Origin of the sequence: Blautia sp. AM29-29, assembly GCF_003480555.1 — a bacterium.
Lineage (GTDB): Bacteria > Bacillota > Clostridia > Lachnospirales > Lachnospiraceae > Fusicatenibacter > Fusicatenibacter saccharivorans.
In genome coordinates, this window is sequence record NZ_QUJD01000022.1 from 1 (window position 1) to 54,104 (window position 54,104).

Sequence of the window (54,104 nt, forward strand, 5' to 3'; positions counted from 1 at the left end):
ATCTAATCCATTTCGGAATAAATATCTTCTGCTTTTAAGTTAATGACATTGTGATTTATAAGGCTTTGCAAGCCCCAAACCGGGGCAGGTGGTATAAAGTATCGCCCGCCCCGGAAAACGGGCTTCTAACCGTCCACAAAACACGATATGACACACGATTTACATTCACCAGCCGGAACAGGTGTTCAGCTTCACCCGGCTCCCGAATTTCCTCTTTGAAGCCCCTACCTTCAAGCCCCTGTCCAACGAGGCAAAGGTTCTGTACGCCTTTATCCTGCGCCGGACAGAGTTATCCCGCAAAAATGGGTGGGCGGATGACTGCGGACGGATTTTCCTGTATTACCCTATCTGTGAAGTGGTTGACCTGCTTCACTGTGGGCGGCAGAAAGCGGTGAACACCCTGCGGGAACTGCAATACGCCGGGCTGGTGGAGATCCAGAAGCAGGGCTGTGGAAAACCCAACCGCATTTTCCCAAAATCCCATGAAGCGGTTCCAAACACCGACTTCAAGAAATCCGGTTCTGGTACGCCGGAGGACTGAAAACCGTACCCATGAAGTACGGAAACCGCCCTCTTGAAGTACGAAAACCGAACGGTATATAGAAATACAAAGATTAAAATGATTGATTTATATTCTATCCATTCCAATCCTATCCGAGCTATTTTCTGTGGGATTTTCCCTGTGGAAAACCCCGGATAGGAAAGGAATGGGGAAAGGAGTAGAATGGCGCAACACGCAATCTTGCGGTTTGAGAAGCACAAGGGCAACCCGGCAAGGCCGCTGGAAGCCCATCACGAACGGCAGAAAGAACAATACGCCAGCAACCCCGACATTGACACCAGCCGGAGCAAGTACAACTTCCATATCGTCAAGCCGGAGGGACGCTATTACCGCTTCATTCAGAGCCGGATTGAACAGGCCGGGTGCCGAACCCGCAAGGACAGCACCCGGTTTGTCGATACGCTGATAACCGCCAGCCCGGAGTTTTTCAAGGGGAAATCCACAAAGGAGATACAGGCGTTCTTCCAAAGGGCGGCGGCTTTCCTCATTGGCCGGGTAGGACGGGAAAATATCGTGTCGGCGATGGTACACATGGACGAGAAAACGCCCCACCTGCATTTGACCTTTGTTCCGCTGACAAAGGACAATCGCCTGTGCGCTAAGGAGATTATCGGCAACCGGGCAAACCTGACGAAGTGGCAGGACGATTTTCACGCCTATATGGTGGAGAAATATCCCGACTTGGAGCGTGGGGAGAGCGCCAGCAAGACAGGCCGGAAGCATATCCCCACCCGGCTTTTCAAACAGGCGGTTTCCCTCTCCCGGCAGGCCAGAGCCATTGAAGCCACCCTTGACGGCATCAACCCGCTGAACGCCGGGAAGAAAAAAGAGGAAGCCCTTTCCATGCTGAAAAAGTGGTTCCCGCAGATGGAGAATTTCTCCGGGCAACTGAAAAAGTACAAGGTCACAATCAATGACCTGTTGGCGGAAAATGAGAAGCTGGAAGCAAGGGCGAAGGCCAGTGAAAAAGGCAAGATAAAAGATACGATGGAACGGGCAAAGCTGAAAAGCGAATTGGACGATTTACAGCGGCTGGTTGACCGTATTCCGCCGGATATACTGGCGGAACTGAAACGGCAGCAGCGAACAAGAGAGAGGTAAACGCTATGAACAGAAATTCAAGCTGCATGATGAAAAATAATCATACGGAGGACACTGGATGGTAAAAAGCGAAAGCGACATTATTGATACAATACACACCGGGCAGGTCATTACTGACGAGAACGGCACACAGTATTTTGTATGTGGGAAAAACCGTATCAAAATCTCCGAACATTTCGCCGCTGGCGGTCGTCCGATTGGAGATCTGATCGTTGATGTAGTCCGGCACACGGCGGCAAAGGCCGCTTCTTCGTGACCCATCGTTGATACACGCCCACGCTTATGATATAATTGCCATAGAGCAAAAGTATTGTAAGCGTGGGTTGTTTCTTTAGAAGGAGGATTTTTACGGTGAAACAACCTTACAATACTACCATTCACAACACGGCTCTTTATATGCGGTTGAGCCGTGACGATGAAAGCTATGGCGACAGCGTAAGCATTGAAACGCAGCGGACAATCCTGCAACAGTACGCAAGGGAGCAGGGGCTTCATGTGGTCGGGGAATATGTGGACGATGGATGGAGTGGGACAAACTTCGAGCGTCCGAGTTTCCAGCGCATGATGGATGATGTGGAAGCCGGAAAAGTAAACTGCATTGTCACCAAAGACCTGTCCCGTTTCGGGCGGGAGCATGTGATGATGGACTACTATCTGGAATTTCTGTTCCCGGAAAAACGGGTGCGGTACATCGCCGTTGCGGAGAACGAGGACACAGAAAAGGGACTGTCCGATTTTGTGCCATTCAAAAACCTGTTCAACGAATGGTTCGCAAAGGACACCAGCCGTAAGGTAAAGACTGCTTTCAAGGCAAAGTTTGCCGCCGGACAGCGTATCAGCGCCTATGCTCCCCTCGGGTACAAGAAGCACCCGGAAATCAAGAACAAGCTGATAATCGACGAGGAAACCCGCTGGATCGTGGAGAAGATTTTTGACCTTGCTATTCACGGCAAAGGGGCGGCCAGCATTACAAGGATATTGATTGCGGAAAAAGTACCGACGCCGGGATTTATCAATTTCCAGCGTGACGGGACTTTCGCCAATATCTACGCTGGCGCACCAGAGGAAAAAGGCTACGCATGGACGATAGCGCAGGTCAAAAGCATTCTGAAAGATGAAACCTACATCGGCCATACCATCCACTACCGGGAGACCAATATTTCCTTTAAGAACAAGCGGAGGATACGCAAGCCCCAAAGTGAATGGGTGCGGGTGGAGAACACGCAGGAGCCGATTATCAGCGAACAGGTTTTCCGGCAGGTACAGGAACAGATTGCAAGCCGCCGGAGGGAGCGCAAGAATGGCACGACACAGATTTTTGCGGGACTGATAAAGTGTGCGGACTGCGGCTGGTCGCTGGCCTACGGGGAGAACAGGCAGAACAGCAAGCCCTATGGCTACTACCATTGCAGCAAGAACGGGCAAGGCACACGCCAATGCTCCATGCACTACATCCGCTATGATGTGCTTTACGCCTATGTTCTCTCCCGTCTGCAATACTGGTCGGGGCTGGTACAGCACGATGAAGAACAGCTTTTGAAGCGGCTGCTGAACGCCAATGACAAAGGACAGGCCGCCGCAAGGAAGAAGCAGGCCGCTGAACTGAAAAAAGCGGAGAAGCGGAAAGCCGAGGTCGATACCCTGTTTGCCCGGATGTATGAGGACTGGGCGGCGGGGCGTATCACGGAATACAACTTCAATATGCTGTCCGGGAAGTACCAAAGCGAACAGGCGGAACTGGAAGAAAAGATTGAACAGCTTCAATCCGCTATTGCCGCTGAAAGCCAGAGCACCGCAGACGCAGAAAAATGGATTGCCTTGATGAAAGAGTGCGTCAATCCCACGGAACTCACCGCCGAACTCTTGAACACGCTGATTGAGAAAATCCTTGTCCATGAAGCGGTCAAGAACGAGGACGGAAGCCGGGAACAGGAGGTAGAAATCTTCTACCGCTTTATCGGCAAAATTGATTGAATGACACCAATATCTTTAACTATGTGATACCGGTGTCACGCAGTTCATGACCGGGATACGAATGCAGGCATCAATATTTTGAAAAAAGCACTGCAGATGCAGTCTGCATAAAGATGAAAAGCTGTACCGCAGGGCATACGGGAACAGGATAAACATAGCTTGTGGACACTGTGTAAGACATTGCAGTACCGTAAGGTATTCGTCAATGCAGTAGTGGAAGAAACAAGAATCCCCCTGCTTTAGCTGTGGGGAGTGTCAAGAAGAATGGATGAAAAGCAATTATAACAAACCTCTTAAATAATGCAGTCCCTTTACAAATGAAGCTAGAAAACTGGTATTGGAGGCCTGGGATAAAACTCATAATGCCAGGGAAATTGCAAAATATTTTTCAGTAAATGAAAGCACCGTATACCGCCTTATAGAAGAGCGTGCACGCACTGGCAGTTATGAGACCAGAACGCAGCTGAGAGGCCGGAAAACAATTCTTACAGAAAAACAGCACCACGATATTCTGGAACTTGTACAAGAACAACCAGATATCACAATGAAGGAATTTGCGAGAAACATCAAAATGGAAGCAGAGTTTCCGAACTCGCAGAGGAATATGCTTTATCGGAAAAGAGCATTCAGCGGATCCTGCGCTGCACAGCAGCAGACGGAAAAAATACGGACTAAATACAAAAACGGAAAGACAGCCATGGAAGAACCCCCGGGCTGTCTTTTGTATTTCTGTTGCTTTTTTTCCGTTTTTCCTTGCATTTCAGAAAGATGCTGTTATAATAAGAGAAAGTGAATAAATATACATCACATGAGGAGAGAAGGAGATTATTATGAAAATGAATTTTGCAAAAAAAGCAACAGCACTTGCAATGTCCGTTTTGTTTGCTGTTTCGATGGCAGGATGCGGAAGTTCTGCATCTACCGCAAAGAAAGTAGAAGTAACATCCGTAGAGGATCTGGCAGATCTGAAGATTGGTGTACAGACCGGAACAACAGGTGATTCTCAGGCGAGCGATGCCGTTAATGCAGATTCCCAGATGCAGCGTTACAACAAAGGCGCCGATGCTATTCAGGCACTGAAAAACGGAAAGATTGACTGTGTTGTCATCGATTCCCTGCCGGCAGAAAAATTCGTTGCAGCAAACGATGATCTGAAAATTGTAGAAGGCATTTTTGATACCGAAGAGTACGCGATGTGCTTCAAAAAAGGAAATGAGTTAAGAGACGAGTTCAACACTGCATTGGCAGAGCTGAAAGAGGACGGAACTCTTGATGAGATCATGAGCAACTACATTGGTGATGAAGTCGGACAGCATCCGTATGAATCCCCGGCAGACGCAGACCACTCCAAGGGAACGCTTACCATGGCAACCAACGCAGAGTTCGAGCCGTGGGAGTACAAAGAGGGAAATGATATCGTTGGTATCGATGCCGACATTTCCAAAGCAATCTGCGACAAGCTTGGTTATGAGCTGAAAATCGAGGATATGTCATTTGAAACCATCCTTGCATCTGTCAACAGTGGAAAAGCAGATTTCGGCGCAGCCGGAATGACCGTTACTCCGGAGCGTGAGGAGAGTGTTGATTTCACCGATACTTACGCAAATGCAACGCAGGTTGTTATTGTAAGAAAGTAATCTAATAAGAGGAAAAAGAGCGGCTGTCCGCCAGGCAAAATGGTGCAGCCGCTCTTTTTGCAGGAAATGAAACCACAAAGGAGAGATGTATTCTATGGAAAATTTACAGCATCAGTTTAACCGCTACTTTGTAGACAACGGTGCTACAGAGTGGTGGCTGACCGGTCTGAAGACGACGCTGCTTGTCACGGTAATTGCACTGTGCATCGGTGTTGTGCTCGGACTTCTCATCGCGCTGATCCGTTCGACACACGAGCAGACCGGTAAATTAAAACTTCTGAACATTGTGGCACGCGTCTATCTGACGATTATCCGCGGAACGCCGTCCATGATTCAGATTCTGTTTTTCTATTCCGTTATTTTTGCAACCGTAAACCTGAACAATATCGTGATCGGCGGAATTGCATTCGGTATTAACTCCGGTGCGTACGTTGCCGAGATCTTCCGTTCCGGAATCATGTCTGTGGATAAAGGACAGACTGAAGCGGGACGAAGCCTTGGTTTAAATTCGGCACAGACCATGCGTCTGATTATCATTCCGCAGGCGTTTAAAAATGTTCTTCCGGCGCTGATCAACGAGATGATCGTGCTGTTGAAAGAGACCGCCATCATCGGCTATATTGGAACCATCGATATTACAAAAGCAGCAACCCTGGTACAGAGCCGTACGTACGATGCGCTGGTTCCGCTTCTCTCCGCAGCGATCTTTTATCTGATTCTTGTTATGATTCTGACCTATTTCATGGGCAAACTGGAAAGGAGACTGCGTAAGAGTGACCACTAACGAAAAAGTATTAATTAAAGTTGAAAATCTGCAGAAGAGCTTCGAGGATAATAAAGTTTTAGACGGAATCAGCACAGAGATCCGTCAGGGAGAAGTTGTCGCCGTTATCGGTCCTTCCGGTTCCGGAAAATCGACGTTTCTGCGCTCCTTAAATCGTCTGGAAATTCCAACCGGCGGAAAAATTTACTTCGAGGGCGTTGACATCACGGCGCCGGAAACTGACATTGACCATGTGCGTCAGAAGATCGGAATGGTATTCCAGCAGTTCAATCTGTTTCCGCACAAAACCGTTAAGGAAAATATCTTGCTCGCTCCGGTGACATTAAAACTAATGACATCGGAAGAAGCAGAGAAAAAAGCGATGGAGCTTCTGACCCGTGTCGGACTGCCGGACAAAGCAGATGCCTATCCGGGAAGCCTTTCCGGCGGACAGAAACAGCGAATTGCCATTGCACGCGCCCTTGCGATGAACCCGGATGTCATGCTGTTTGACGAGCCGACCTCCGCACTCGACCCGGAAATGGTAGGGGAGGTTCTTGAAATTATGAAGGAACTTGCTGAATCAGGCATGACGATGGTTGTCGTAACGCATGAAATGGGTTTTGCAAGAGAAGTGGCAACCCGCGTGGTCTTTATCAACGAGGGAAATATTCAGGAGGAGAATACGCCGCAGGAGTTCTTCGCAAATCCGCAGCATCCCCGGCTCAAAGAATTTTTATCGAAAGTATTATAATAAAAAACGCTGTTCTGTATCATCAAAACACAGAACAGCGTTTTTGCATCTTATTTGGAAATCGGGCGGGTGGCTTCTTTCAGCCACTCTTTTTCGTCTCCTTCCAGATAAGGAGAAATCTTTTCATATACTTCTTTGTGGTAGTTGTTCAGCAGTTCCACATCTTTTTCGGTCATATACTGTGTGTCAATACCGTCAAGATCGATCGGAACCATGGTAACGAACTCAAAGCACATGAACTGGCCGTACATGTTCTTTTCTGCTTTGCGGCAGAGCATCAGGTTCTCAGTACGGATGCCGTGGCTTCCTTCGATATAGATACCCGGTTCATCGGAAGTAAGCATGCCCTCCTCAAGAACGGCGTTTTCCATCCGCTCCGGAACCATTTTCCAGCGGAAACCGTTTGGACGCTCATGTACATTTAAGAGATAACCGACACCGTGGCCGGTTCCGTGATTGAAGTCAAGACCTCTCTCCCAGAATGCCTGTCTTGCAAGGTAATCAAGGTTGATACCGATGCAGCCGTGGAGGAATTTTGCATTTCCAAGACGAAGGGTTCCCATCGCAGTGATGGTGAAATGTTCTTTTTCTTCCTCGGTCAGCGGTCCAACTACGATTGTTCTGGTAATATCGGTCGTTCCCTCATAATACTGTCCGCCGGAATCCACGAGGTACATGCCTTTTGGCTGTAGAACGGAGAAATCTTCTTTCGTTGCCTGATAATGGCACATAGCGGCATTCGGGCCGTAAGCGGAGATGGTTCCGAAACTCGGCTCAATGTAGCCTTCCTGCTCTTTTCGGAAGGATTCCAGTTTCTCTGCAACGGAAACTTCGTCCATCGGGATTTTGCCGATGTTTTTCTTTAACCAGTAAACGAAACGGGTTACAGCAACGCCGTCTTTGACGTGGGCTTTGCGGATATTTTCCATCTCAACTGGTGTTTTCAATGCCTTTAAGGAGGAAGCCGGGTTCATCACATTGACAATCGTGTTTTCGCCCATGACGCTCTGGCAGATTGTGTAGTTGACTTTGGCTTTCTCCAGAAGAATCGTTTTTCCTGTGATGCCTACAGCGAAATCATAGACAGCATCGTATGGATGAATCGAAATACCAAGACCGGCAAGATACTGTTTTACTTCATCATTTAAAGTTGCTTCCTGAATAAACAGATGGCCTTCGGTTTCGGTCAGAATGAGGTAGGAGAGGACAACCGGATTGCACGGAATATCGTTTCCGCGGATGTTCAGCATCCAGGCAATATCGTCGAGTGCGGTCAGGATATGTACCTCGGCACCGTTCTCTTTCATCTTTTCGCGGACTTTTGCAAGACGGTCAGCAGCGGACTCGCCGGTATATTTGGAATCAAGAATCCATACCGGTTCTGCAGAAAGTGCTGGGCGGTCGGACCAGATTTCACCGATCAGGTCACTTCGATAGGAGAGAAAACGCTCCGGAAGTGTCTTTTCCAGTGTCTCACCGAGCATCTCATTGACAACGCGGCCGTCGAAGCCGATGGTCATGCCTTCTTTTGTATTTGCCTGCAGGTATTCCTCTACGGTCGGAACACCTTCCTGGCCCATTTTCATTAAAGTAACGCCGGTTCCGGCAAGCTCTTTGGCTGCCTGTACGAAGTAGCGGCCGTCGGTCCAGAGGCACGCTTCATCCTGCGTAATCACAGCAGTTCCGGCAGAACCGGTAAAACCGGTAATATACGTTCTTGCTTTAAAGTAAGTTCCTACATATTCGGATTCATGATAATCGGCGGTCGGAACCAGATAAGCGTCCACGCCGTATGCTCTCATTTTTTCGCGGAGAGCAGCTAATCTTTCTGGTATCATAGTTTTTTCCTCATCTTTCTTTTCGAAAAATAATGTCGGCATTTTTAAATGGGATGCCAACATTTTTATTCTATCACATTTTCCAAATCTGTCAAAGTGATGATTGAGAATTTGTCTCACTGTTTTCCTGTTTTTGCGAAAATTTTTGTGCATTTGGAGATTTTTCCTATTTTTCAAGAGCTTTTTTGTACCATTTTCTGCACAAAAGAAGTAAGATAGGAAGAAAGAAAAAGCGTGGTGAAACTACGCGAAGAAGCAGAAACTATGTAAGAAAGGGGGACATACTGTAATGCATACAATATGTCTGAAAGACAACTGGACCTTAACGGTCCTTGGAAAAAATGTTTACGATATTCCGGAGACTCCAATTGAGACAAAGGTTCCGTCTACCGTTTACGGCACACTTCTGGAAAAAGGTCTGATCCCGGATCCGTTTTATCGTGACAATGAACTCGATGCACTGAAACTGATGGAGAACGATTTCGCATACGAGACAGAAATCGTGATCGGAGAGGAAGACAGAAAAGCGGATCGCCTGTTTTTACATTTCGACGGAATTGATACGATCGCGGATGTTTATCTGAACGGAGAGAAAATCGGCTCCGCAGACAACATGAACCGTGTCTGGGAGTACGATATTACCGATCTTGTTGCAGGTGATGCAGCCGATACCGTATATCAGGTAAAAGTGATTCTGCATTCTCCGACCAAATTCATTGCGGAAGAAGATACAAAATGCCCGGTTGGCGGATCCTCCGATGCAATGCCGGGATTCCCGCATATCCGTAAAGCAGCGTGCATGTACGGCTGGGACTGGGGCCCGCGTCTTCCAGATGCAGGACTGTTCCGTGAAGCTTCCGTTCTCGCAGTAAAAACAGCCCGTCTGGCGCAGGTATTTGTAGGCCAGGAGCATCACGTAACCGGAAAAACGGTTCACGGAAACGTTGTTGATTCTGTTCGCCTGACGGCAGATGCTGAGATCGAGTGGATGCCGGGAGTTACCAACGGAAATGTAAAAATTGTCATGACGGTTACTTCTCCGGATGGAAAAACCGTTCTGACAGCAGAAAGCGGCAGCATCGATCCGCTGACCCATTCAGCACCATCAAAAAATCTGACCGGTCTTACATGTGAGCTTCGCAGCAACCGTGTACAGGCTTCTCTTACCGTAGAAAATCCGGAGCTGTGGTGGCCGAACGGTTACGGCGCACAGGCACTGTATCAGGTAAAGGTAGCGCTTGTTGCAGAGGATACCCTGGATACCTGGGAGAAGAAAATGGGTCTTCGCACCATCACGGTCAATACCGATCCGATGGAAGATGAAGTTTATGATGAACACATGACCGGACAGGCACCAGATTACGACGACGGCGACAACATGGTTATGACAAACGGTGAGAAGAAAGTAATTATCACCGATAAAGCAGCAAAGACGGTAAAAGGCCGCAACTTTGCATATGAAATCAACGGACTGCAGATTTTCGCGATGGGCGCGGATTACATTCCGGAGGATAATATTTTAACCCGCCAGACGAGAGAACGTACCGATCTGCTGTTAAAATCTGCACAGGAAGCAAACTTCAATTCCCTGCGTATATGGGGCGGCGGATACTTCCTCGATGACTTCTTCTATGATGTCTGCGATGAGAGAGGACTTCTGATCTGGCATGACTTCATGTTTGCCTGCGCTTCCTATGAGCTGTCAGATCATTTTGAGGAGAATATCTCCACAGAAATCCGTCAGAATGTACGCAGACTTCGTTCTCATGCAAGCATTGCTCTGTGGTGCGGAAACAATGAGATGGAGACACAGTATGAAATGCTGGCATGGCCGAAATCCAAGAAACAGTATTACGATTATATCCATCTGTATGAGTACATCATTCCGAAAATCGTCAAAGAAGAGGATCCGGAGAAATTCTACTGGCCATCCTCCCCGTCTTCAGGTGGAAATTACGAAAACAGCAATGCGGAAAATGTCGGCGATACCCATTACTGGGGCGTATGGCACGGAAGCGAGCCGTTTACCGCTTATCGTTCCCACCATTACCGTTTCCTGTCCGAGTTCGGATTCCAGTCCTTCCCGTCCCTGCAGACTGTAAAACGGTTTACGGAAGACGGCGACCGCAACATCTTCTCACGCGTCATGGAAATGCACCAGAGAAATACGGCTGCCAACGGAAAGATCCTGAACTATATCTCACAGACCTATCTGTATCCGAAGAATTTCGATGAGCTTCTTTACTGCTCACAGCTTCTTCAGGCAGATGCCATCCGTTACGGCGTAGAGCATTTCCGCCGCTTCCGTGGTACCTGCATGGGTGCTGTTGTATGGCAGCTGAACGATATCTGGCCGGTAGCATCCTGGGCAAGCGTCGATTACTACGGAAACTGGAAAGCCCTGCAGTACGCAGAGAAGAAGATGTTCGCACCGGTTCTGCTTTCCTGTGAGGAGCATGGAGAGATCGATCAGAAACCGTTTGTCAACACCCTGCCGCATCCAATCGATGTCAGTGCAGACCTTCACGTTGCGAATGAGACGGGTGAGCCGATTGTTGGAACCGTAAAATGGTCTCTGCGCCGTCCGGATTCTTCCGTAGTCAAAGAGGGAACCTTCGAGGTCAACGCACCGGCCTACGGCGGACAGTGGATGCCGCATCTTGATTTCAACGGTCAGGATCCGCTGGAAGTTCATCTGACGTATGAGCTGGTTGTCGATGGAAACGTCGTATCTTCCGGATCGACGCTGTTCTGTGCACCGAAGCATTACCATTTCGCAGATCCGAAACTTTCTGTATCGGTAGACGGCGATACCGTAACTGTAACGGCAGAGAACTTCGCAAAATCTGTCAGCGTAGAGACCGAAAACGGTGTGCTTCGCCTGGACGATAACTTCGTTGATATGGAAGCAGGAACAAAGACCTTCCGTATTCTGCCGACCGCAGACTTTACCGCCAAGGGAACCGGCGTATCGGGCGCATACCGCGTACGAAGCGTATACGAGACAGCAGAACGATAAGGCATGGAAAAAGGGCACGCAAAATGAATGCGTGCCCTTTTCTGCAAAATAACGTTATTTATTTTTTTCTGCCTGGATTTTTCTGGCCTGTTTCGGTGTGATTCCTTTTATTTTTTTATAACACCGGATGAAATAGCTGCAGTCCGGATAGCCGACTTCTCTGGCAATAAAAGAAACATCGTGACTGGAAAAAAGCAGCATGTTTTCTGCCGCATTGATTCTGGTTGCCGTAATATATTCTTTGCAGGTCATATTGTAGCGGCGGTAAAAATTCATGGAAAATGTGGAGTGCGACATGTTGCACATGGCGGCAAGTTTCTCTACGGTCAGTTCTTCAAAATAATGGGAATCAATGTATTCGGAAATCAGGTCAAAACTGATTTCGTAGGAAGGATGCACGCCGGGAGACGGAAAAGAAGTCCCGCTTTTTTGCCAGTTCCGTACAAAACGGCTGATGATTTTCCGAAGATCCGCTGTAAGAATCATGGAATAGCCAAGCTCTTTATCCCGGTATTCCTTAAGAATATCCGAAAAAAGAGGAAAAAGGTCCATTTTCCGTACCTGCTCCGGAGAAAAAATACAGGGGCAGCGGAACGTGTGGAGGCCGTGCAGAATCGAACGCAGATCCAGCTCATCCGTCTTGCAGGTGGGCAGAAGATTGGGGTCAAATTTAATCACATCATACTGCACCGGAACAGACCCTTTTGCAAGCGCGATGGAATGAACGCATTTGGGCGGAAAAAGGATCACGGATCCTTCTGTTCCGATGGATGTCACATTATCAAGGGAAACCTCAATTTCTCCTTTCAGAACGTAGAGAAGTTCTACATAATAGTGCCAGTGAGCAGGAATCGGAAGGGAGTCCCGCGTGCTGTCAAAAAGAAAAGCCTCATAAGGAGAGGCGATGGGGTCGATATATTCATATAAGTTATTCATAGATGTCTCACTTTTCGTTCGTAGTGGATGTTCCATACTGACTGTGGATGGAAACAAACTTCTTTTAGTATATAGTGATTTTATATGATTTGCAAGAAGGAATGAAGAAAGGAAAGGTTACAAGATTATCATCATGCAAAAAACAACAAATGATATGACGCAGGGCAACAGCATGAAGCTGATTTTTCAGTTTTTCCTGCCGATTCTGATCGGAAATCTTTTTCAGCAGCTTTACAGCTTTGTGGATTCCATGGTCGTTGGAAAGGGGATCGGAGATGTGGCTCTGGCAGCGGTTGGAAATACCAGTTCGGTACATTTTTTGATTCTCGGCTTTGCCATGGGGCTTACCGGAGGACTTGGGATCTGTATTTCCCACTCCTTTGGAGCGAATGATATCGAAAAACTGCGGAAAGAAATTGCGATGTCGGTTTATATCTGCCTTGCCATTGGAATTGTAATTACGGTGGGCAGTCTGTTTTGGATGCGCCGTCTGTTTGTCTTTCTCCAGACACCGGAGGATATGATGACAGACACTCTGGTTTATTTTGGAACCATTCTGGCGGGCAGTACCGTTACCATTTTTAATAACTTTGCCATGACGCTGCTCCGGTCCGTCGGAAACAGTAAAGTGCCGCTGGCTTCTATGATCGTTTCGTCGGTGGTCAATATTGTGCTGGATCTTCTATTTGTATTTCCGTTTGGCATGGGCGTGTTTGGAGCGGCGCTTGCAACGGTTCTGGCGCAGGTGGTTTCTGCCCTTTACTGTCTGGTATATATCCGGCGCGCCGCAGAACTGCTTCCGCGGAAAACAGACTGGAGGGCAGATGGTGTACTTCTTGGCGCACTCGTTGGAAAAGGCCTGCCGGTAGCTGTGATGAATTCTGTAACTGCGGTGGGCGGTATGGTCCTTCAGGTTTTTGTCAATCAGATGGGAACGGCTTATGTCGCGGCTTATGCTGCATGTATGAAGGTGTGCGGTCTGTTCGAGCAGCCGGGTATAACACTTGGACTTGCACTTCTGACTTTTACAGGACAAAATTATGGAGCCGGAAAATACGACCGGATCAAACAGGGAGTCAGGGCAGGTGTCGTGCTTTCTGTCCTTGTCAATCTTCCTTTTGCAGCACTGGAAATTTTCTGCCCGAAGCTTCTGGCATCCCTGATGCTGAATGATGCGACAGTCATTTCCTATACCTGTATCTTTCTGCCGGTTACCGGAGTTGCCCTGTTCGCCCTTGGCTGGCTGTTTGTCTTCCGAAACGCCTGCCAGGGAATGGGAAAAACAGTTCTGCCGATGGTGTCCGGGATTGTGGAGGTTGCCATGCGCGTCATGGTTGTGCTGCTTTTAGCACCGCGCCTTGCGTTCCGCGGAGTGGCATTCGCAGAAATTTCCGCATGGGTCGGAGCTGGAGTTATGCTTATGATTACCTACTTCTTTTATCAGAGGCGGCTCTCCGGGAAAACTCCAGATGTGAGAGGATAAAAGGAGAAGTTATATATAAAAACCCTGCCTGCACAGCTTTGTAACATAGTCTTTTCAAAGACTGAAAAACTGTGCGGGCAGGGTCTTTTGGTTAAACAAGCGTTCCCATATAGTAGAAGCCGCGGCATTCGTCCAGGGAAACGTTCTGCAGCGTTCCGATCATCGAAGCATCTCCCGGGAAATGAACCAGCGTATTGTTGCTCATACGGCCGGTGACAAGAGAAGCGTCCTGCTCATTGATACTTTCCACCAGAACTTCCTGTACGGTATGAAGATGTCTTGCGGTTACCTCGCGGGAAATTTCCTGAACCTCGGCAAGAAGACGGTCAAAACGGTCTTTTACAACATCCGCCGGGATCTGGTCTTCCATGGCAGCTGCCGGTGTTCCGGTTCTTCTGGAATACTGGAAGGTAAACGCGCTGTCGTAACGAACGCGGCGGACCACATCCAGTGTTTCCAGAAAATCTTCTTCGGTCTCACCAGGGAAACCAACGATAATATCTGTTGTCAGAGAAATATCCGGCACTTTTGCGCGGATTCGGTCTACCAGGTCGAGATACTGCTCTTTGGTATAACGGCGGTTCATCAGTTTTAAGATACGGCTGCTTCCGGACTGGAGCGGAAGATGAAGATGGAGGCAGACCTTCTCGCAGTCGCGCATTGCATCGATCAGTTCTTCCGAGAGATCCTTTGGATGTGAGGTCATGAAACGGATGCGTTTCAGCCCTTCAATCTGATTTGCCTTGCGCAGAAGCTGTGCAAACGTCATCGGCTCCTCGAGATTCTTTCCGTAGGAATTGACATTCTGACCAAGCAGCATGATTTCAACAACGCCGTCTGCAACGAGGCGTTTGATCTCTGCGATGATTTCCTCCGGCTTCCGGCTGCGTTCGCGGCCGCGCACATACGGTACGATACAGTAGCTGCAGAAGTTATTGCAGCCGAACATAATATTAACACCCGACTTGAACGGATATTTGCGGTCAACCGGGAGATTTTCCACGATTTTGTCGGTATCTTTCCAGATATCAATCACCATGCGGTCCTCTGTCATGCACCGGACAAGATACTCGGCAAAGCGGTAGATATTATGCGTTCCAAAAATCAGGTTGACGAAATGGTAGCTTTTTTTGAGTTTTTCGACAACAAGCGGCTCCTGCATCATGCATCCGCAGAGGGAAATAATCATGCCCGGATTTTTCTTTTTGTACTTGCCAAGCTGTCCAAGACGACCGTAGACACGCAGATTTGCGTTTTCACGGACGGTACAGGTGTTGTAAACAACAAAATCGGCATCTTCGGTCTCCACAATGTGGTAGCCGACGGTTTCCAGAATTCCCTCCAGTTTTTCGGAATCGCGGGCGTTCATCTGGCAGCCGAAGGTTGTGATGCAGGCAGTCAGATACTCTTTTCCGTTTTGTTTTGCACGCTCCGGTACGAGCTGCTGTTTTAAAAGTGCCATAAAGTAATACTGACGCTGCGGTTCTGTCTCCGGCGCCGGAACAGTAATGTCAACATTTGCAAGATCAATACCGGAAACCTCGGCATCCGGAACGTTTCTGAGATCTATCTTCATAAATGAAACCCTTTCTTTTTCAATATAAAATGCTAAGTACAGTAATAATGAGACGGTATAAAATGCCGTGAAAAAAGACCCGTACAGCCGGATCTTCTTTTTATTTTAGCGTATCTGATACAAAATAGCAAGAAAAACAAGATTGAAAACAGTAAAAATCAGGATATATTTTTTGCGGCAGGAAGCGTCTGCGGCCGTAATCTGGCGATAGGAGATCAGGCTTGCCATAGATGCAATTAAAGTCCCGAGGCCGCCGAGGTTGGTTCCTACAATCAGTTCCGGGATTTCTTTTGTATATCCGGAAAGCAGCATGGCGGCAGGAACATTGCTGATGATCTGGCTTGTGAGGACGGAAAGAAGCCGTTCGTGTCCGGTAATCATCTGTTCCAGATAAATACGAAGCGCTGCCATTTGTTTCATGTTTCCAATAAAAAGAAAGAAAAACACAAAAGTGAACAAAAGAGAGTAGTCTGCTCTGCGGTAAAGGCTGCGGTTCACCAGGCAGATCCCGGCAATCGTGATCAGAAGCAGAATACTATGCGGGAGAAGTTTGGCAACCGTAAGAATACAGCAGAAAAAAAGAGCTGCAAAAACTGCGATTTGCCGCGGATGAGTAATCGCTTTTTTCCCCAGGGAAACGGAAATTTTTTTTCCGGAGAAAAACAGAAAAATGCAGATCAGAAAAAGAACTGCAGCACCCAGAGTATAAGGCAGCATCATAAGCAGAAACTGCAAAAGGGAAAGTCCGGAAAGCGAATACAGATAAAGATTCTGCGGATTGCCGATAGGAGTAAACATACTGCCAAGGTTTGCAGCCATGGTCATAAAGGTGACAAGAAGTATTTTTTTCTGCTCCATATGGCACATTCGCAGAAGCAGAATGCCAAACGGAACAAAGGTAATCAGAGCGACATCATTGGTAATCAGCATGCTGCAGAAAAAGCACAGGGAAATCAGAAGCAGAGCAACCATCCGTTCTGAGTTTACATGCCGGAGAAGACTGGTGCCAAGCCAGTCAAATACGCCACATTCCCGCAGGCCCGCGACAATCAGCATCAGACAGAACAGCAGGATCAGAGTATGAAAATCCAGATAGCCAAGATACTGTGGACCGGGAGGACAGAAAAAGCAGGAAAGCACTGCAAGAAAAAAAGAGACGGTAAGCACTGCATCTTTTTGAAAAAAGGAAATCAGTTTTTTTATCATAAAAATCATCCTTTCATGAATAAGCAGGACTGATGTTGGAAGATCGAGATGAAAAATCAGGCTGCATATTTCGGATACCGCAGATTATTATATAAAAGATATGGAAAAGATGCAAGAAAAAGGTCCAAAACCGAAAAAAATGCGGTTTTTCAAAAAATCGACAAATTTTTCCAGCCAATTCTTGACAATCAACAAAAATCGCGTTAAAATTGCTTCTGTCGTGTAAAAGCAAATTCTGAGAAAAGAAAAAGTAAATGCAGACAAATCGTTTTCAGAGAGCTGCCGGAAAGGTGCGAGACAGCAACGAATCTGGATTGAAAATCATCTTGGAGAAGGAAAGCCCAACGAATCGGCCGTGTATCGTACTATGTGCCGGAATTCCAGTAGGTTTTCACGGGAGTTTCCCGTTACAGAAACCGCGTATGCTTGTGCGTTGTATTCGTGCTTGTTTCAAAGAAGAGACAAGGGTGGTTGCGGGAAAAGAACAGTTCCGTCCCTCGTTGAGGGGCGGATTTTTTTGTTTGTCAGCTGCAAATTCACCCCGGTAATACAGCCTGGCAAAGAATAGATCCTGCTGGAACATTGTATCCGACAGCGGGAAAAGGGAGGAAACATATGAAAGTGTACAAAAAAATCATGAATGGACTGGCATTTGTTGAGAAACTGGTTCTCGTGCTGTCCACGATCCTGATTGTTGTGCTTACGGTGGGAAACGTTCTTTCCCGTAAGGTACTGCATCAGTCCTGGTCATTTACCGAGGAACTCGTTGTTGCGGTATTTGTCCTGATTACACTTCTCGCTGCAGCGCTCGCTGCCCGTGACGGAGAGCTGGTCAATCTTTCTTTACTGCCGGACCGTCTTTCTGCGAAGGCGAGAAGAATCCTGCTGGTTGTCAACACAGCATTTAGTGTTGCCTTTACCGTAGTTCTGTTTAAATACGGCATGGACAAGGTACTGACCCAGCTTGCCAACGGAAAGAGAACGTTCGTTTTAAACTGGCCGGAATGGATTTTCTGGTCTTTCGTACCGATCGGCGCAGCCTGCATGACGCTGCACATGATCGAATATCTGATTGATACATTCGTAAAAGCAAAAGAGGAGGGACAGAAAAAATGATCAGTGCAATTCTTTTTCTTTCATTCTTTGTTTTTCTGATCCTTGGTATCCCGATTGGCATCTGCCTTGGTCTGTCTTCGATCTGCGCGATCCTGTACTCCGGTACATCCCTGACCATCGTAGCAACCAATATGTATTCCGGTATCAGTAAATTTTTGCTCCTTGCCATTCCGTTCTTTGTATTGTCCGGAAACATTATGGCAAAAGCGGGCATTTCCAAACGACTGATTCGTTTCGTCGACACCTGCGTCGGCCATAAAAAAGGCGGTATCGCCATCGTATGCGTTATCGTAGCCTGCTTCTTTGGTGCGATTTCCGGTTCCGGTCCGGCAACCGTAGCAGCACTTGGTATGGTTCTGATCCCTGCCATGATTGAGCGAGGCGGATTTTCTGCTCCGTTTTCCACGGCCCTGATGGCGACGTCAAGTTCGATTGCGATCGTCATACCGCCGAGTATTGCATTCGTTGTTTATGCATCCATCACAGGCGTATCCATCGCCGATATGTTCACAGCAGGTATCGTTCCTGGTATTCTGATGGGTGTGGCCCTTGTCATCGTTGTTCTTCTGGAGGCAAAGAAACACAACATTCAGCCGACCCAGAAAAAAGCAACAGCCAAAGAAAGATGGGATGCTTTTAAAGATGCTTTCTGGGGATTCTTAATGCCGGTCATCATCCTTGGCGGTATCTATGGAAGTATTTTCACCCCGACCGAGGCAGCTGCCGTTTCCGTTGTATACGGTCTGTTTGTCGGAATCTTTATTTATAAAGAGATCAAACTGAAAGACCTGTGGGATCTGATGGTAGATTCTGCCAAAACAACTGGTGGAATTATGCTGATCGTCGCAAGTGCTTCTCTGTTCTCCTTTGTCTGCACAAAGTTTGGTATTGCGCAGGCAGCGTCGGATCTTCTTGGAAGCGTTGCTCATAACCAGTTTGTATTCCTTCTGATTGTCAATATCATTTTCCTGATTGCAGGATGCTTTATCGATGCAAACTCTGCCATGTATATTTTCATCCCGATTATGCTTCCGGTCTGTAAAGCCCTTGGCTATGACCTGATAGCATTCGGTATCGTGGCAACGGTCAACCTGGCCATCGGACAGGTAACTCCGCCGGTCGGTGTCAACCTGTTTGTCGCCATTTCCGTAAAACTGAAAAAAGGAATGGAAGTTACCATTCAGCAGATTTCCAAAGCCGTTATGCCAATGATCGCAGCATCGGTAGCAGTTCTGCTTCTGATTACGTATGTTCCGCAGATTTCCACGTTCCTTCCAAAAGCACTGGCAAAAGACGGAGCTTATACCGGAACCGTAGCTGCAGCAACGAATTCCGATACTTCCGGCAGCGATGGTGCGGATAGCAGTACAAATGGAACTTCCTCCGGCAATGAGGATTACAATGATATCGCTGATTACAGTGACCTTGGATGGGAAGAGCAGACCTGGAACTTTACCTGCTCCACCACAGAGACCAGTACCTGGGCAGAAGGCGGACGCAAGTTCGGCGAGCTCATGGAAAAAGCAACCGGCGGCAAGATCAAAGTCAATGTATACGCCGCAGACCAGCTGACCAACGGAAACCAGTCCGAGGGAATCCAGGCACTGATGAACGGAGACCCGGTACAGATTTCGATGCACAGCAACCTGATTTACTCTGCGTTTGACCCGAGATTTAACGTCGTATCTCTTCCGTTCCTGTTTGATTCGGTAGAAGATGCGGATGCAAAACTGGACGGCAAAGCAGGTGAAAAATTAAAAGCAATCCTCGATGAGTACGGCCTGCACTGCATGGGAATCGCTGAGAACGGTTTCCGCCAGCTGACCAACAGCAAGCAGGAAGTAAAAACCGTCGATGATATGAAAAACCTGAAAATCCGTGTCGCAGGAAGTAACCTGCTGATGGAGTGCTACAAACGCTGGGGCGCCGATGCGACCAACATGAACTGGTCCGAGACCTACACAGCCTTGCAGCAGAAAACCGTAGAAGGTCAGGAGAATCCGCTGCCGGCTATCGACGCAGCCAGCGTACAGGAAGTACAGCCGTACTGCTCGATGTGGAATGCGATTTATGACTGCCTGTTCTTCTGTATTAACGGAGATATCTATAACAATCTGACTCCGGAACAGCAGAAAGTTGTCGATGAGGCCGGACAGAAAGCAGTAGACTACGAACGTGCCATCAACCGTGCCGGTGACGATGAGATTATGGATCGCTGGCAGAACGAGAACGGTGTCAAGATCACCAAATACGAAGATATGGACATCGACTCCTTCAAACAGGCAGTAGACGGTGTGGATGCGTGGTATCAGAAGGAACTGGAAAGCGCAGGTTATGACGATGCCAAAGATCTGATCGAGGCCTTTACCAAGAAAGATACTTCTTCCGTAAGCACGCATGATGTAGAAGACAGAAGCGATCTCGACTGGCCGGAGCAGACCTGGAACTTCACCTGCTCCACGACAGAAACCAGTACCTGGGCAGAAGGCGGCCGGAAGTTCGGTGAGCTGATTGAAAAAGCAACCGGCGGCAAGATCAAAGTCAACGTATATGCCGCAGACCAGCTGACCAACGGAAACCAGTCCGAGGGTATCCAGGCACTGATCGATGGAGATCCGGTACAGATTTCAATGCACAGCAACCTGATTTACTCTGCCTTTGACCCGAGATTTAACGTCGTATCCCTTCCGTTCCTGTTTGATTCCGTAGAAGATGCGGATGCAAAACTGGACGGCGAGGCAGGCGAAAAATTGAAAGAGATCCTTGATGAGTACGGCCTGCACTGCATGGGAATCGCCGAGAATGGTTTCCGTCAGCTGACCAACAGCAAGCAGGAAGTAAAAACCGTCGATGACATGAAAAACCTGAAAATCCGTGTGGCAGGAAGCAACCTGCTGATGGAATGCTACAAACGCTGGGGTGCCGATGCCACCAACATGAACTGGTCCGAGACCTACACGGCCCTGCAGCAGAAAACCGTAGAAGGCCAGGAAAATCCACTTCCTGCTATCGATGCAGCCAGCGTACAGGAAGTACAGCCGTACTGCTCGATGTGGAATGCAATTTATGATTGTCTGTTCTTCTGTATTAACGGAGACATTTATGACAGTATGACACCGGAGCAGCAGGAAGTAATCGATGAGTGCGGACGTCTGGCAACACAGTACGAGCGTGAAATCAACCGCGCCGGTGATGATGAAATCATGAACCGCTGGCAGAATGAGAATGGTGTAACCATTACCAATTATGAGGATATGGACATCGATTCGTTCAAACAGGCAGTAGACGGCGTAGACGAGTGGTATCAGAAAGAACTGGAAGGGCAGGGATATGATGATGCCAAAGAGTTGATTGAGACGTTTACAAAAGAGGCAGTTTCGTAAATATCTTTATAAGATTTGCTGAGCTTGCCTGAAAAAATAATGTAACAAATTGCATATTGGGTAGAAAATAAAAATCCATCCATGACTTGGAGGTCTCCGATGAGACTGTTTCCGGGTATGGATGGATTTTTTATTTGAGTTTTCCAGGAAAACAGGTATACTGGATGGTATCAGGAAACGGGAGATTTGAATTAATGAAACAGAAAAAAGAACGGGAAAAAGAAATCAGTCAATGGCCATGGATTTCCATGCTGCCGTTCGGAATCCTGGCGGGATACTGGGGAGATAAGGAAGTGCGGATTACGGCAATTTCGGAATATGGCTTTCAGACCCGCCTCGCGGCACCGGCCACAGTTGATCAGAAAAACGCACCGTGGGAACTGGCATTTTACGATCAGAAAACGGCATCCTACCAGAGGATTCTTCTTCGTGATGCGACTTTTCTGCAGGAAAAAGAGGAAGATTTTGATGTTGTTTATACCTTCGCCACGGAACAGGAAGATTATCAAAATGCGGTACAGCGCCTTGCCCTGCAATACAGCCAGTATATCCGCTGGAAAATGGAGGACGATGATGCCGCTCTTGCAGAACAGATGACAGGATATCCTGCGGAGCAGGATGCGTTTCATCTGGAAAGCCTGGAAGAGCAGAAAAAGGAATGGTTTTCCGGGATCGGGAAGGAAACATTTACGGCATTGCAAAATGGCTTTGCGGAATCCGAGCAGCCCGGGCAGCCGATCGAGCTGGCGCTTGAACTGGATCGGCCGGAATGGTATGAGGCGTATCTTTCGATGGAAAGTGCAGTGTTTTTTGATGCTTATTTTCGGAAAAACCAGATTCCAGATCCTCCGCTTTTTCACCCGGACCGGCTCTATATAGGAAATGCTTTCTGTCCGCATCTGGCACCAAAAGAAGAGGAACTGTTTGCACTGATGGATAAAGCCTGCCGGGAGTCGCTTGCCGTTACGATGGTCTTTCCTTTCCTGATGGAAGAAAATCTGTCGGAAACGCAAGCACGTCTGCAGCATCTTGCCAGATGGTGTGAACAAAAGAACAAAACCATCGAGATTGTCGTAAATGACTGGGGAACGGCCCATCTGGCAGCTCAGTTTCCGGTGTTTTCTCTCTGCCTTGGCGTGCTGCTCAACAAGCGGAAAAAAGATCCGCGGATGACTTATAAGCTGGGGGACCGTACACTGTTTAAACAAAACAGCGTTCATGCGGCATTTTACCGGGAGTATTTGAAAGAAGAATTTCGGATGGAACGGTATGAATGGGAGAGCTGCGGCGATACCAGTACAAGGAAGTTTCCAGAAGGGAAAAACAGTCTTCATCTTCCCTTTTATCAGACAAATACTTCGCAGTACTGTCCAATGTATGCAGCGTGTATCAAAGGAAGCCGCGGCGCGCAGACGCCGGTGAGGAAATGCCCGGAGTTTTGCGAAAAACAGACATTTTTATATCCGGAGCATCTGCGGATGGCAGGAAGATATAATTCACTGTTTGGGATTGATTTGTCGGTTTTGCAGGAGCCAGAAGCGATGGGGAAGATGTATGGGCTGCGAGGGATAGATCGGATTGTAGTGAATTTGTTATAGTGACATCTTAAGAAGCATGTTCATAGTTCGTATTTCCAACTTGATAGAGCTGCCAATTCGTGATAAGATGAAAAACAACAGGAAGGGGTGCAGACTTCTCTGAAATATTTTTGAGGAGGCGTATGCACATGGGAAAAGCGGACATTGTTACCAAAGCATACATGCGAAAGAGTAACATTTTTGCAGATGCGTTCAATTATTTGATCTATGACGGGAAAAAAGTTGTTGATCCGGAAAAACTGACAGAAGTTGATTCAACAGAGATTGCCATACCGTTTGGCGCAACAGAAGAGAGAAAAGAGGCAAAAGAGACAACCGAAATGACAGAAGATCCGGTCCAGAAATATCGGGATATATTGAAAACAGCTGTGATTATGCAGGAAGCGGAAACGTATTATCTGCTTCTTGGAATTGAAAACCAGACAGACATTCATTATGCGATGCCAGTTCGAAATATGATATACGATGCCTTACAGTATGGCAGACAGGTTACAGACACTGCGGCAAGACATCGAAAAAACAGAAAAAGTGCAAAACAACAGGAAAAAGACCATGGAGATGATTACACAAAAGCAGAATATTTGTCTGGATTCTATAAGGACGATGTCCTGAAACCAGTAATTACACTGGTAATTCATTTCGGAACAGATCCATGGGATGCGCCGTTGTCTCTGCATGAGATGATGAACATTCAATACGAGAATCTGCTGCGTTTCGTGCAGGATTATCGGATTCATCTAATAGACCCGGCAAGGTTAACCGAAGAAGATTTGGAGAAATTTTCTTCCAGTCTGCGGGAAGTTATGGAGTATATCAAGTATTCAAAGGATAAGAAAAAGCTATTAGAAATTTTAAAGGATAATCCGCGCATGATGCTCGACCGGAAGGCAGCAGTGGTGATCAAGACCATTACAAATACACCCATAGAAATTCCAGAAGAGACGGAGGTGATTGATGTGTGCAAAGCGGTAGAAGATATGCTGAAAGAAAGCAGAGAACAAGGTATTGAGAAAAAGCGTTGGCAGCATAGTTTGAGGGGAGTAAAGAGTCAGAAGTATTATGATAGTATTGAAGAATGTAGAGGGTGCTTGAGAAAAGTGTCCTCTATTTTTTTATGCTTGCCACCTAAAATATTGATTTCAAATGTCACATTTTTGAAGAAAGTTATGTTTCGGTGATATTTTTTAAATTAAAATCCCAATCCACAACATTTTTACCCATTATAGACGATGCTGTGATATACTGTAGCTAATATATGTAATTTTGACTAATTTATTTTGGAAGTGTTCATTTGATGAGCTTCAGGAGGAACAATGAGCGTATCTTATAAAAAATTATTTAAATTACTAATTGATCGTGACATGAAAAAGAAAGATCTGAGGGAACTTGCCGGAATTGGAAATAGCACTATGACTAAGTTGGCCAATAATGAAAATGTAACGGTTGAAGTTATGGCAAAAATATGTAAGGCACTTGATTGTAAAATGGATGATGTAATAGAAATTATTTAGGACGATTCAGATAAATAGATAAAACGAGGGATTTTATTATGGCAAAAATGATTGATGAAAAACCATCCTTCAAAGGGGAAGGGAAAGTTTGGGATAAATTAAATGAATACTTGCCCAGTGATATGGTTGTGTATAACCAGAGAGAAATCAATGGTAGAGAGTATGATTTTTGTGTTATGGCAGAAAACCTTGGTATTGTTGTAATTGAGGTTAAGGGGTGGCTTGCTGAAAAGATTATAGTAAACGGTGTTGATAATATTGATGTAGAAGGTTATGAGAGGCCACAGACATCGCCCAAAAAGCAAGCGAGAGTTTATAGATTTGCCATACTCAATAAAATAAGCGAGAAATATAATGTAAGCCCATTGGTTTTAGACATGGTATGTTACCCATTTATCAGTAAAGCCGAGTATGAAAGTAGTCGTTTAGATATTATTTCGGAGGAACAATATACTATTTTTAAAGAAGACTTAGAGGATCGCGAACGGTTAAATAACAAAATAATCAATGTTTTTCAAGTCAATAGCGTTATTCCACATTCTGATTTTTCTTATGATTTAATGTTTCGCATTAGAAGAAGCCTAGAACCCGATATTAAAGAGAATGTTGAAGACGGCAAGGTGTTACCCTATTCGAAATTGTATATTATACCGGATATGCCTAATATAACAGAAGTTGAAGAGATGATTGATATTTATTTTATGGGTGTAAAAAGCATTATTTTTGTTGAGGATGGTGCTTGCTACAAAAATATTATTAGATGCTTAAATGACGGTTTAAGAAAACGTAACGTGGATTATAAAAAAAATAATTTATATTTGGGATATTACAAGGGAATTTCAGAAGAGAAAGATGATGATTGTTTTAGAATATTTAATTTTGAACTGTACCACATTGATTCGTTGGGGGCAAAATGTTCTGAAAAAATTGTTGTTAAAGAAGGAAAAGTAACACCTCAAGCATACGATGTGTTAAGAACGCTTTCAGAGTGTTCTGCATTCAATCTGCAGCAATACGAAGTAGAGCACGCATCTACTTTGCATGACATTTTAGTTGAGGCCGGGGCTGGAACAGGAAAGACATTTTCGATGGTCTCCAGAATTGCATATCTCTGTAATAAAGAAGTGGACGCTGTTTCCAATATAGCAGATGAGATAGCAATGGTGACGTTTACAAATGATGCAGCAATTAATATGAAAAAAAGATTAAAGCAAATGTTTGTGAACTATTTTGTATTAACGGGAAGAGAAAAATATCTCAAATTTGTAGAGGATATTGATCGTTCAAATATTTCAACAATCCATAAGTTTGCTATAGGAATTTTGAGAGGAGAATCCTTGTATACGGGACTGGGAACCAATTTTAGAATTACAGAAAATGAACATAAGAGAGGAAAAACCTATGATTTGTTTTTGGGTGAATTCCTGGAAGAAAAAGAATGTGAGAATGCAAATTTTGTAAATGAACTACCTATTCCAATCTATGATTTAAAAAAGAAACTTATGAGTATTGCGGATAGGCTTTTTGATAAGAGTATTAATTTGGAACAAATAAAAACATCCGAAATGGGCGTCACTGTTGATAATAATATTCCGTATTTTAATGAATTGCTTACAAGAGTTGTATTTCCAGCAGAAGAGTTGTATTTGGAAACATTGAGAGATGGTAACAATATTGACTTAAAGGAAAGCGTTATTGAATTGGAAAAAATATTGTCAGGGGGATGTGAAAAATTAGAAAATTTACATCTTAAATATTTATTCATTGATGAATTTCAGGATACTGATGACGTACAGATTGAAATATTTCAGAAGTTGCAAAAAAGCATCAATGCGGAATGCAAGTTGTTCGTTGTCGGTGACTTAAAGCAAAGCATTTATAGATTTCGAGGTGCTAAATTGAATGCTTTTCAAAAACTTCAGAATGGCAAGAAAAAGGAGTGGAGCCACCATAGATTAAATCGTAACTATCGTACAGATCAAAGACTACTCAGCCTGTTTGATGAAATATTTGCGAAAATGGGGAGTAAGAATATATTGCCATATTCTGGAAAAGCAGATCGGTTAGTGAGTGATGTTATTTCAGATGCAAAGGATGATGAATTGTTGGTTGAACTGCCTTGTCATGGCAAAGAGAATGAGAAGATTCTAGAATTGCTGAATGAAACTATTCTTTCAGAAGTTACAAAGCTAAAAGAACTGATGAAAAATAAGTCGCTTAGTAAAGAAGAACGAACAATTGCTATTTTGGTTAGAAGTAATTGGCAAGTTGAAAATGTTGTAAAGGCAGCGGCAAAAAAGAATATTAATGTGGAAATAAGCACTGGCGGCGATTTGTTTCAACTGCCATCAACATTGGATTTGTATAAATTAGTTTTAGCTATTAGCCATAATACTAGCCCGGTCTATTTGGTGAATTTTATTGAATCCAATTATACGGATTTGAAACTTGATTATCAAAAATTTCATTGTATGTCTGAGAAAGAAAAACTAAAAGAATTAAAAAATATATTAAATGCTTTCTTTGTAAAACGGATGAATATGAGTTGGGAAAGTGTTTTGAATGAGGTATATACGCAACCGGTTCTGTATGCATTAAAGAATATAATTGAATCTTTGAGACCTTGGGATAACTATACTCAGATTCCGGAGAAGAAGAGATTATACATTGCTAATCATGAGTATTTGATGGAGAAAATGATCAAATTTACACATGTAGATACATTGACATTGAATCAGATTATTGAATATCTTGGGATAAATATTTTGACCGGTCAGAGACAACTTTCAAGATCAGTAGAAGTTGACGATGAAGGTGTGCATGTGATTTGCAGTACAGTTCATAAATCTAAGGGGTTAGAATACGGAACGGTGATTTTACCATATACTTTCGAGGATATAAGCGATATAAAAAAGGTTAAATTAGAGACAAACTATAACGATAATAGTTTGTCGTACACTGTATTGTTTGAAAATGGTATTCGAGAAAGAAATTCAAATTACAGTGAGGGTAAGGAAGTCGATGAGCAAATTGCTGAAGAAGCCCGGATTCTATATGTTGCATTGACAAGGTCGATACGGAATTGCATTTGGATTAATAATATAGATAGTACTCCGCAAATTAGTTGGGGATCACTATTGGAGGGATAATATGTCAGTCATTATATACACATATCGCGATCCATATAAATTGAAAGAAAATAAAGAATTATGGAAGGAAATATCTTCATGTCCATATTTCTGTGCTGCGCAAACACTGGTAAATGGTCTGAAAGTGGTTTATGGAGCGGCTTTTCAAATAGGACGTGTTACTACCGTTAAAAACCTTACAGATGTTTTGTATGAGAAATGGAACGGAACGGCGTGTGCTGTTAAGCAGCATGCAGATATCGATAATATTATTGTTAATTCTTCGGATATTACAGGAATATCAAGAATAGAATTGGATAATGTAAAAAAATCATTTTTATTTAATAGGGATGAGGTTTTTACAAGTATACGTACAATGTTTGAATTGAAGATGGAGCCGCAAAATATTGTAGACAAATATTTAACACCAGAACAAAGATTTATAGTATCTGTTTATAAGAAAATTAGAGCATCTGAGAAGGTGAAAGATTTTTGTTTAGAGCAGGATTTTACAGAAGAGCAAATAAATAAAGCAATTATCAAAGCTATGACCACAGCAAAAGATAATTCTTCTACGAAAAATGAGATAGAAGTGGAAACACTGGATCACATTGTTATTCATGGAGTACATCAGTTTTCGCCACTGTTGTTGAGAGCTATTGAGGAGATAGCGAAATATAAAAAAGTAATTTTATTAATTAATTATCAGGAACAGTATAAAAATATATATCAGACATGGATTGATATTTATTCTGCATTTGACTGCGAGATACAAAATTTTGATGGCATTGAATATTATCCGGTAGATGTTTCGGCGGTAAGTTATGATGGAAATTTATTGGCTCATAACATAGGTAAACTTATAGGTGGACACAAGGAAGATATTTCTGTCAGAAAGCCCTACGAAATAATAGAGTTTGATAATACGACGGAATTCGCAAGTTACGTAGCTAAAGTATTTGAGGATGCAGAAAAGAAAGATCCAGAACATCCAATGAATGCAATGAAAGAACAAATTTACGCAGCAGATAGTTCTGTCAATGATATTTTGAAAGTATATTTTCCGGAACAGTTCGGAGAACGGCAATTCTTAAATTATCCATTAGGACATTTCTTTATCGCAATTGCCAATATGTGGGATTCAGAAACAAATGGCATTATTATTTCAGATATTAATGATATCAGAGAATGTTTAGGGGCTGGAATTTTAGCGGAGGCAACAACAGGAAGACTGGTGTCAACATTTGGCAAATTAGAGGCGCTGTTTGATGGATGTGCGTCAATTGATGATATGCTGTCCAGAATAAAGAAAGTGAGGAAAAATAAAAAATATGTCTCAGATGAGAAGAGGCAAGAGTATCTTGGACACATTTCTTATTATTCAGTTTCTTCGATTGAGTTAAAAGAGTTAGAAGAGGCACTTAATGAACTTGAAGAATTAGCTTCTTTCTTTTATGAAGACTTTGAAAAAAGACCAAGTAATTTTAGAAGATTTTATAAAAAACTAAAACAATATCTGCAAGAGGAAATCCTTGAAGAACGAGAATTGTCAGAAGAGTTTACTGATATAATCAGCAGGGTGTTATCTAGATTGGATGAGGTGGAAAATATTGATGCTTCCGCATCTTTTGAATGTCTTAAATCTACTATGTCATTGTACTTGGTTCAGGAAAGCAAACCAGGGAAAAGTGCCAATTGGATTGTTCGTAATTTTGAGCAGATTGATGGTGATGTGCTAAGAACTTATAAGGAAAGGGATAACAGCATATTGCATTTTGCTTGTCTAACGGATGAAGATATTAATTCTGTTAAGCAGAGAGAATTCACTTGGCCGTTAAATGGAGATTTCTTTGAAGTAGCACAAAATCCAGTTGACTGGAAATATCAGGTATACGTTAAAGGTAGAAAAGAGTATAAGAATTTTAAAAGATATGCTCTGATTTATGGACTAGAATTTAACAGGGGAAATTACAAACTGAGTTTCGTAAAGAGGGATGGAGATCAGGAAAGAGAACCATATTATTTGTTGAAAATTCTCGGGGTAAAAAAAGAGCGGAATATAGATAGAAGAATAAATCATAAGATGGAGCCACTTTCAGGCATACAGATTAAAAATGGTATTTCTGGAAAATATCAGAATTGTGATTATTATAGATTTAAGATATGTAAAAAAAGATTTTTATTAGAAAGCCTTGTAGAAGGGAATACAATATATAAAGATAATTTTTTACTTGCAAAGTATCTGGAAGTTTGGATAGAAAATGAAACAAAAGAGAGCCTGCAAGGACTTCCACATAGTGAAATTCTTCTTTTGGATAAACTGAATGAGTTGTATGATGAGCTAAAAAAGTATTTCCCATTTACGGTTAATATAAATAGAATTGATATCATTAATAATGTGAAAAATCGATTGAACAATGGAAAAGCTTTTCTTGTTTTATCAGAAGATGATCTGAAATTTATGATGATACGTGAATTGTTTATATGTAAGCAATTGAAAGATCCAAAGAAATTTAATCAAGACGTATTAAAAGATATGTTTCCAGATGTAAATCAGCAGAAAATAGAAGAAGAGTTGTCAGAAGAAAAATTAAAGAAACTTGGATTTGGTGGCAGTACCAATCTCTGGTGTAAATACTGCACAAATAGAGAAATATGTGTTGATTATTATGCATGCATAGAATAACGATAGGGGGAGGCCGATTATGTTAAAAACAAAGATGTATGTTAGATGTCCAGCGGATCAAGAGAGCATGTATGAACCACGAATTTTTGTATGCGGACAAATAATTAATATTGATGAGTTTAAACGGACTGTATCGGTCAAAGTTCATGATCCATTTGGGCATCTTCTATTTTTTGAAGATTTACCGAAGGGTGTTATAGAATTGCCATTAGGAAGTGTAGATAGATGCAGTTTTTTTATCGGATCGATAGTTGTGTATAAGGGATCCAGCTATAAAGTATTATCATGTCAAAAATGCAAAGATGATTATTATAAGTACTATATTCAAAACTTTGATGACACGAGTGTTGTTAAGGTGCCAGAGGCTGACGTTATAGCTGCTTTTAATAACGGTCAGGTAGATCCTTGCGTCCAGTTGAAAAATTATGAGTTCCAAAATCCAGCATGGTATCTTGGAAGGGCTGTTGTGGCAAAAAGTATGGATATTCTTGAAAATTCTATTTATGGTTTTAAAGAATTGGCTGGATCAAAAATATATTTAATGCCACATCAGGTTAATACGATTATGAGATGCCTGCAGGAGTCACCATGTCGATATATGCTAGCTGACGAAGTAGGCATGGGAAAAACAATTGAGGCTATATCAGTATACAAGATATATACTATGAATCAGAGTAATAAGAAGGCGTTGATTGTGGTTCCTCAAGTATTAAAAGAACAATGGATTTCAGAACTGTTATTGAAATTCAATATACCTAATGGAATGGGGAAAAATAATAATTCTGTAACAGTAAAAACATTACAGGAACTTAGTGAAAAGGATTTGTTTACTGATTGGGATTTTGTAATTGTTGATGAAGTGCATAAATATTTGTTTTCACAGAGTGAATATGAAAAGCTTCATAAAATAAGTACACTAGCAAAAAATATACTTTTATTAAGTGCTACACCGGTTCAGCAGAAAAAAGAAGAATATTTGGATTTATTAAGGCTCCTTTTACCGCAAAAATACAATTCCTTTAGTGTGGAAAAATTTGGAAAACTTATTGCTAAACAGAGTAAAATAATTCAAAAAACTGCTTTGATTTTAGATGATCTTGGAGATTTTGAAGAAGAAATAAACAGCCTTGCTGAAAGTGCACATGATTCTGAAGAATGTGAAGAATTGTTTGAGGAAATACATGAGGATTTAGAAGAGATATGTGATGAATTAGATGATGATAAATTGAATGAGTTATTGCAACAAATTAAGTATGAAAATGATGATTTAGGTGTTTATACAATAAAAGTTATTATTTCATATATATGTAGCAATTATCAGATTGAAAGTAATATCATCCGAAATAGAAGGAAAATCTTAGAGTCAACAGATGAAGATGTTCAACTGATGGCTAGCAGAGATTTGATTGAATTAACATATTTGACAGATAACGAAGGGAACCCGTATGAACAATTGTCATATAATGTTTTTGCTCATTGGATTATTAAAGGATTGGAGAGTGGCATACTAGATGTAGAACTAGATATAAAACCACTTTTATCCAGATTTTTTAGTTCACCTTGGGCTTTTTACAAGCAGGCTAAATCAAGCAAGATGGACGGGAGTATTTTAGATAATATTAGAAAATGGCTAGAATCAGAACAGTTCAATGTTGACCACATCAATGATATTTTGGATGATCCGGATAAATATGCAGATAGCTATGCTTCAAGATTGGTTATAGTAATAAATGCATTGTATGATGATTTTTGGTATAAAAAAACACAATAAAAATCTGATTATCCGCTAAAACACAGTATCTATCAGCATTTTCAAGGAAACAAACACATCAATTTACTACTTATTTACTACCATTGAATGAGCCTTGATACGCAAGTTTTCCTAGATATGCAAAGATATGGTACAGCACATCAGTATTGAAACAAGAAAAATTGAATAACTCATAGACTATGGAACGCCTAAAATGACGTTCCTTTTCTATTTTCAGCCGTTCATTATGGACGGTTATTTTATTACCAAAAATGAAAGGAGCATTAGATTTATGAAAAAGATGTTAAAACGATTGTGTACGGGCTTCTTAGCTCTTGCAACTGTCGTTACTGCTTTGCCGACTACACCCGTTCATGCAGAAAGTAAGCAATACTGGACGGAGTCAAAAGAGCGTGTCGGTATCGTTGAAAAAGTAATGAATGACGGTTCGATTGGTTCTACCTTTAATGAGGGACATTTGACCGTTGAGGGCGAGGACGCTTACTGTATCGACATTAACACAGACTTTAAGAATGGCTACAAGACCAGAGCTGACGCAAGCACCCGTATGAGTGCCGACCAGATAAGCGACGTTGCCTTATCTATCGAATATGTAAAACAGTACACAGACAGCCACAACGGAATAAGCAAAAACCACGCCTACCTTTTAAGACAGCTTGTTGTCTGGCAGAGATTAAGCGTACATCTTGGCTGGCAATGCGATAACGTGCGAGCTTCTTATGATGAAATTCCAAAGGCAACGCAGGACGAAGTTTTCGCTGGTGCAAAAGCCTTTGTCAAAGAGAATAAAGGACGCTATGAATGTGGCGGTTATATCTACTCTGGCGAGGGGCAGGAATTGGGACAATTCTGGGCGAAACTCAATGTTGGAAATGCGAAACTTCAAAAGACTTCCAGTAATACCAGCATTACAGACGGTAACGGGAATTACTCTATCGCTGGTGCGACATACGGTGTCTTTGCTGATAAGGACTGCACGAAACAGCTTGCCACCCTTACGACTGATGAAAACGGAAATACAGATGTCGTAGAGGTAACGGCTGACACAGTCTATATCAAGGAATTATCCGCACCAGCAGGATATAAGGTTGATACAAATATATATTCCTTAAAGGTTGAAGCTGGAAAGACAGCGACCTTGAACGTATCAGATACACCAAAGGTAACAGACACTTTGATTGAACTCTTCAAGATTGATATGGAAACACAGAAAGACAATCCGCAGGGGAACGCTTCTTTAGCAGGTGCGGAATTTACATGGAAGTATTATACTGGCTTCTACAATAAAGACAATCTCCCTGCCGAAGCTACAAGAACATGGGTTACAAAGACAATCGCCGAAACAGACAGCGACGGTACAATCCACTATGTTACAAAATTAGCGGACGCATACAAGGTATCTGGCGACAGTTTCTATATGCAGGACGGCAAAGCCGTTCTTCCACTTGGAACACTAACCGTAGAAGAAACAAAAGCTCCAAACGGTTACTTGCTGGACGGTGCATATATGCAGGCTGGCGATAAGTCCGAACAGATTAAGGGCTTATATGTAACACAGATTACCGAGGACGGCGACCTTGCCGTATTGACTGGAAGTAACCAGTTTTCTGTATCAGACAAGGTTATCCGTGGCGGTGTGAAAATTCAGAAACGAGATTTAGAAACGGGCGATACAAAACCACAAGGAAGTGCCACTTTGAAAGATACTGCCTTTGACATCATTTCCTTAAATGATAATGCGGTACTGGTTGAGGGCAAGCTATACAAGAAAAATGAAGTGGTAAAGACAATCCATACAGACATTGAGGGTGTCGCTTCTACGTCTGCTGACCTTTTACCTTATGGAAAATTCCGTATCGTTGAGAGTGAAGCTCCAAACGGATATTTGACAGACGGTGCAAAACCGATTGATTTTGCAATCACAGAGAATGGAAAAATCGTTGATTTAACCGACGAAGCCCATTCTATCTACAATCAGATTAAGCGTGGAGATATTGAGGGCGTAAAAATCGGAGCAGGCACACACAAGCGTCTTGCTGATGTTCCCTTTAGGATCACAAGCAAGACAACGGGCGAAAGTCATGTTGTGGTAACTGATGATAACGGGCAATTCTCCACTTCTTCTGACTGGGCTTCTCATAAGCATAATACCAACGCAGGAAAGACCAGCGAGGACGGTGTATGGTTTGGAACTTCTAAACCAGACGACAGCAAAGGGGCGTTGCCTTATGATACCTACATCATTGAAGAAATGCGTTGCGATAGTAACAAAGGCTTTGAGCTTATCCCACCTTTTGAAATCGTGGTATCAAGAAATAACCTTGTGATTGATTTAGGTACTTTGACTGATGAATACGAAAAAGAAATCTCTATCCATACCACAGCGACCAGTAAGGACGGCGAAAAGACAATCCTTGCAGGAAAAGAGGTAACAATCGTTGATACCGTCAAATTAGACGGACTTACAAAAGGCACAAAATATCAGCTCAAAGGCTGGCAGATGTTAAAGGAAGAAAACACCGAGCTTCTTATCAATGGAAAGCGTGTAGAAAATGACTATACCTTTATCGCTGATGATGAAGCTATGAAAGTGGAAATTACTTATACATTCAATGCGTCCGAGCTTGGCGGTAAAAATCTGGTAACATTCGAGGAATTATACGATTTGAGCAATCCAGAAGAACCCGTAAAAGTTGCGGAACATAAAGACATTGAGGACGACGGACAGACGGTACTTATCACAGAGCGTATCATCAAAATTCATACGACTGCTACCGATAAGGACGGCAACAAAGAGCTTGAAGCTGGAAAAGAGGTAACAATCATTGATACCATAACCTTAGAGGGCTTAGAAGTCGGCACACAGTACAAACTTGTAGGCTGGCAGATGTTGAAAGAAGAAAATGCAGAGCTTCTTATCAATGGAAAACGTGTGGAAAGTGATTACACCTTTACCGCAGACAGCGAAACTATGAAAGCGGAAGTTGCCTTTACCTTTGACGCTACTTCTCTTGACGGCAAACAGCTTGTAACTTTTGAAGAATTGTACGATTTAAGCAATCCAGACGAGCCGAAGAAAGTTACCGAGCATAAAGACATTGACAACGAGGGACAGACGATTACCTTTAAGGAAAAACCCGAAGTCCCAGAAGAACCAGAGAAACCCAAAACACCACAGACACCAGATACACCGCATAAAACAGACAGTCCAAAAACGGGCGATAACACGAACCTTTACGGACTGCTTGCATTATTACTAACTTCTGGTGCTGGACTGGCAGGTATCTTCTTCTGCAAACGCCGTAAAATGAAGAAATCATAAGGCGGTAACGATATGAGAAAAGAAAAATCACGTTCTCCGCCGATACCGTGTCGGCAGACTTCCGCTTATTCTGGCTTGTCTGCTACTTACCTGCAAGAACACGGATAGTCAAGGGTGCGTAAGCATTTATTTTACCCTTTACTATCTGGGGACTTGCTGGTACTTCCCTAACCGCCAGAATAAGAAATCACTATCAAAAACTTATCAAATATAGAAAGAAACGAGGTAAAACAATATGGAAATGAAATATGTCGTGCCAGATATGGCACAGTCTTTTGGAACACTTGAATTTGCAGGCGAAAGCGAGCCTATCTTTGAAAGAGATAAAAATAACCGCAGGGTCTTAGCCAGACGAAGCTACAACCTTTATTCTGATGTGCAGAAAGGCGAAAATGTTGTCGTGGAAATTCCCGTGCAGGCTGGCGAAAAGCATTTCAAGTATGAACAGAAAGTAAAACTTGTCAATCCGAAATTATACGGCAGAGGTTACGCAATTGGGGATATGGGACATACCGATTATGTGTTACTTGCTGATGATATTGTAGCAGTTGAAGAAAAGTAAAGGAGTGAAAATATTATGAGATTATCAAACGGTTTTGTTATTGACAAAGAGAAAACATTTGGAGAATTAAAATTTACAGCAGTGCGTGATGTATTCTTGCAGAATGAGGACGGGACACCGAGTACCCAGCTTAAAAAGCGTATCTATGATTTGAAGTGCAGTCTGCATGGTGGAATTATCCCCGTGTCTGTACCGCCAGAAGTACCAGTAAGGGAATTTCCGTACAATGCAGTTGTGGAGCTTGTCAATCCAGTAGCCGATACGGTATCACGAAAAACCTATACGGGTGCAGATGTGGACTGGTATGTAAAGGCAGAGGATATTGTGTTGAAGAATAAAGGCAATCAGAACGCAGGCAATCCACAGAACCATGTACCGCAAGGACAGATGAAAAAATAAATGTGAGCCCATATTTTTCTTGTAACTTATATATAGAACCGATATAATTAGTTGAAAAGTTCTGTTTTAAGCCATGTAAAACTATTTTGACAAGGGAAAATGGCAATGTCAAAGGCTTTTGACAGACAAAATAGCTATATTCATATACAATAAAGGAGAAGATTCAAGATGGATATTGGATTACAAATCAAAAAATTTAGGGAACAACAAAAAATTTCTCAAGAAGAACTGGCTCTTAAAATATTTGTTTCAAGACAAACAATTTCTAACTGGGAAACAAATAAAAGTTGTCCAGATGTTAAAAGTTTAATTACTTTATCTAATATCTTCAATGTGTCTTTAGATAATTTTATAAAAGAAGATATAAAGGAGATGAGGGAGATTGTAGAAAAAGCAACTATTAAAAAGTTTAATGTGATAAGTGTAGTTTTCCTAATTGAATTGATAGTCGTAGCCATAAGTGCCTATCCTTTATTTAGTATTAAGGGAAATATAGGAATTATTATTTGGTTATGCTTGTTTGCAATAACGCTCTATACGGCAAGTAAGATTGAAAAATTCAAAAAGAGCCATGACATTCAAACCTATAAAGAAATTTTGGCATTTATTGACGGAAAGCAATTAACGCATGATGAAACACAACAAGAAATAGGAAAAAGAAATTATCAAAAAATCATATTTGCATTCATTGCAGGTGTAATCGCACTTATTATATGTTTTGTTGTAATTTTTATTTGCCAGCATTTAACAAATTAAAAGGGAGGAGAAATCATGGAATTTTGGCTTATTATGATTGGCTTTATAGTTATGGGCGGAAGTTGTTCATTAGCAGGTACTTGGTGGGATAGAAAAAATAAAAAAGATAAAAAAGAAGAAAAGAAACAATAAAATTTACACTTTATTGTTGATTAAGCAGTTAGTCTTAGGATTGACTGCTTTTTTCATACCTAGAAAGGATTGATTTATGCGTATGATTTGGAACAAAGGACACCGTATCAGAGCCAGCGACAAGCACCTTGTCTACCACTTTTCCATAGGGACGCTTCTGTTTGTATTCATGGCGGTTCTTCTGCTACTGAACATCAAACAGCTCATGCGTACCGACTGGGAACATTTCAGCTTGTTAGAAAACGGCTTGACGCTTTCCCCTTACAACTTCATAACTGTGCTGATAGCGACTGGTGTTTGTGCATTGGTCGCTTTTCTGTATTACCGCTTCTGTTACGACAGTTTCAAGAAGCTATTGCACCGTCAAAAGCTGGCACGAATGATACTGGAAAATAAGTGGTATGAAGCCGATACCGTACAAGACAGCGGTTTTTTTACTGACCTGCAAAGCAGATCAAGGGAAAAAATCGTCTGGTTTCCAAAGATTTATTATCAAATGGAAAAGGGATTGCTCCATATCCGCTGTGAAATCACGTTAGGAAAATATCAAGACCAGCTTTTACGGTTAGAGGATAAATTGGAAAGTGGCTTGTATTGCGAGCTGACCGACAAGACCTTACATGACGGCTATATTGAATACACCCTGCTTTATGACATGATAGCAAACCGCATTACCATTGATGAAGTATGGGCAGAAAACGGCTGTCTTAGGCTGATGAAAAATCTTGTGTGGGAATATGACGCACTCCCTCACGCTTTGATTGCTGGTGGGACTGGTGGCGGTAAAACTTATTTTCTGCTGACGCTCATTGAAGCCTTACTGCATACCAACGCTGTCCTTTATATCTTAGACCCAAAGAACAGCGACCTTGCAGACTTGGGAACAGTCATGCCTAATGTCTATCACACCAAAGAAGAAATGATTGATTGCGTCAATGCCTTTTATGAGGGCATGGTACGGCGAAGTGAGGAAATGAAGCAACACCCGAACTATAAGACGGGCGAAAACTACGCCTATCTGGGACTTCCACCCTGCTTTCTTATCTTTGATGAATATGTAGCGTTTTTTGAAATGTTGGGGACAAAAGAAAGCGTGAGCTTACTTAGCCAGTTAAAGAAAATCGTTATGTTAGGGCGACAAGCAGGTTATTTCCTTATTGTTGCCTGCCAGCGTCCAGACGCAAAGTATTTTTCAGATGGTATCAGAGATAACTTCAATTTCCGTGTGGGACTTGGGCGTATCAGCGAATTAGGTTACGGTATGCTGTTTGGTTCAGATGTGAAAAAGCAGTTTTTCCAGAAGCGTATCAAGGGGCGTGGCTATTGTGATGTGGGAACAAGCGTCATAAGTGAGTTTTACACGCCTTTAGTCCCAAAAGGACATGATTTTTTACAGACTATCAGCTCTCTTGCACAAGCAAGGCAGGACGGGACGGCGACGTGCGAAGCGAAAGGCGACGGCACGGACTAGCCGTTGCTGGTGTGGCGTCAGCCACGCCAGCAGGTAAAACCCCTCGGTATCTAACAGAGGGGTACGTTTGCAAATAGACAATAGACAAAAAACATAGGAAACATAAGGCTTCTGGCATGGTTTTCTAGCAAAAATCGGCTGTGAAGTCGCCTTAAAAAACTTCACACTTTACAGATTGGGGGTATGGTTCTGAATGAAGAACAACGGATAAAAGAATTACGGGAGAAACGGATTGCTTACGGTATCTCACAAGGCAGGCTGGCGGTGGCTTCTGGTATCACAAGGGAATATTTCAACAAGATAGAAAGTGGAAAAATGAAGCCGTCAAAGGAACTTCTGGAAACTCTGCATAAGGAACTGGCAAGGTTCAATCCAGAAGTACCGCTTACCATGCTGTTTGATTATGTGAAAATTCGTTTTCCCACGCTGGATATACAGCACATCATCAAAGATATATTAAAACTGAATATCAATTATATGCTCCATGAAGATTACGGACATTACAGTTATACGGAGCATTATTCTTTAGGGGACATCTTTATCTATACGTCGGCTGACGAAGAAAAAGGTGTCCTTTTAGAGTTAAAGGGGCGTGGTTGCCGACAGTTTGAAAGTTACCTGCTGGCACAACAAAGAAGTTGGTATGACTTTCTCATGGACGCACTCATAGACGGTGGCGTGATGAAGCGTATCGACCTTGCTATCAACGACCATACGGGTATTTTGGATATTCCAGAGCTTGCGGAAAAATGCAGGAAACGGGAATATATCGGAAAGTCCAGAAGTTATAAGTTTTATCAGTCGGGCGAGCTTATCAAGCATAGAGAGGACGACAGAGAATATATGGGACGCACCCTTTATCTTGGTTCGCTAAAATCAGATGTGTATTTCTGTATCTATGAAAAGGACTATGAGCAGTACGTCAAGTTAGGGACACCGCTGGAAGAAGCCGACATTATCAACCGTTTTGAGATACGGCTTAGAAATGAACGTGCCTATTATGCAGTACGAGATTTGCTGACCTATTATGACGCAGAGCAGACTGCCTTTTCTATCATCAACCAGTATGTGCGGTTTGTTGATGAAGAAGCAGACAAGCGAAAAAATGACTGGAAACTCAATGACCGCTGGGCGTGGTTTATCGGCGATAACAGACAGAGCTTGAAGCTGACGACAAAGCCAGAGCCTTACACCTTAGACCGTACATTGCGGTGGGTACAACGGCAGGTAGCACCGACCTTGAAAATGCTGAAAAGGATTGATAAGGGAAACGGAACAGACTACATGAAAACTATCGAACAGCAGGCAAAGCTCACAGAAAAGCATGAAATGATAATCAAACAGCAGACGACCCCTGCAAAAGATTTAGTAGAAAGTTAGGAGTGATGAAAAAATGTGGGAATTATTGAAAGACTTCCTGCTGGTATCTGTTGGAACGGGTATCGGCGTAGCCTTGATGTGTATTTTAAGTGTTGGCAAAGGAGCTGACTATGAAATGAAGAAATTAAAAGAAAGCGAGGACAAATAACATGAATTTCGGGCAAAATTTGTATCAATGGTTTTTAAGCAACGCACAGAGCTTAGTGCTTATGTCGATTGTGGTTATCGGTATCTACTTAGGGTTCAAGCGTGAGTTTTCAAAACTTATCGGTTTCTTGGTAGTTGCCTTGATTGCTGTCGGCTTGGTATTCAATGCTGGCGGTGTGAAAGATGTACTGTTAGAGCTGTTCAATAAGATTATCGGTGCATAAAATTTTATTGTGGGGCTGATGTATGGGTGCTATAATGTGAAAAAAGAAGTAATCGAGGTGTTCTATTTTGAATGAGAGAGAAAAAATTATTCGTTTATGGTTTGATATGTGGTTGAAACAGCAAGACTTAGGAATAGATAAAATTTTTACAGAAGATGTTGTTTATACGGAAAGCTGGTGTCCTAAATATGAAAATCTTAAAACAGTAAAACATTGGTTTAATGAATGGAATACTCGTGGTAAAGTCATTATTTGGGATATTAAACAGTTCTTTCATAAAGAAAATCAAACTGTCGTAGAATGGTATTTTAAAAATGAAATGAATACGGGAAGCGTTGAAGAATTTGACGGTATTTCCTTAATTGAATGGACAGAAGATAACAAAATCAAATCATTAAAAGAATATGGTTGCAATCTGAATAACTATAATCCATATCAACACAGCGATAACCCTCAATTTAGAGATGAAAAAACAAACTGGTTTTAAAACTTAATCAAATTATATCCATATACATAAAGCAGTTAGTCTTAGGATTGACTGCTTTTTTCTTACCTAAAATCAGATTGGAGTGATGAAATGAGCGATATTTTTAAGGATATGCAGGCAAACGTCGGCTGTGATTATATTTCTAACCTGCCCTCTTACAAGCGTAAAGTGTGGCATGAAATGAAGCGATTACCGCTTACGAATTATGATATAAAACAGTTAGAAGATTTTTCAAAGTATGTGTTTGGTATGTCGTACCAGAGCTTAAAAGATGTGATGAAGCAACAGAAAGGACGTGAGGAACAATGCAGGAAACAAGGGTGCTGGTGGAAACGAGAGGAACAACTGGCGAAGAAACAATATCATACTGGTTCGACCTGCCGATAGATGTTGCCGAGTTTGAAGAAAAGTTAGGTATCGGTGCAGAAAGTGGGGATTATCGTATTATCGAAAAGGTGTTGCCTTATGCTGATGAAGTCCACGAACACACCAGCGTGTACCAGCTCAACGAATTAGATTTTATGTACCGCCAGCTTTCAAGTGATATGCAGGAAGAATATGTATCACTACTTACGGTGTTTGAAAATTTAGAAGCACTTTATATTTGCAGGAACGTGATTATTGTTTATCCCGACTGTAAAAGCATGATAGATGTTGCAAGGCAAAAGCTGATGAACGACCCGATGTTCAAGCATTTATCCGAGGACTGTCAAGAATACTACTTTGACTTTGAAGCCTACGCTTCTCACTTGCAGGAACACGGGAAATTTTTAGTAACAGAACACGGTATCTTTGAACTGCCAGAGTAGGAAATGAGGTGGTGCTTATGATTGATGATATGGCGGTTTATATTGCTAATCTTGGCAAATACAATGAGGGCTATTTAGTCGGTGCTTGGTTCACGTTCCCCATTGACGAGGAAGATGTGAAAGAAAAAATCGGCTTGAATGAACAGTATGAGGAATACGCTATCCATGATACCGACAACTTTCCCATTGCGATTGGCGAGTATGTTTCCATTGAAGAACTCAATGAGATGTATGAAATGATAGAGGAACTTCCCGACTATATTGTAGAGTGTCTGGACGAATTTATCAGCCACTATGGGACGCTGGAAGAAGTCGTGGAACATAAGGACGATATTTACTATTATCCCGACTGTGAAACCATGACAGATGTTGCCTACTACTACATAGACGAATTGCAGGCACTTGGGGACATTCCACCCAGCTTACAGAATTACATTGACTATGAAGCCTACGGGCGAGATTTGGATATGGGCGGTTGCTTTATTGAAACAAGCCGAGGTATGTGCGAGATACCATATTAACGCTGGAAGATCAGCGACAAGCATTGTTGCTACTGACAGCGTATTTCTCTTTAAGGGACAGTCTGAAAATGGCTGTCCTTTTCTATTTTGAAAGGAGCTGAAAGAACTTGAAAAAGATTAAAAGCTACACGGGTATCTGGAACGTGGAAAAAGTCTTGTATGCAATCAATGACTTTAACTTACCCTTTCCCGTTACTTTTACACAGATTACATGGTTTGTGATTACGGAATTTATCATCATTCTGTTTGGGGATATTCCCCCACTTTCCATGATTGAGGGAGCATTTCTCAAATACTTTGGTATTCCCGTTGCTCTCACTTGGTTCATGTCGCAGAAAACCTTTGACGGAAAGAAGCCGTACAGCTTTTTGAAATCACAGATAACCTATGCCCTGCGACCAAAAATCACTTATGCAGGAAAAGCCGTAAAACTGCATAAGCAGATATTGAATGAAACAATCACGGCAGTAAGGAGTGTGAACTATGTTCCCGATAAAATATATTGACAATAACCTTGTCTGGAACAAGGACAATGAGGTGTTCGCCTACTATGAGCTGATACCATACAACTATTCTTTTCTATCCGCAGAGCAGAAATTTATCGTGCATGACAGTTTCCGACAGCTTATCGCACAGTCCCGTGAGGGTAAAATTCATGCGTTGCAGATTGCCACAGAAAGCTCAATCCGCAGTATGCAGGAACAGTCAAAGAAGCTGGTAACTGGAAAATTAAAGGAAGTTGCCTGCCAGAAGATAGACGAACAGACCGAAGCGTTAGTATCTATGATTGGGGACAATCAAGTGGACTACCGCTTTTTTCTTGGCTTTAAGCTCATGGTTACGGAAGAACAGCTCAATCTGAAGAACATCAAAAAATCGGTGTGGCTGACGTTCACAGAATTTCTCCATGAAGTGAACCACACGCTGATGAATGATTTTGTTTCCATGCCGAATGATGAAATCAACCGTTACATAAAAATGGAAAAGTTACTGGAAAATAAAATCTCCCGTCGCTTTAAGGTGCGTCGCTTGGAAATCCATGATTTTGGGTATCTCATGGAACATCTTTACGGCAGGGACGGTATCGCTTATGAAGATTATGAGTACCAGCTACCAAAGAAAAAATTGAACAAAGAGACGCTGATAAAATACTACGACCTTATCCGTCCGACAAGGTGTGTGATTGAGGAAAGCCAGCGGTATTTACGATTGGAACATGAGGACAAGGAAAGCTATGTGTCCTATTTTACCGTCAATGCGATTGTAGGAGAGCTTGATTTTCCGTCGTCTGAAATCTTCTATTTCCAGCAACAGCAATTCACATTCCCCGTTGATACGAGCATGAATGTAGAAATCGTGGAAAATCGGAAAGCATTAACGACCGTCCGCAACAAGAAAAAGGAACTGAAAGACCTTGATAATCACGCCTATCAAGCAGGAAGTGAAACCAGCTCAAATGTGGTGGACGCTTTAGACAGCGTGGACGAGCTGGAAACTGATTTAGACCAGACAAAAGAAAGTATGTATAAGTTAAGCTACGTCATACGGGTGTCTGCACCCGATCTTGACGAGCTGAAACGCCGTTGTGATGAAGTCAAGGACTTTTACGACGACCTCAATGTAAAGCTGGTGCGTCCTGCTGGGGATATGCTGGGGCTTCATTCTGAATTTTTACCAGCCAGCAAGCGATATATCAATGACTATGTGCAGTATGTAAAATCAGATTTTTTAGCTGGGCTTGGCTTTGGTGCGACACAGCAGTTAGGAGAAACTACGGGTATCTATATGGGCTATTCTGTTGATACGGGAAGAAATGTGTACCTGCAACCGTCCCTTGCCAGTCAAGGTGTAAAAGGTACAGTTACCAACGCTTTAGCGTCTGCTTTTGTCGGTTCGCTTGGCGGTGGGAAATCGTTCTGTAACAATCTTCTGGTATATTATGCGGTGCTGTTTGGCGGTCAAGCACTTCTGTTAGACCCTAAAAGTGAGCGTGGTAACTGGAAAGAAACGCTCCCAGAGATTGCACATGAAATCAATATCGTAAATCTTACCAGCGATAAGGACAATGCAGGGCTTCTTGACCCGTTTGTGATTATGAAGAATGTAAAAGACGCTGAAAGTCTGGCAATCGACATCTTAACATTCCTTACGGGTATTTCTTCAAGGGACGGCGAAAAATTCCCCGTACTTCGTAAGGCAGTACGCTCCGTTACCCAGAGCGACAGTCGGGGCTTGCTCCATGTGATAGACGAGCTACGCCGTGAAGATACGCCCATATCAAGAAATATCGCAGACCATATCGACAGCTTCACGGACTACGACTTTGCACACCTGCTGTTTTCAGACGGTACGGTAGAAAATGCTATCAGTCTGGATAATCAGCTCAATATCATTCAAGTAGCCGACCTTGTACTGCCAGATAAAGATACCACTTTTGAAGAATACACGACCATTGAATTGTTGTCTGTGTCTATGCTGATTGTGATTAGTACCTTTGCCCTTGATTTTATCCATTCGGACAGAAGCATTTTTAAGATTGTCGATTTAGACGAAGCGTGGGCGTTCTTAAATGTGGCACAAGGAGAAACCTTATCAAATAAGCTGGTTCGTGCTGGGCGAGCTATGCAGGCAGGCGTTTATTTCGTTACCCAGTCTGCCTATGACGTGTCAAAGGAAAGTCTGAAAAACAATATCGGCTTAAAGTTTGCATTTAGAAGCACGGATATAAACGAGATAAAGCAGACCTTAGAGTTTTTCGGTATCGACAAGGACGATGAGAACAACCAGAAACGCTTGCGTGATTTGGAGAACGGACAATGCTTATTGCAGGACTTATACGGGCGTGTCGGTGTGGTGCAGATACACCCAGTCTTTGAAGAACTGCTACACGCCTTTGATACCAGACCGCCCGTACAGAGAAATGAGGTGGAGTGATGAAAGAAAGGATAAAAGGTGTGTTCACAAAAAAGAAGATTTTCCACTTTCTCAAAATGGCTCTGTTCGTGGTGGCACTCTCCCTTATCCTGCTTTCACTTTTGGGGACGGTGGCTCATGCGACGGGGCTTGTAGACGATACCATAAACGCAGAAAATCTTTATTCAAAATATCCCCTTTCCAACTACCAGCTTGATTTTTTCGTCGATAATAGCTGGTCGTGGCTTCCGTGGAACTGGCTCGACGGTATCGGAAAATCGGTACAATACGGGCTGTACTGCATTACCAACTTTGTCTGGACTATCAGTTTGTATTTGAGTAATGCAACGGGCTATGTGGTGCAGGAAGCCTATAAGCTGGACTTCATCAATGATATGGCAGACAGTATCGGAAAGAGCATACAGACCCTTGCAGGCGTTACCGAGAACGGCTTTTCTTCTACGGGCTTCTATGTTGGTTTCCTGCTTCTCATTATCTTAGTGGTGGGAATGTACGTTGCTTATACGGGACTGATAAAACGGGAAACCAGCAAAGCACTTCACGCTGTTATCAACTTTGTGGTGGTGTTCGTGCTGTCCGCTTCATTTATTGCTTATGCTCCCGACTATATCAAGAAGATAAATGAATTTTCATCAGACATCAGTACCGCTTCTTTGGATTTGGGAACAAAAATCATGCTCCCTAACTCCGACAGCGAGGGTAAGGACAGCGTGGACTTGATACGGGACAGCCTATTTTCTATTCAAGTGGAACAGCCGTGGCTCTTGCTTCAATTCGGGAACAGCAACGCAGAAGAAATCGGGACAGACCGTGTAGAAGCTCTCGTATCGGCAAGTCCAGAGGACGAGGACGGGAAAACCAGAGAGGAAGTCGTGAAAACAGAAATCGAGGACAACGACAATAACAATCTGACAATACCGCAGGTCGTGAACCGTTTGGGTATGGTGTTCTTCCTCTTGTTCTTTAACTTGGGTATCACGATATTTGTATTCTTGCTTACGGGCATGATGTTGTTCAGCCAGATACTTTTTATTATCTTTGCAATGTTTTTACCTATCAGTTTTTTACTTTCCATGATACCGAGCTATGAAAGCATGGCAAAGCAGGCAATCGTGAGAGTATTTAATACCATAATGACACGGGCAGGAATAACGCTCATTGTAACGGTGGCATTTAGTATTTCCAGTATGTTTTACAACATTTCCACAGACTACCCATTCTTTATGGTGGCGTTCTTGCAGATAGTATGTTTCGCTGGTATCTACATGAAGCTGGGCGACTTAATGAGTATGTTCTCACTTAATGCTGGCGACAGTCAAAGCATGGGACGACGCATATTCCGCAGACCGTATCTGTTTATGCGACATCGGGCTAGGCGTATGGAACACCGTATTGCAAGGGCGGTAAGTGCTGGCGGTATTTCGGGCGGTGTAGCTGGTGCGGTGGCTGGAAGTGCCGTTGCTGGCAAGAGAGCCGAAAGAAAAAATACGGCTTCTAAAGAAAATCGGGGCAATACCACTTCCAGCATGGGACAGCGTGCAGGTTCAAAAGTCGGTGCTGTTTTAGATACGAAAAATAAAGTGAAAGACAAGGCAAACGCTGTCAAAGAGAATATCAAGGATATGCCGACACAGACCGCTTATGCGGTGTATTCCGCAAAGGAAAAGGCAAAGTCCAGCGTGTCCGACTTCAAGCGTGGCATGGTGCAGGAACAGCAGTCCAGACAGACGGGACGCTTGGAAAAGCAGGAACAGCGTAAGAAAAATATCGCTGACAAACGTATGGAGCTTCAAAAGGCACAAGAAGCAAGGCAGGTACAGCGAAAGGCTGACGGATCAGCGACAACGGGAGCTACCCGTCCCCATGAGCGACCAGTCACAGCTTCAACCATTCCAAAGCCGAGTGTTGAAAAAATGCAGGAAGTCAAACGCCCAGCCACAGCTCCAACTCCGAAAGCAAGTGAGCCAGTCAAGACAAATGTTATCAAAGAGCGTCCGTTATCTTCTGGTGCTTCTGATAAGAAAGCACCCCAGCCTACACAGACAGTACATAGGCAGAATGTAGAAAAAGTGGTATCGCAGGAAACACGCCAGAATGACACCAAAGACCGCAGGATAAAGGTTCAGCAGACCCAGAGCGTCCAGAAGAACCAGCAGACCATAGAGAAAACCCGTAACCTTGTAACGAAGAAAGGACAGAAGAAAAAATGAAACTGAAACATATCGCTATCATTGGCAGTCTGTTTCCTATCCTCTTTTCTCTGGTGCTTTTCTTTGGCGTCCTCATTAGTGCGGACAGCGACGACGAGAACAGCAATTTTTCTTCTGGCATTACGGGTATGAACCTATCCGCAGAAGTCTTGAAACATCAGCCTATGGTAGAAAAATACGCCAGAGAAAACGGTATCTCCGAGTATGTCAATGTGTTACTTGCTATCATTCAAGTAGAAAGTGGCGGTACGGCAGAAGATGTTATGCAGAGTTCGGAAAGTCTTGGTTTACCGCCTAATTCCTTAGATACGGAAAGCTCAATCAAGCAGGGGTGTAAGTATTTTGCGTCCCTGCTTTCTTCCTGCAAAAATCAAGGTATCGACGACTTGAATGTAGCGATACAGTCTTATAACTATGGCGGTGGCTATGTGGGATATGTGGCAGGAAAAGGAAAAAAACACACTTTTAATCTTGCAGAGAGCTTCGCCCGTGAGAAATCGGGTGGAAAGAAAGTAACCTACACCAACCCGATAGCCGTTGCTAAGAATGGGGGCTGGCGGTATGGCTATGGAAATATGTTCTATGTGGAAGTAGTCAATCAGTATTTAGCAGTTCCGCAGGTATCGGGAGAACTGGCACAAAAGGTAATGAATGAAGCGTTGAAATATCAAGGCTGGAAGTATGTGTATGGTGGCAGTAACCCGAATACTTCCTTTGATTGTTCGGGATTGACGCAATGGTGCTATGGAAAAGCTGGTATCTCCTTACCGAGAACAGCACAAGCACAGTATGACGCAACCCAACATCTGCCACTCTCGCAGGCAAAAGCAGGCGATTTGGTGTTTTTCCATTCCACCTATAACGCTGGTTCGTATGTAACACACGTCGGTATTCTTGTTTCGCCGACACAGATGTACCACGCAGGCGACCCGATAGGATATGCAGACCTAAGTAGTAGTTACTGGCAACAGCACTTAATCGGTGCAGGACGAGTAAAACAATAGAAAGGACTTGAAAAATATGTTTAAGAAGAATAAGAAACAGACAGAAACTATCAAAGAACCAAAAGAAAAAAAGGTGCGTACTGTCAAGGTAGGCACACATAAGAAAACCGTGATTGCGTTGTGGGTGGTGCTTGTCGCAAGCGTGAGCTTTGGGGTGTATAAGAATTTTACGGCTATCGACCAGCACACCACCCATGAAAAAGAAATCATTGAACTTTGCTTGCAGGACACCAACGGGATAGAAAATTTCGTGAAAAACTTTGCGAAGTCCTATTACACATGGGATAACAGCAAAGAAGCTATCGAAGCAAGGACGCAGGCAATCAGCGGTTATCTGACAAAGGAATTGCAGGACTTAAATGTAGACACCATTAGAACCGATATACCGACCAGCTCCACGGTTACAGATGTGATTGTATGGCATATCGAGCAATCGGGAGCGGACACTTTTTCTGCTACCTACGAAGTAGATCAGCAGATAAAAGAGGGAGAACAGACAAGCAATGTGAAAGCAACCTATACTGTAAAAGTCTATGTGGACGCAGACGGGGATATGGTAATCGTTCAAAACCCTACCCTTGCACCAGCAGTTGAAAAATCAGACTATGAGCCTAAGACACCAGAAGCAGACGCAAGCGTGGACGCTGATACGGTAAATGACGCTACCGCTTTTCTGGAAACATTCTTTAAGCTGTACCCAACAGCGACGGAAAAAGAGCTTGCTTACTATGTATTGGGAAATGTGATTGAACCTATCGGCAGGGACTACCTTTATTCTGAACTGGTAAACCCTATCTTTATAAAGGACGGCGACAATGTGAAAGTCAAGGTTGCGGTAAAATTCATTGATAATCAGACAAAAGCGACGCAGGTATCGCAGTATGAGCTTGTGCTACATAAGGATAGTAACTGGAAGATTGTAGGATAAATGATATAGCGTGCATTTCCTATCAGATTTGCACGCTTTTACAAAACGACAAGAAAACTGTGCAAAAATATTGACTTGTAATGACCGAATGCTATAATATAAATGACAAGTGTACTTGGTATTATTTGAAGGGAGCGTTATATAATGGATAAAGAAAAAATACTATCACAAAACAAAAAAGAGAATCTATATCTTGATGAATACGAAAAACATATTAAACTTCAAGGGAAATCTTTTGGCTTAATGTTTGTTTTATTTATCTGCATTTTAATTCTTTTCATTAAAGCAGTTTGTAAAGAACCTTACTATGACATAATGACAATTATTGGGTCTGTGGCATTTGGCTCTATGGGTTATGAAGCACATATTTCAAAAAATAAATCCAAATTTGTTATTGCTTTATTCTTTTTTCTATTTATGGGGTATTACTTTTATAAATTTTTAATGGTAGGTTTATAGAATGGACGAACATTTAATTTTGCGAAACAGATTAAAAACTGTACGAAAAGAAAAAAAATTATCACAAACAGAATTAGCTGAACTAGTCGGGGTTTCTCGGAATACAGTTAGTTCTATTGAAACTGGACAATTTAATCCAACAGCAAAATTGGCATTAGTGCTTTGTATAGCTTTAGATAAAAAATTTGAAGAATTATTTTATTTTGATTAAAGGAGAGAACGATTATGGAATTAGAGGAATTGATTGTTGAAATAGTTATAGGATTGTTTTTACTTTTTACATCTTATCAAATAGGTATAAAAGAGAATATTACTTTATTACATGGTTATCATTATACACAACTTGACCCTAAAGATAAAAAGGTGTTTACAAAAAAAATAGGAATAGGCACTTTACTGGTTAGTATTGGTATTCTTGTTATGCCGATTATCAATTTAATCTCTCATTCTGAATTAGGCTATTACATAGGTCTTATTTTGATTGTTGTAGGAGTGTTTTATATCATATTCATCATTGTAAAATACAATGGAAAACTTATTAGCTTTAAAAAGTAGAATTGAGGTATGAATATGATAGGACTGAACAAAAGAGATATAAAAAAGGCATTGAAAGCTGGTGCAAAAGCTGGCGGTGTATCATTGGCTGATGTTCGGGCGGATATTGAAGCTACGATTGATGAAGCTATGAATAGCACCGACCCAGAGGTGCAGGCAAATTTCAAAAAGTATTTTGGGAATAAACGCCCTACACCAGAAGAATATATTTATATCATTACGAAAAAGACAAAGGCAAAATTATAATAAAAGGGTCGTGGAAATGCTTCACAAAATTGTGATCTGCATTATCACGGCTCTTTTACTCTCTGTTTACTTTCAAAACTGTAAGTGTAATTGAATACTGCCCTTGCTATAATTTAATTGTATTCCAAAACAAATAAATGTGGCAGGAAGAAAGGAGCGATTTTTAATGGAACACATTTTAAATTTAGAGCAAGTAAAAAAATACTACGGGGGTAACTCTGGAAATATCACAAAGGCAGTAGACGGTATTTCTATGTATGTAGATAAGGGCGAATTTGTCGCAATCATGGGAGCTAGTGGTTCTGGAAAGACTACCCTATTAAACTGTATCTCTACGATTGATACTGTAACCAGCGGACACATTACAGTCAATAATCAAGATATTACCAAAATCAAGGATAAAGATTTTGCTGATTTCAGACGTGAAAATTTAGGGTTCATTTTTCAAGATTTCAACCTTTTAGATACTTTAACGATTGGAGAAAACATTTCTTTATCATTGGTTATCAACAAACAGAACCCTACTGATATTGAGAAAAGAGTTCATGCTATCGCCGATAAATTGGGTATTCGTGATATTTTATCGAAATTTCCTTATGAAGTTTCTGGCGGACAAAAACAGCGTTGTGCTTGTGCTAGAGCCTTAATCAATGAACCGAAACTGATTTTAGCTGATGAACCGACGGGAGCTTTGGACTCAAAAGCTTCCAGATTATTACTGGAAACAATGTCTGAAATCAACAAGAAAATGCAGGCTACTATTTTAATGGTAACACATGACCCGTTTAGTGCGTCTTTCTGTGAACGTATTTTGTTCTTGAAAGACGGTAAAATATTCAATGAAATTTTCAGAGGGGAAAAAAGCAGAAAAGATTTCTTCAATGAAATACTGGATATATTAACCTTGCTCGGAGGTGAAGTGGGAAATGTTAGGTAAGTTAGCGTATAGAAATACAAAAAGAAATATTAAAGATTATTTGATTTATCTGATAACCGTTACTGCATCCTTTTCTCTTATATTTGCTTTTAATTTGGTGGCAAATTCTGATGAAATTGTAAAGTTATGTTCCAGTATGGATGCATTTAAGAATTCATTGTTCGCTGTAAATATTCTTATTATTTTTGTGATATGCTTTTTGATCAACTATACAACGAAATTTATGTTTGAAAAAAGAAGTAAAGAATTAGGAACATATATGCTTCTTGGCATTAAGAAAAAAGAAATTGCCCACTTAGTTGTAATTGAAAATATACTGTTGGGAATTTTAGCATTTGTATTAGCTATTCCTATTGGCTTTTTATTCAGCCAGTTTGTGTCGTTAGTAATTGTAAACTTACTGGGTATTCCAAAAACTCTCTTTATTTCTTTGAATTTCGTTTCTATTGGACTATTGATAATTTATTTTTTAACTATTTATGTTTTGGTTTTGCTTAATCTATTAAGAAGAATAAGTAAAATGACGATACGTGATTTTCTTTATTTTGACAAACAAAATGAAAAGAAAATGTTCCGTGACAGTAAAAAAAGAAATGTCATTTTTGTTTTAAGTATTATTCTTGGTGCGATTTCTCTTTTTCTCTGGAATTCACGTTGTACTATGGATAATTTTAATAAGCAAGAAACACTTACTTATTTGATGGTAAGCGTAATCATGTTGATTATCAGCATTTATGGTATATCTACAACTTGTGCAGATATGTTCTTGACTGTTATCTTAAAATTTTGTATAATAGGAATTGAAGTTAAATTAGATGCTAAAAATTTGTAATTAAGAAGGAGGGATTCGTCATGTTGGTATTCCAAATGCGTAATGTAGATAAAACATCTACTGTTTTGAAACAGACTAAAAACAGTGATTACGCAGATAAATAAATACGTTAGATTAATTCCTACCAGTGACTAATCTTATGACTTTTTAAACAGATAACTAAAATTACAAACAAATCGTTTAACTTCTGTATTTATTTACAGATGTAATCACTTCAGGAGTGATTACATGAACAAAAATATAAAATATTCTCAAAACTTTTTAACGAGTGAAAAAGTACTCAACCAAATAATAAAACAATTGAATTTAAAAGAAACCGATACCGTTTACGAAATTGGAACAGGTAAAGGGCATTTAACGACGAAACTGGCTAAAATAAGTAAACAGGTAACGTCTATTGAATTAGACAGTCATCTATTCAACTTATCGTCAGAAAAATTAAAACTGAATACTCGTGTCACTTTAATTCACCAAGATATTCTACAGTTTCAATTCCCTAACAAACAGAGGTATAAAATTGTTGGGAATATTCCTTACCATTTAAGCACACAAATTATTAAAAAAGTGGTTTTTGAAAGCCGTGCGTCTGACATCTATCTGATTGTTGAAGAAGGATTCTACAAGCGTACCTTGGATATTCACCGAACACTAGGGTTGCTCTTGCACACTCAAGTCTCGATTCAGCAATTGCTTAAGCTGCCAGCGGAATGCTTTCATCCTAAACCAAAAGTAAACAGTGTCTTAATAAAACTTACCCGCCATACCACAGATGTTCCAGATAAATATTGGAAGCTATATACGTACTTTGTTTCAAAATGGGTCAATCGAGAATATCGTCAACTGTTTACTAAAAATCAGTTTCATCAAGCAATGAAACACGCCAAAGTAAACAATTTAAGTACCATTACTTATGAGCAAGTATTGTCTATTTTTAATAGTTATCTATTATTAAACGGGAGGAAATAATTCTATGAGTCGCTTTTTTAAATTTGGAAAGTTACACGTTACTAAAGGGAATGGAGATAAATTATTAGATATACTACTGACAGCTTCCAAGAAGCTAAAGAGGTCCCTAGCGCCTACGGGGAATTTGTATCGATAAGGGGTACAAATTCCCACTAAGCGCTCGGGACCCCTTGTAGGAAAATGTCCTAAGTGTGGCAACAATATTGTATTAAAAAAATCGTTTTATGGTTGTTCAAATTATCCTGAATGTAAGTTTACTTTAGCTGAACATTTTAGAAAGAAAAAACTAACCAAAACGAATGTAAAAGAATTACTGGAGGGAAAAGAAACCCTGGTAAAAGGAATCAAAAACAAAGAGAAAAAGCCCTACAATGCCGTTGTAAAAATTGGGGAAAAGGGATATATTGATTTTATCTCTTTTTCAAAATAAACATAAAAGCCCTTTAAAGAGGGCTTTTATATATTAATCACAAATCACTTATCACAAATCACAAGTGATTAATCACAAATCACTTGTGATTTGTGATTCTTAATGATACAATATTACTATGTTTTAGCTTTAAAGGCTCGTACAGACTATATGTTTTGTGCGGGCTTTTTTCATACCCGAAAAAATTTAAAAAATTTTTCAAAAGAGGTCATTAAATCACACCTAGCTGTCCTTATATGGTGCGGAAAGAGGGATAAACACTTTTCAAATCATAAAGGAAAGGAGGTGAGATTGATGAAACGTAAGCGATGAATAATCACCCGTTCACGACCTCCAGGGAACCTCAAATGT

The 54,104-nt window shown here is 42.2% G+C and carries 47 protein-coding genes and 1 other annotated feature; of the genes, 43 read left to right on the top strand and 4 right to left on the bottom strand.

What is annotated here, in order from left to right:
- The first annotated feature begins 181 nt into the window (after nucleotides 1-181).
- The 7 genes from DW769_RS14135 to DW769_RS14175 all read left to right on the top strand — a co-directional run bounded on the left by DW769_RS14135 (nucleotide 182) and on the right by DW769_RS14175 (nucleotide 6,791).
- On the top strand, nucleotides 182-541 hold the full coding sequence (locus DW769_RS14135; RefSeq protein ID WP_442857764.1) for a replication initiator protein A: 360 nt from the start codon (nucleotides 182-184) through the stop codon (nucleotides 539-541).
- A gap of 183 nt (nucleotides 542-724) precedes the next feature.
- A complete protein-coding gene (gene mobV / locus DW769_RS14140; RefSeq protein ID WP_118750540.1) occupies nucleotides 725-1,663 on the top strand; it encodes a MobV family relaxase in 939 nt (312 codons plus the stop codon).
- Between the two features lie 58 nt (nucleotides 1,664-1,721).
- Nucleotides 1,722-1,919 (top strand): hypothetical protein, encoded by a 198-nt coding sequence (locus DW769_RS14145; protein WP_009271129.1) that lies wholly within the window; start codon nucleotides 1,722-1,724, stop codon nucleotides 1,917-1,919.
- Between the two features lie 140 nt (nucleotides 1,920-2,059).
- Nucleotides 2,060-3,637 carry a recombinase family protein gene (locus tag DW769_RS14150; protein ID WP_118569007.1) on the top strand — a complete coding sequence of 526 codons (1,578 nt, stop codon included), beginning with the start codon at nucleotides 2,060-2,062 and terminating at the stop codon, nucleotides 3,635-3,637.
- 830 nt (nucleotides 3,638-4,467) lie between these two features.
- Entirely contained in the window at nucleotides 4,468-5,274 is an 807-nt protein-coding gene (locus tag DW769_RS14165) for a transporter substrate-binding domain-containing protein (protein ID WP_055228259.1), read from the top strand.
- Between the two features lie 94 nt (nucleotides 5,275-5,368).
- On the top strand, nucleotides 5,369-6,058 hold the full coding sequence (locus DW769_RS14170; RefSeq protein WP_055217777.1) for an amino acid ABC transporter permease: 690 nt from the start codon (nucleotides 5,369-5,371) through the stop codon (nucleotides 6,056-6,058).
- The gene (locus DW769_RS14175) at nucleotides 6,048-6,791 is read left to right on the top strand and encodes an amino acid ABC transporter ATP-binding protein (RefSeq protein ID WP_117510181.1); all 744 of its coding nucleotides are present in this window, start codon (nucleotides 6,048-6,050) and stop codon (nucleotides 6,789-6,791) included. The genes DW769_RS14170 and DW769_RS14175 overlap by 11 nt, the downstream gene beginning before the upstream one ends.
- 50 nt (nucleotides 6,792-6,841) lie before the next feature.
- Here the strand turns inward: DW769_RS14175 and DW769_RS14180 are convergent, their stop codons facing one another.
- Nucleotides 6,842-8,629 (bottom strand): aminopeptidase P family protein, encoded by a 1,788-nt coding sequence (locus DW769_RS14180; RefSeq protein WP_117510230.1) that lies wholly within the window; start codon nucleotides 8,627-8,629, stop codon nucleotides 6,842-6,844.
- Between the two features lie 289 nt (nucleotides 8,630-8,918).
- Between DW769_RS14180 and DW769_RS14185 the strand changes: the two genes are divergently transcribed.
- A complete protein-coding gene (locus tag DW769_RS14185) occupies nucleotides 8,919-11,648 on the top strand; it encodes a beta-mannosidase (protein ID WP_117510180.1) in 2,730 nt (909 codons plus the stop codon).
- Between the two features lie 54 nt (nucleotides 11,649-11,702).
- Here the strand turns inward: DW769_RS14185 and DW769_RS14190 are convergent, their stop codons facing one another.
- Nucleotides 11,703-12,584: an AraC family transcriptional regulator gene (locus DW769_RS14190; RefSeq protein ID WP_158568370.1), complete on the bottom strand. Its 882-nt coding sequence runs from the start codon at nucleotides 12,582-12,584 to the stop codon at nucleotides 11,703-11,705.
- Nucleotides 12,585-12,717: 133 nt separating this feature from the next.
- On the opposite strand from DW769_RS14190, the gene DW769_RS14195 reads away from it, so the two are divergent.
- Nucleotides 12,718-14,067, top strand: a complete 1,350-nt coding sequence (locus DW769_RS14195; protein ID WP_118666789.1) for an MATE family efflux transporter — start codon at nucleotides 12,718-12,720, stop codon at nucleotides 14,065-14,067.
- A gap of 91 nt (nucleotides 14,068-14,158) precedes the next feature.
- Here the strand turns inward: DW769_RS14195 and miaB are convergent, their stop codons facing one another.
- Both miaB and DW769_RS14205 read right to left on the bottom strand, forming a co-directional pair.
- Nucleotides 14,159-15,643, bottom strand: a complete 1,485-nt coding sequence (gene miaB, locus DW769_RS14200) for a tRNA (N6-isopentenyl adenosine(37)-C2)-methylthiotransferase MiaB (RefSeq protein ID WP_055266015.1) — start codon at nucleotides 15,641-15,643, stop codon at nucleotides 14,159-14,161.
- A 105-nt stretch (nucleotides 15,644-15,748) separates the two neighbouring features.
- Nucleotides 15,749-16,849, bottom strand: a complete 1,101-nt coding sequence (locus tag DW769_RS14205; RefSeq protein WP_055266017.1) for an SLC13 family permease — start codon at nucleotides 16,847-16,849, stop codon at nucleotides 15,749-15,751.
- Between the two features lie 228 nt (nucleotides 16,850-17,077).
- Nucleotides 17,078-17,350: a binding site (T-box leader), on the top strand.
- Nucleotides 17,351-17,464: 114 nt separating this feature from the next.
- On the opposite strand from DW769_RS14205, the gene DW769_RS14210 reads away from it, so the two are divergent.
- The 34 genes from DW769_RS14210 (at nucleotide 17,465) to DW769_RS14395 (ending at nucleotide 53,753) form a co-directional block, all read left to right on the top strand.
- Nucleotides 17,465-17,965: a TRAP transporter small permease gene (locus DW769_RS14210; RefSeq protein WP_055228267.1), complete on the top strand. Its 501-nt coding sequence runs from the start codon at nucleotides 17,465-17,467 to the stop codon at nucleotides 17,963-17,965.
- Nucleotides 17,962-21,348 (top strand): TRAP transporter large permease subunit, encoded by a 3,387-nt coding sequence (locus DW769_RS14215; RefSeq protein ID WP_118750541.1) that lies wholly within the window; start codon nucleotides 17,962-17,964, stop codon nucleotides 21,346-21,348. The genes DW769_RS14210 and DW769_RS14215 overlap by 4 nt, the downstream gene beginning before the upstream one ends.
- A gap of 194 nt (nucleotides 21,349-21,542) precedes the next feature.
- On the top strand, nucleotides 21,543-22,946 hold the full coding sequence (locus DW769_RS14220; protein WP_118750542.1) for a hypothetical protein: 1,404 nt from the start codon (nucleotides 21,543-21,545) through the stop codon (nucleotides 22,944-22,946).
- Between the two features lie 320 nt (nucleotides 22,947-23,266).
- Nucleotides 23,267-24,124, top strand: a complete 858-nt coding sequence (locus tag DW769_RS14225; protein ID WP_158579832.1) for an Rpn family recombination-promoting nuclease/putative transposase — start codon at nucleotides 23,267-23,269, stop codon at nucleotides 24,122-24,124.
- 135 nt (nucleotides 24,125-24,259) lie between these two features.
- Nucleotides 24,260-24,457, top strand: a complete 198-nt coding sequence (locus DW769_RS14230) for a helix-turn-helix domain-containing protein (protein WP_118594476.1) — start codon at nucleotides 24,260-24,262, stop codon at nucleotides 24,455-24,457.
- A gap of 38 nt (nucleotides 24,458-24,495) precedes the next feature.
- The gene (locus DW769_RS14235) at nucleotides 24,496-27,606 is read left to right on the top strand and encodes a UvrD-helicase domain-containing protein (RefSeq protein ID WP_118750544.1); all 3,111 of its coding nucleotides are present in this window, start codon (nucleotides 24,496-24,498) and stop codon (nucleotides 27,604-27,606) included.
- Between the two features lies 1 nt (nucleotide 27,607).
- The gene (locus DW769_RS14240) at nucleotides 27,608-30,271 is read left to right on the top strand and encodes a hypothetical protein (protein ID WP_118750545.1); all 2,664 of its coding nucleotides are present in this window, start codon (nucleotides 27,608-27,610) and stop codon (nucleotides 30,269-30,271) included.
- Between the two features lie 19 nt (nucleotides 30,272-30,290).
- Complete coding sequence (locus tag DW769_RS14245; RefSeq protein WP_118750546.1) at nucleotides 30,291-32,042, top strand: SNF2-related protein; 1,752 nt, start codon at nucleotides 30,291-30,293, stop codon at nucleotides 32,040-32,042.
- 271 nt (nucleotides 32,043-32,313) lie between these two features.
- Entirely contained in the window at nucleotides 32,314-35,364 is a 3,051-nt protein-coding gene (locus tag DW769_RS14250; protein WP_003060618.1) for an SrtB-anchored collagen-binding adhesin, read from the top strand.
- A gap of 235 nt (nucleotides 35,365-35,599) precedes the next feature.
- Nucleotides 35,600-35,926, top strand: coding sequence for a YdcP family protein (locus DW769_RS14260; RefSeq protein ID WP_003059926.1), 327 nt, complete (start codon nucleotides 35,600-35,602; stop codon nucleotides 35,924-35,926).
- A 15-nt stretch (nucleotides 35,927-35,941) separates the two neighbouring features.
- A complete protein-coding gene (locus tag DW769_RS14265; protein WP_003062614.1) occupies nucleotides 35,942-36,325 on the top strand; it encodes a YdcP family protein in 384 nt (127 codons plus the stop codon).
- Nucleotides 36,326-36,493: 168 nt separating this feature from the next.
- Nucleotides 36,494-37,081 carry a helix-turn-helix domain-containing protein gene (locus DW769_RS14270; RefSeq protein WP_003061262.1) on the top strand — a complete coding sequence of 196 codons (588 nt, stop codon included), beginning with the start codon at nucleotides 36,494-36,496 and terminating at the stop codon, nucleotides 37,079-37,081.
- A 208-nt stretch (nucleotides 37,082-37,289) separates the two neighbouring features.
- Nucleotides 37,290-38,684: an FtsK/SpoIIIE domain-containing protein gene (locus DW769_RS14275; RefSeq protein ID WP_003062524.1), complete on the top strand. Its 1,395-nt coding sequence runs from the start codon at nucleotides 37,290-37,292 to the stop codon at nucleotides 38,682-38,684.
- Between the two features lie 183 nt (nucleotides 38,685-38,867).
- Nucleotides 38,868-40,064, top strand: a complete 1,197-nt coding sequence (gene mobT / locus DW769_RS14285; RefSeq protein WP_003062030.1) for a MobT family relaxase — start codon at nucleotides 38,868-38,870, stop codon at nucleotides 40,062-40,064.
- A gap of 13 nt (nucleotides 40,065-40,077) precedes the next feature.
- A complete protein-coding gene (locus DW769_RS14290; RefSeq protein WP_003061156.1) occupies nucleotides 40,078-40,212 on the top strand; it encodes a DUF3789 domain-containing protein in 135 nt (44 codons plus the stop codon).
- Between the two features lies 1 nt (nucleotide 40,213).
- Entirely contained in the window at nucleotides 40,214-40,435 is a 222-nt protein-coding gene (locus DW769_RS14295) for a hypothetical protein (RefSeq protein ID WP_003060793.1), read from the top strand.
- Nucleotides 40,436-40,502: 67 nt separating this feature from the next.
- Complete coding sequence (locus tag DW769_RS14300; RefSeq protein WP_003060053.1) at nucleotides 40,503-40,922, top strand: nuclear transport factor 2 family protein; 420 nt, start codon at nucleotides 40,503-40,505, stop codon at nucleotides 40,920-40,922.
- Between the two features lie 90 nt (nucleotides 40,923-41,012).
- Nucleotides 41,013-41,309, top strand: coding sequence for a hypothetical protein (locus DW769_RS14305; RefSeq protein WP_008687105.1), 297 nt, complete (start codon nucleotides 41,013-41,015; stop codon nucleotides 41,307-41,309).
- Entirely contained in the window at nucleotides 41,228-41,731 is a 504-nt protein-coding gene (locus DW769_RS14310; protein ID WP_003062492.1) for an antirestriction protein ArdA, read from the top strand. The genes DW769_RS14305 and DW769_RS14310 overlap by 82 nt, the downstream gene beginning before the upstream one ends.
- A 17-nt stretch (nucleotides 41,732-41,748) precedes the next feature.
- Nucleotides 41,749-42,252, top strand: a complete 504-nt coding sequence (locus tag DW769_RS14315; protein WP_002323345.1) for an antirestriction protein ArdA — start codon at nucleotides 41,749-41,751, stop codon at nucleotides 42,250-42,252.
- A gap of 107 nt (nucleotides 42,253-42,359) precedes the next feature.
- A complete protein-coding gene (locus DW769_RS14320; protein WP_003061368.1) occupies nucleotides 42,360-42,758 on the top strand; it encodes a conjugal transfer protein in 399 nt (132 codons plus the stop codon).
- Nucleotides 42,736-45,186, top strand: coding sequence for an ATP-binding protein (locus DW769_RS14325; RefSeq protein WP_003060327.1), 2,451 nt, complete (start codon nucleotides 42,736-42,738; stop codon nucleotides 45,184-45,186). Before DW769_RS14320 ends, DW769_RS14325 begins: the two co-directional genes overlap by 23 nt.
- Nucleotides 45,186-47,396, top strand: coding sequence for a CD3337/EF1877 family mobilome membrane protein (locus DW769_RS14330; RefSeq protein WP_003060083.1), 2,211 nt, complete (start codon nucleotides 45,186-45,188; stop codon nucleotides 47,394-47,396). The genes DW769_RS14325 and DW769_RS14330 overlap by 1 nt, the downstream gene beginning before the upstream one ends.
- Nucleotides 47,393-48,400: a bifunctional lytic transglycosylase/C40 family peptidase gene (locus tag DW769_RS14335; RefSeq protein WP_003059774.1), complete on the top strand. Its 1,008-nt coding sequence runs from the start codon at nucleotides 47,393-47,395 to the stop codon at nucleotides 48,398-48,400. The genes DW769_RS14330 and DW769_RS14335 overlap by 4 nt, the downstream gene beginning before the upstream one ends.
- Nucleotides 48,401-48,416: 16 nt before the next feature.
- Nucleotides 48,417-49,328: a conjugal transfer protein gene (locus DW769_RS14340; protein WP_003062215.1), complete on the top strand. Its 912-nt coding sequence runs from the start codon at nucleotides 48,417-48,419 to the stop codon at nucleotides 49,326-49,328.
- Between the two features lie 144 nt (nucleotides 49,329-49,472).
- Entirely contained in the window at nucleotides 49,473-49,787 is a 315-nt protein-coding gene (locus DW769_RS14345) for a DUF6442 family protein (RefSeq protein ID WP_003061887.1), read from the top strand.
- Between the two features lies 1 nt (nucleotide 49,788).
- A complete protein-coding gene (locus DW769_RS14350) occupies nucleotides 49,789-49,998 on the top strand; it encodes a helix-turn-helix transcriptional regulator (RefSeq protein ID WP_007286202.1) in 210 nt (69 codons plus the stop codon).
- 14 nt (nucleotides 49,999-50,012) lie between these two features.
- Nucleotides 50,013-50,342: a DUF3784 domain-containing protein gene (locus DW769_RS14355; RefSeq protein ID WP_003061243.1), complete on the top strand. Its 330-nt coding sequence runs from the start codon at nucleotides 50,013-50,015 to the stop codon at nucleotides 50,340-50,342.
- 15 nt (nucleotides 50,343-50,357) lie between these two features.
- Nucleotides 50,358-50,588, top strand: a complete 231-nt coding sequence (locus DW769_RS14360; RefSeq protein ID WP_003060191.1) for a hypothetical protein — start codon at nucleotides 50,358-50,360, stop codon at nucleotides 50,586-50,588.
- Nucleotides 50,589-50,754: 166 nt separating this feature from the next.
- A complete protein-coding gene (locus tag DW769_RS14370) occupies nucleotides 50,755-51,525 on the top strand; it encodes an ABC transporter ATP-binding protein (protein ID WP_003061398.1) in 771 nt (256 codons plus the stop codon).
- Nucleotides 51,515-52,357 (top strand): FtsX-like permease family protein, encoded by an 843-nt coding sequence (locus DW769_RS14375; RefSeq protein ID WP_003060411.1) that lies wholly within the window; start codon nucleotides 51,515-51,517, stop codon nucleotides 52,355-52,357. Before DW769_RS14370 ends, DW769_RS14375 begins: the two co-directional genes overlap by 11 nt.
- 20 nt (nucleotides 52,358-52,377) lie before the next feature.
- Entirely contained in the window at nucleotides 52,378-52,461 is an 84-nt protein-coding gene (locus tag DW769_RS14380) for a 23S rRNA methyltransferase attenuation leader peptide (protein WP_001814874.1), read from the top strand.
- A gap of 124 nt (nucleotides 52,462-52,585) precedes the next feature.
- Nucleotides 52,586-53,323: a 23S rRNA (adenine(2058)-N(6))-methyltransferase Erm(B) gene (erm(B), locus tag DW769_RS14385; protein WP_117780832.1), complete on the top strand. Its 738-nt coding sequence runs from the start codon at nucleotides 52,586-52,588 to the stop codon at nucleotides 53,321-53,323.
- Between the two features lie 145 nt (nucleotides 53,324-53,468).
- The gene (locus DW769_RS14395; protein ID WP_002326770.1) at nucleotides 53,469-53,753 is read left to right on the top strand and encodes a topoisomerase C-terminal repeat-containing protein; all 285 of its coding nucleotides are present in this window, start codon (nucleotides 53,469-53,471) and stop codon (nucleotides 53,751-53,753) included.
- Nucleotides 53,754-54,104 lie beyond the last annotated feature (351 nt).

Bases quoted from the DNA above. Each gene is read 5' to 3' on its own strand.
- DW769_RS14315 (WP_002323345.1), top strand. From the start codon at position 41,749: ATGATTGATGATATGGCGGTTTATATTGCTAATCTTGGCAAATACAAT.
- DW769_RS14215 (WP_118750541.1), top strand. From the start codon at position 17,962: ATGATCAGTGCAATTCTTTTTCTTTCATTCTTTGTTTTTCTGATCCTT.
- DW769_RS14210 (WP_055228267.1), top strand. From the start codon at position 17,465: ATGAAAGTGTACAAAAAAATCATGAATGGACTGGCATTTGTTGAGAAA.
- DW769_RS14340 (WP_003062215.1), top strand. From the start codon at position 48,417: ATGTTTAAGAAGAATAAGAAACAGACAGAAACTATCAAAGAACCAAAA.
- DW769_RS14345 (WP_003061887.1), top strand. From the start codon at position 49,473: ATGGATAAAGAAAAAATACTATCACAAAACAAAAAAGAGAATCTATAT.
- mobT (WP_003062030.1), top strand. From the start codon at position 38,868: ATGGTTCTGAATGAAGAACAACGGATAAAAGAATTACGGGAGAAACGG.
- DW769_RS14370 (WP_003061398.1), top strand. From the start codon at position 50,755: ATGGAACACATTTTAAATTTAGAGCAAGTAAAAAAATACTACGGGGGT.
- DW769_RS14220 (WP_118750542.1), top strand. From the start codon at position 21,543: ATGAAACAGAAAAAAGAACGGGAAAAAGAAATCAGTCAATGGCCATGG.
- DW769_RS14350 (WP_007286202.1), top strand. From the start codon at position 49,789: ATGGACGAACATTTAATTTTGCGAAACAGATTAAAAACTGTACGAAAA.
- DW769_RS14145 (WP_009271129.1), top strand. From the start codon at position 1,722: ATGGTAAAAAGCGAAAGCGACATTATTGATACAATACACACCGGGCAG.
- DW769_RS14180 (WP_117510230.1), bottom strand. From the start codon at position 8,629: ATGATACCAGAAAGATTAGCTGCTCTCCGCGAAAAAATGAGAGCATAC.
- DW769_RS14170 (WP_055217777.1), top strand. From the start codon at position 5,369: ATGGAAAATTTACAGCATCAGTTTAACCGCTACTTTGTAGACAACGGT.
- DW769_RS14185 (WP_117510180.1), top strand. From the start codon at position 8,919: ATGCATACAATATGTCTGAAAGACAACTGGACCTTAACGGTCCTTGGA.
- DW769_RS14310 (WP_003062492.1), top strand. From the start codon at position 41,228: ATGCAGGAAACAAGGGTGCTGGTGGAAACGAGAGGAACAACTGGCGAA.
- DW769_RS14245 (WP_118750546.1), top strand. From the start codon at position 30,291: ATGTTAAAAACAAAGATGTATGTTAGATGTCCAGCGGATCAAGAGAGC.
- DW769_RS14240 (WP_118750545.1), top strand. From the start codon at position 27,608: ATGTCAGTCATTATATACACATATCGCGATCCATATAAATTGAAAGAA.
- mobV (WP_118750540.1), top strand. From the start codon at position 725: ATGGCGCAACACGCAATCTTGCGGTTTGAGAAGCACAAGGGCAACCCG.
- DW769_RS14335 (WP_003059774.1), top strand. From the start codon at position 47,393: ATGAAACTGAAACATATCGCTATCATTGGCAGTCTGTTTCCTATCCTC.
- DW769_RS14380 (WP_001814874.1), top strand. From the start codon at position 52,378: ATGTTGGTATTCCAAATGCGTAATGTAGATAAAACATCTACTGTTTTG.
- DW769_RS14290 (WP_003061156.1), top strand. From the start codon at position 40,078: ATGTGGGAATTATTGAAAGACTTCCTGCTGGTATCTGTTGGAACGGGT.
- DW769_RS14330 (WP_003060083.1), top strand. From the start codon at position 45,186: ATGAAAGAAAGGATAAAAGGTGTGTTCACAAAAAAGAAGATTTTCCAC.
- DW769_RS14355 (WP_003061243.1), top strand. From the start codon at position 50,013: ATGGAATTAGAGGAATTGATTGTTGAAATAGTTATAGGATTGTTTTTA.
- DW769_RS14265 (WP_003062614.1), top strand. From the start codon at position 35,942: ATGAGATTATCAAACGGTTTTGTTATTGACAAAGAGAAAACATTTGGA.
- DW769_RS14260 (WP_003059926.1), top strand. From the start codon at position 35,600: ATGGAAATGAAATATGTCGTGCCAGATATGGCACAGTCTTTTGGAACA.
- DW769_RS14360 (WP_003060191.1), top strand. From the start codon at position 50,358: ATGATAGGACTGAACAAAAGAGATATAAAAAAGGCATTGAAAGCTGGT.
- DW769_RS14195 (WP_118666789.1), top strand. From the start codon at position 12,718: ATGCAAAAAACAACAAATGATATGACGCAGGGCAACAGCATGAAGCTG.
- DW769_RS14250 (WP_003060618.1), top strand. From the start codon at position 32,314: ATGAAAAAGATGTTAAAACGATTGTGTACGGGCTTCTTAGCTCTTGCA.
- DW769_RS14295 (WP_003060793.1), top strand. From the start codon at position 40,214: ATGAATTTCGGGCAAAATTTGTATCAATGGTTTTTAAGCAACGCACAG.
- miaB (WP_055266015.1), bottom strand. From the start codon at position 15,643: ATGAAGATAGATCTCAGAAACGTTCCGGATGCCGAGGTTTCCGGTATT.
- DW769_RS14275 (WP_003062524.1), top strand. From the start codon at position 37,290: ATGCGTATGATTTGGAACAAAGGACACCGTATCAGAGCCAGCGACAAG.
- DW769_RS14150 (WP_118569007.1), top strand. From the start codon at position 2,060: ATGCGGTTGAGCCGTGACGATGAAAGCTATGGCGACAGCGTAAGCATT.
- DW769_RS14270 (WP_003061262.1), top strand. From the start codon at position 36,494: ATGGATATTGGATTACAAATCAAAAAATTTAGGGAACAACAAAAAATT.
- DW769_RS14305 (WP_008687105.1), top strand. From the start codon at position 41,013: ATGAGCGATATTTTTAAGGATATGCAGGCAAACGTCGGCTGTGATTAT.
- DW769_RS14375 (WP_003060411.1), top strand. From the start codon at position 51,515: ATGTTAGGTAAGTTAGCGTATAGAAATACAAAAAGAAATATTAAAGAT.
- DW769_RS14165 (WP_055228259.1), top strand. From the start codon at position 4,468: ATGAAAATGAATTTTGCAAAAAAAGCAACAGCACTTGCAATGTCCGTT.
- DW769_RS14225 (WP_158579832.1), top strand. From the start codon at position 23,267: ATGACAGAAGATCCGGTCCAGAAATATCGGGATATATTGAAAACAGCT.
- DW769_RS14190 (WP_158568370.1), bottom strand. From the start codon at position 12,584: ATGAATAACTTATATGAATATATCGACCCCATCGCCTCTCCTTATGAG.
- DW769_RS14235 (WP_118750544.1), top strand. From the start codon at position 24,496: ATGGCAAAAATGATTGATGAAAAACCATCCTTCAAAGGGGAAGGGAAA.
- DW769_RS14205 (WP_055266017.1), bottom strand. From the start codon at position 16,849: ATGATAAAAAAACTGATTTCCTTTTTTCAAAAAGATGCAGTGCTTACC.
- DW769_RS14325 (WP_003060327.1), top strand. From the start codon at position 42,736: ATGTTCCCGATAAAATATATTGACAATAACCTTGTCTGGAACAAGGAC.
- DW769_RS14230 (WP_118594476.1), top strand. From the start codon at position 24,260: ATGAGCGTATCTTATAAAAAATTATTTAAATTACTAATTGATCGTGAC.